The sequence below is a fragment of the Pseudomonas sp. FDAARGOS_380 genome, from assembly GCF_002591235.1.
GTDB classification, from domain to species: domain Bacteria; phylum Pseudomonadota; class Gammaproteobacteria; order Pseudomonadales; family Pseudomonadaceae; genus Aquipseudomonas; species Aquipseudomonas salmasensis.
The window spans coordinates 2,282,762-2,337,807 of sequence record NZ_CP023969.1 but is presented as its reverse complement, the minus strand read 5'-3'; the positions used below and the strand labels follow the sequence as shown (position 1 = coordinate 2,337,807).

Sequence of the window (55,046 nt, the reverse complement as noted above, 5' to 3'; positions counted from 1 at the left end):
TGGCGATGCTCGAGCAGGGCCACGCCGACGGCGCGCTGGATATTTTTCACAGCCAGGAGCGCGACGCCTTGCTGCTCTATCCCAGCGAGCCGTTGTCGGAAGTCGAATTTGTCTTGTTCTATGCCAACGACCGCCCCCACCCCGCCGCCGCCCTCGACGACCTGCGTGGCCTGACGGTTGGCGTTTCCCCCGGCTACCTCTATGGCGACGCGTTCAGTGGGTCCAACACCTTCCAGCGTGAACCTGCGCCCAGCCATGAAGCCAATTTTGGCAAACTCATGCTGGGGCGCGTCGATATGGTGGTGACTGACCGGCGCGTGGGGCACTACGTGATCAAGGCGCTGGGCCTGGAAGGTAAGGTCAGCCAGGCGTCGGTGGTGGTCAGTCGCCAGCAGCAATTTCTTGCGGTACGCCGTGGCGCAGGCATGGACCTGCTGGTGCAACGCTTTGCCGCCGAGCTCAAGCGCTTCAAGCAAGAGCCGGCCTATGCCACCTTGAGTGCTAAATATGGCCGGATGCACGAGCAAACGGCACCCATACCGGCCCCCGAACACGCCGTTGAGCAGCAGGAAAGCAGCGCGCAGTGATTGCTCTGTTATACTGCGGCCTTTCCGCCAGGCTTACGCCCGGCCGCTCGGGTCTTGAAAACGGCACCCAACCCAGCTACTGCGCAGCTTTGCGGCCCGCGCGAGCCGGTGGAGTGCCCGCCAGACGCAGCAGGACCGGACGGGGTTGCGCTCCCCTAAGCGCCATTCACGCCCGGCAAGATTATCCCTTTGGGCCAAGCCCTAACTAAAACAGGATTACTCATGTCCTTTGCTTCCCTCGGTCTCTCCGAGGCTTTAGTCCGCGCCATCGAGGCAGCGGGCTATACCGAGCCTACTCCGGTGCAACAGCGGGCCATTCCCGCCGTGTTGCAAGGTCGCGACCTGATGGTCGCGGCTCAGACAGGTACTGGTAAAACCGGCGGTTTCGCCCTCCCGATCCTGGAGCGGTTGTTTCCCAACGGTCACCCGGACAAATCCCAACGTCACGGCCCGCGTCAACCGCGTGTACTGGTCCTGACCCCAACCCGCGAACTCGCAGCCCAAGTGCACGACAGCTTCAAGCTGTATGCCCGCGACTTGAAGTTCGTCAGCGCCTGCATCTTCGGCGGCGTCGGCATGAACCCACAGGTTCAGGCCATGTCCCGTGGTGTCGACGTGCTGGTAGCCTGCCCGGGTCGCTTGCTCGACCTGTGCGGCCAAGGCAGCGTCGATTTGTCCCACGTGGAAATCCTCGTGCTGGACGAAGCCGACCGCATGCTCGACATGGGCTTTGTCCATGACGTGAAAAAGGTCCTCGCCCGCCTGCCGGCCAAACGTCAGAACCTGCTGTTTTCGGCAACGTTCTCCCAGGACATCACTGCCCTGGCCGGCAAGCTGCTGCACAACCCGGAACGCATCGAAGTCACGCCGCCGAACACCACGGTCGAGCGTATCGAGCAACGCGTGTTCCGCCTGGCCGCCAGCCACAAGCGCTCGCTGCTGGCGCACCTGATCACCCACGGTGCCTGGGAACAGGTGCTGGTGTTCACTCGCACCAAGCACGGCGCCAACCGCCTGGCCGAGTACCTGGACAAGCACGGCCTCACCGCCGTTGCCATCCACGGCAACAAGAGCCAGAACGCACGCACCAAAGCCCTGGCCGACTTCAAGGCCGGGACCGTGCGTATCCTGGTCGCTACCGATATCGCCGCGCGCGGCCTGGATATCGACCAGTTGCCACACGTGGTCAACTTCGAGCTGCCAAACGTCGATGAAGACTATGTGCACCGTATCGGCCGTACGGGCCGTGCCGGTCGTTCGGGCGAGGCCATTTCGTTGGTCGCGCCGGACGAAGAAAAACTGCTGAAAAGCATCGAACGCATGACCAAGCAGAAAATCGCCGACGGCGACCTGATGGGCTTCGATGCCAGCGCCGTGGAGGCCGAGAAGCCAGAAGCGCGCGAACGCCCAGACGTGCGTAACCCACGCAACCCACGCGGCCCCAAAGGCGATGGCCCGAACGGCGGCGGTGGTGGCGGTGGTCGTCGCGACAAAGGCAAGGACAAGGGCAAGGAAAAATCCGCGACCAGCAGCCGTGGCGAACGCCCGGCCCGTGAGCAGAAGCCCCGTGAAGGCACCCCGGCCCGCGAACAGCGCCAGCCGAGCCAGCCACCACGCGCCGCGGCCGACCGTGCCCCGGACGAGTTCCTTGACGACGATATCGATAACTTCGGTAACCGCGTCGACTACGTGCCCCAAGCCAAACCGGCCCAGGGCCGTGGCCGTCGTCCAGGGGCTCCGGCCCAGGGCGCAGGCGCTCCACGTAGCGGCCAGCCACAGGGCGGTCGTCAGAACGCCCCGCGCAACAGCAGCGGCGGCACCACCGGTACCCCGCCTGCCAAGCGCAGCGGCCCGCGTAATGGCGCACCGCGTGACGGCCAGGCCCGTCGCGAAGACTCGCGCAGCAACAACCGCCGCCCAGCCCGTGACGATCAGCCTCGTTCGTCCGAGCCTGCGGTACAAAACCCGCGCGGTGGCCCGGCGCCGAAGATCATCCACAAGGAGTCGAAAGCGGATCGCTTCCCGACACCTGAGCAGTTGGACCAACTGCCAGGCCGTCCTCGTGGTGAGAAACCAGCGCTGCTGACTCGCAACCGCTGATTTTCGAAACGCCATAAAAAATGCCCCGCCTCTTTCGAGGCGGGGCATTTTTTTGGCTTCAACAAAGATCACATGTGGGAGCGGGCTTGCTCGCGAATTCGGCGTGTCAGTCAATGTATCTGGCGACTGACACACCGCCTTCGCGAGCAAGCCCGCTCCCACAAGGGCCCCTATTGCCAGGCAGAAATTACTTCTGCTTCACGCCTTCCAGCGAGATGTCCAAGTCGACAGTCTGCGAAGTCGGGCCTGGGCCTTTCACGCCGAAGTCGTTCAAGTCAATCGTGGTCTTGGCGTTGAAGCCGGCACGTTCGCCGCCCCATGGATCCTTGCCTTCACCGTTGAAGGTGGCCTTGAAGGTCACAGGCTTGGTCACACCGTGGAACGTCAGGTCGCCAGTCACATCAGCTGTCTTTTCGCCAGTGGATTTGACGGCGGTAGACACGAACTTGGCATCGGCAAATTTGGCCACATCGATGAAGTCTTTGCTGGCGATGTGCTTGTCACGTTCTGCGTGGTTGGACCACAGGCTGGCGGTTTTCACGTCGACCGCGATTTTGCTGGCTTCAGGCTTGGCTGCGTCCCAGCTGAAGGTGCCATCCCAGTCCTTGAAGGTACCGTGGATGTAGCTGTAGCCCAGGTGGCTGATTTTCCAATCGATGAAGGCGTGCTGGCCTTCTTTATCGATCTTGTAGTCAGCGGCCATCGCCGAACCTGCGGACAGCAGGGCAGAACCGATTGCCAGCGCAGCGAGTGTTTTTTTCAACATGCTTTCTATTCCTTGTGAGTCGAGGTTGAACATCAGGCTTTGCGTCCCAGCATTCGCGTAAGGGTCGCATCACGATCGATAAAGTGGTGTTTCAGTGCCGCCACGCCGTGCAAGCCGGCGAAGACCACCAACACCCAGGCCAGGTACAGGTGCACCCAACCGGCGGTATCTGCCTGGTCCGGTAGACCGGAAACCACGGCAGGAATTTCAAACAGACCAAACACCGGGATACCGACACCGTCTGCGGTGGAAATCAGGTAACCGGCAATCATCACGGCAAACAGCCCAACATAAAGGAATGCGTGCCCAAATGCGGCACCGATCCGCGTCATGCGGCTATAGCTGGTCAGCGGTGGTGGCGGCGGGCTGACCAGGCGCCAGACGATCCGCACCAGCATGATCGCGAACAGCGTGATGCCAATGCTTTTGTGCAAGTCGGGCGCATCTTTGCGCCAAGCGCTGTAGTAGTCGAGGCCGACCATCCACAAGCCCAAGGCAAACAAACCGAACACCACCAGGGCGACGCCCCAGTGCAGAACCATGCTGACCCAACCATAGCGGGCCGGCGAATTGCGTAGCTGCATGTACTTAATCCCGTAAGAACTGTGCCCAAGACTAGCGCTTTACCTATCGAATTAAAGCGGAAAATTTTGCTTTGAAATATCGAGAAATACGATAAAGAGGCTATGCATAATAAATTAACAAGGGATTAAGACTATTCCCAAGAAACGTGACAGACCGTCCTGCATTTACCGCGAATTTCCCCACAATGGCTTGTGAGCCAAGCCACCATTGCATAGGCTTGCGCGATTGTTTCGCCTGCGCCGGCCGCAGGACCGCTTCGAGGAGATCACCGATGGGCTTGAACAACCAGTGGATGCAACGCGACCTCGCGGTGCTGTGGCATCCCTGCACCCAGATGAAAGACCACCAGCAACTGCCGCTGGTGCCCATCAAACGCGGTGAAGGCGTATGGCTGGAAGACTTCGAAGGCAAGCGCTACCTCGACGCCGTCAGTTCCTGGTGGGTCAACGTATTCGGCCACGCCAACCCGCGTATCAACCAGCGCATCAAGGACCAGGTCGATCAACTGGAGCACGTGATCCTCGCCGGCTTCAGCCATCAGCCGGTGATCGAGCTGTCCGAGCGCCTGGTCGCGATGACGCCCGAAGGGCTGACCCGCTGCTTCTACGCCGACAACGGTTCGTCCTGCATCGAAGTGGCGCTGAAGATGAGCTTTCATTACTGGCTCAACCGCGGCCAGCCGAACAAAAAGCGCTTCGTCACCCTCACCAACAGCTACCACGGCGAAACCATCGCCGCGATGTCGGTGGGCGACGTGCCGCTGTTTACCGAGACCTACAAGGCGCTGCTGCTCGACACGATCAAGGTGCCGAGCCCGGACTGCTACCTGCGCCCCGAAGGCATGAGCTGGGAAGAACATTCGCGCAACATGTTTCTGGCCATGGAACAGACCCTGGCCGAGCACCACGACACCGTCGCTGCCGTGATCGTCGAGCCGCTGATCCAGGGCGCCGGTGGCATGCGCATGTACCACCCGGTGTACCTCAAGCTGCTGCGCGAAGCCTGCGACCGCTATGGCGTGCACTTGATCCACGACGAGATCGCCGTGGGCTTTGGCCGTACCGGCAGCATGTTCGCCTGTGAACAAGCCGGCATCCGCCCGGATTTCCTGTGCCTGTCCAAGGCCCTTACCGGCGGTTACCTGCCGCTGGCCGCCGTGGTCACCACCGAAGAGGTCTACAGCGCCTTCTACGACGACTACCCCACACTGCGTGCCTTCCTGCACTCCCACAGCTACACCGGCAACCCGCTGGCCTGTGCGGCGGCGTTGGCAACGCTGGATATCTTTGAAGAAGACAACGTCATCGAGAACAACAAGGCCCTGGCCCAGCGCATGGCCACCGCCACCGCGCACTTGGTGGATCACCCTCACGTATCCGAAGTGCGCCAGACCGGCATGGTGCTGGCCATCGAGATGGTGCAGGACAAAGCCACCAAGGCCGCCTACCCGTGGCAGGAGCGCCGTGGTTTGAAGGTTTTCGAGCACGCGTTGGAACGTGGTGCATTGTTGCGGCCGCTGGGCAGCGTGGTGTATTTCCTGCCGCCGTATGTGATTACACCCGAACAGATCGACTTTCTGGCCGAGGTGGCCAGCGAAGGCATCGATATCGCCACTAACAGCAAGGTCAGCGTGTCGGTGCCGAAAGATTTTCACCCAGGCTTCCGCGACCCAGGCTGATTGCCCAAATCCTTGTAGGAGCGAGCTTGCTCGCGAAGGCATTCCAGGCGCACCGCTGCGTCGGATGTACATTTTTCGCGAGCAAGAACTAGACGTCCCCCTCGCTCCTACATAAACAACCTCTGCAGAGAACAGACATGAGACTGTCCCGCTTTTTCACCGACACCCCGCTGAGCCTCGGTGATCACGAACTACCCGAAGCCCAGGCGCATTACATCAGCCGTGTGTTGCGCATGACTGAGGGCGATGCCGTGCAATTGTTCGACGGCTCTGGCCAGGAATTTCGTGGCACCTTGCTGGAAGTCGGTAAAAAACGCGTCACCGTGCAACTCACGGAAAGCTTTGCCGGCCAGGCCGAATCTCCCCTGCACATTCACCTCGGCCAGGGCCTGTCCCGGGGCGAGCGTATGGATTGGGCGATCCAGAAGGCCACTGAACTGGGCGTCAACGCGATCACACCGATCTTCAGCGACCGCTGCGAAGTGCGCCTCAAGGATGAACGCGCCGACAAGCGTTTGCTGCACTGGCGCCAGGTAGCAATCAGCGCGTGCGAGCAATGTGGGCGCTCAACGGTGCCGGTGATTCACCCACCGCTCTTGCTGGCAGACTGGCTCAAGCAAACCGAGGCGGACTTGAAGCTGGTGCTGCACCCGGTGGCAGAACCGATGATCAGCCACGCCAAGCCTTCCAGCCTGGCATTCTTGATTGGCCCCGAAGGTGGGCTGACCGACAATGAAGTCGAGACCGCCCAGGGCGCCGGCTACCACGCCGCCCGCCTCGGCCCGCGGGTGTTGCGTACCGAGACAGCGCCTGTAGTCGCGCTGGCAGTCGCCCAGCAACTGTGGGGCGACTTCTAACCTCACCCTGCAAACCCAATCAAATGTGGGAGCTGGCTTGCCTGCGATAGCGGTCTGTCAGTTACAGATTAACTGCCTGAACCACCGCTATCGCAGGCAAGCCAGCTCCCACAGTGTGATCGGGTTATCAACGTTTCACTCCACCGGGTCACTCACCGGCTTGGCGATGATCGCCTTCAACTCGCTGGTCATCGGGAACTCCAGGTTCAAGCCCTTGGGCGGAATCGGCTGCTCGAACCAGCGCTGGTAAATCCCGTTGATCTCTCCCGAGCGGTACAGATCGCCCAGGGTTTCGTTGACCACCGCCAGAAACTGCGAGTCATCCTTGCGCACCATGCAGCTGTAGATTTCCCGTGATTGCTCCTCGCCCACCACCACCCAATGATGCGGGTCCCTGGCCTTGGCGCGCTCGCCGTAGAGCAACGCGTCGTCCATATAGAACGCTACGGCCCGGCCAGTCTCGAGCATCTTGAACGCTTCGCCATGGTCCTTGGCACTGATCACGAACATATTGGCTTTGTGTTCAGCGTTATAACTTTTGAGGAAGCGCTCATTGGTGGTGCCGGCGGTGGTCACCACATTCTTGCCCGCAAGGTCGGCGAAGCCTTTGATCCCGCTGTCCTTGGCCGTCAGCAACTGGCCCTTTACGTAGATAAACCCGTAGGAGAACGCCACCTGTTTCTGCCGTTCAGCCGTCACGCCGGTGGAGCCGCACTCCAAATCCACAGTGCCGTTCTGCACCAGTGGGATGCGGGTTTGGGACGTTACCAGGTTGTACTTCACCTTGAGGTCGCCCACTGCGGTTTTTTGCTGGATGCGTTCGACGATCTTGTTCGCCAGATCCACCGAGTAACCCATCGGTTTGCCACTGCTATCCCCCACGTAGGAAAACGGCACCGACGCATCGCGATAGCCCAGGGTGATGGACTTGGCGCTGGCAATCTTGCTCAAGGTGCCCTCCAGCGGCGCTTCGGTTGCATGCGCCTGTGCGCTCAACAAAAGCCCCAGCGCGCAGCCGGTCAACAGGATTTTTTTCATTGTTATTCTCCGTTGGTCTTTGAGGTTATTTACGTACTGCAATCACGCTGATTTCCACCAGCACATTCGGACGTGCCAGCTCTGCCTGCAGGGTGGTGCGCGTGGGCGCCATGCCTGGCGAGAGCCATGCGGACCAGACTTCATTCATCGGTGCAAAACCGGTACCGATGTCCTTCAGGTAAATCGTCGCGTTGAGTAAATGGTCCTTATCGCTGCCCGCCTCGGCCAGCAGCGTGTCGATCCTGGCCAGCACTTCGCGGGTCTGGGTGGCCACATCCAGGCCGTCGCCGGGGACCTGGCCCGAAAGGAACACCAGGTCCTTGAACGTCACCGCACCGCTGAGTCGTTCGTTGCTATTAATTCGGGTAATGGTCATGGCTGCATCCTCAAGCGGCGCGGGGCGTCAGGCCCTGCATATCAATGGAAGGGGTGCGCTGGTCGATCAACTCGGCCAGCAGTTGGCCGCTACCACAGGCCAAGGTAAAGCCAAGGGCACCGTGCCCCAGGTTCAGCCACAGGTTGCGATAGCGGCTGGCACCAATCAGCGGCACGCCCGTTGGCGTGGCTGGGCGCATGCCAGCCCATTCGACCGCGTGCCGGTAGTCGCCTGCCAGAGGAAATGTCTCTACTGCCTGGCGCTTCATCAATGCCAGACGCGAAGGCTCAAGGCCGGCATCGAATCCCACAATATCCACCATGGCCGCGACCCGCAGTTGCTCACCTAAGCGCGCGTAGACGATCTTGCGGTCGTAGTCGGTGATGCTCACGTTCGGCGCCTGGTGTTGCGGGCCAATCGGCACGCTCAGGCTGTAGCCCTTGAGCGGATATACGGGCAGTGACAGCCCCGGCAGTGCCAACTCAGCGCTGCGATAACCCGCCGCGAGGACCAACTGCTCGACCGGCATTACCTCGTCACCCAGTTCGATGGCCTGTACCGCACCGCCAGCATGGCGCAACCCGGTGACCTTGCGCCCGAGCAAGAACCGGCAACGCCCCGACGCGTCAAGACGGGCCGCCAACTGCCGGCAAAAAGCGTGGCAATCCCCCACCTCCTCATTCGGCGTATAGATGCCGCCGACAAAGCCGCCGTCCGCCAATGCGGGCTCCAAACGAGCGCACTCAACAGACGACAACACCTGTTGCTGCAGGAAATTTGCGACCTTGGCGCGCGCATGTTCAAAGGTGCTGGCGCTGCGAAACATCACCAGCTTGCCATTGCGCCGCCAGTCGAAGCCGCCCAGGCGATCATCCTCGCGCCACTGCTGTAACGTGCTCTGGCTCAGGGTAGCCAGGCGCAGAAGATGGGCACCGTTACGCCGGTTGACCGAACCCCGGCACGCGCCGATAAAGGCCGCCATCCAGCGCCACTGCTGGGGGTCGAGGCGGGGGCGAAGCTTCAAGGGCGAGTCACCGCGCAACAGCCAGCCTATCGCCTGCAACGGCACGCCGGAATCAGCCAGCGGTGCGACATACCGATAGGACAACTGCCCGCCATTGGCGAAGCTGGTCTCGCTGCCCAGACTGTCGCGCGCATCGATTACCGTCACTTCATGGCCGGCTCGTACCAGCGCATAAGCACTCGCCAAGCCGATGACACCGCCGCCAATGATGCAAACCTGCCTGGCCATCCCAGCCCCCAGCTGTTGATTAAGAGGGCTCAGCGTAGGGGCATCAGGCATACAGCCGGAAATGAATAAAGAAAGGCAGCCCATAACCGAAGGTTATAGGCTTAGGTTTGCATATAGATCATGCCACTTTGGGAAGAAACGCCCGCGTATCGATAGACGTTGACTGTGCGTCAATCATTTCGGCCAATACTTGCCCACTGCCACACGCGAGGGTGAACCCCAGGGCACCATGGCCAAGGTTGAGCCAAAGATTGCGATACGCCGTGACGCCAATCAGCGGTAGGCCCGTGGGCGTAGCCGGGCGCATACCCGCCCATTCAACAGCGGCGTCATAGTTCCCAGCCATAGGAAAAGTCTGGCGGGCCAGGCGCTTTATGACCGCCAGCCGCTTGGGCGCCGGAGCACTGTTGAACCCGACGATGTCGACCATTGCCGCGATGCGCAATTGCTCACCGATACGGGCATAGACGGTACGGCGATCATAGTCGGTAACATTGATGTTCAACGCCGTATGCTGCTCTTCGATCGGCACGGTAAGGCTATAGCCTTTGAGCGGATACAACGGCAAATGCAGGGCCGGCAAGCACAGGCTTTGGCTGTTATGTCCGGCGGCCAGTACCAGGTTATCCACCGGCAACACCTCATCCTGCAACTCAAGGGCTACCACCGAACCAAAGGCCTCGTGGATCTTCAATACCTTGCACCCGAGCATGAATCGGCATCGTCCGGAGGCTTGGAGATGATCGGTCAGGCGCTGGCAAAACCCGTGGCAATCAGCCGCTTCTTCGGTAGGGTTGTAAATGCCACCGATGAACGTGCCCGGGCTCAATGAGGGCTCCAACCGTCGACAGTCCTCAGCCGACAATACTTGCTGCTGTAAAGGGGCGCTCAATTTACGGCGGGCCTGGGCAAAACTCTCGGAGGAGCGAAAGGTCAGCAGCTTGCCGTTACGCTGCCAGTTGAACCCTTCGAGCTTATCCTCATGACGCCAGCTTTCCAGCGTCTGCTGACTCAGGGCCGCCAAGCGCAGGAGGTGTTCAGAGTTGGTGTGGTTGACCGAGGAGCGGCAGGCGCCCAGAAAAGACGTCAGCCAGCGCCACTGCAGCGGGTCCATGCGCGGCCTGAGTTTAACCGGCGACTCGCCCCGCAGTAGCCAGCCGAGCGCCTTAAGTGGGATGCCAGCATCCGCCAGTGGCGTGACATACCGATAGGAAAGTTGGCCCCCGTTGGCGAAGCTGGTGGCGCTCCCCAGGGTTTTCTGCCCCTCGATCAGCGTGACGTCCATACCCGCACGCACCAGCGCGTACGCACTCGTCAGGCCAATGACGCCCCCACCGATGATACAAACCTGCTTTGCCAAAGTGTCACCTCACACGTCACGAAACTAAATCGAGACTAAGGGTGAGTGACAACGCTTGCACAATGAATAAAAGTAGGACGTTTATAAACCAAGGTTATGGCTTTATGCGTCTACGTCATATCGAAATCTTCCAGGCGATTCGACAGACCGGCTCCGTCAGCGGCGCCGCGCAATTGCTGCACGTCTCGCAACCAGCAGTGACCAAAGTGCTGCAGCACGCCGAATTGCAACTGGGTTTTCCCTTGTTTTTGCGCGTGCGCGGCAAATTACAACCCACGCCGGAAGCCCTGGCGCTGGAAGGCGAGGTTGAGAAAGTCACCGAGAGTTTGCAAGGCGTAAGGCGCCTAGCCAGAAGCTTGCGCCGCGAACCTGGGCAAAGCATACGCATTGGTGCGATCCCGGCACTGGCACTTTCACTGCTGCCACCGGCGATTCTGGAGTGGACACGCGATTATCCGAACATGGCCTGCGAGCTGTCCAGCGACCACAGCAGCGAACTGATGCAAAAGCTGTTGGTACGCGAAATCGACCTGGCACTGACCCTCAACTTCTCCGGCCATCCAGGGTTGACCTCCCAAGTGCTGGCGAACGGCGCGCTGGTCGCGCTGGCTTCCAAAGGGTTCTGGCCCGAAACCGAGTTGAACCGGCCGTTGCCCTTGGCGGACCTGGCCGATGCGCCGTTGATTGGCCTGTCCAGCGCCGATCCGTTGGCGGCAAAGCTCGCCGGTTACCTGGAGAATGTCGAGCCCGCGCCTCGGGTAACGATCTCGGTACAGACCTACTCCTTGGCCCGCGCCATGGTGGAATCCGGTGCCGGCCTTGCCGTGATCGACCCTTTTACGGCCCTCGGCGCCTCAACGGCCACCACCTGTATCCGCCCGTTCACCCCACCGCTGCCCATCACCCTCTACGCCCTGACCCGCGCCGGTGCGCCACCCCCGCATATGTTCACTCACTTGCTGCAAATATTTGGCAGCCGGGCCCGCGAGTTGCTGGAGCTGCCAGCGCTCAAAGCACGTAATGCATGATCGCCACGAAATGCAGCAGGCTGCCGCCGATTACAAACAGATGCCAGATGCCATGGGAATGGCGCAAGCGATCCTCCAAGGCAAAAAAGATAATGCCTACGGTGTACAGCACCCCACCGGACGCCAACCAGATAAAACCGGCCGTGCCCAGCCCCGCCATCAACGGCTTGACCGCCACCAGGACGATCCAGCCCATTACGGCGTAGATCACGATGGACAGAATCCGCGCCTCCGAGCGCGGCTTGATCTCCTGCAGGATGCCGATCACCGCCAGCCCCCACACAATCCCGAACAGCGTCCAGCCCCACGGCCCGCGCAGGGTCACCAGGCAGAATGGTGTGTAGCTGCCGGCGATCAACAGGTAAATGGAAAAGTGATCGACCTTCTGCATGATCGCTTTTCGCCGGCCCCGTACGCTGTGGTACACCGTTGACGCGCTGTACAGCACCATCAGGGTAAAGCCATAAATCGCCACGCTGACGATCTTCCAGGGGCTGCCGTCCAGGCTCGCCACCACCAACATCCACACGGCGCCAATACAGGCCGCGACTGCACCGAGCAAATGGCTCCAGGCGTTGAATCGTTCCCCGTGGTACATCTGTCACTGACCTCCCGTCACCCTCAAGAACAGGCGGACAAGCGTCCAGCCTTGCGCATCAGAGTGCAAGCGGCGCGTGACGTTCCGGCGACGGCGGCGGCGTTTACGGGCACAATCGAGCGCAATCGAACAAGAGCCCACGGCCATGCTGATCGACGAAGAATTCACCCTCAAGAAACTGGAGATCTTCCTGGCGTTCATGCGCACCGGCAACCTGGCCCGCGCCGCCGCAGAGCTGCAAACCAGCAATGTCAGCGTGCACCGCGCCATTCACTCCCTGGAAAATGCCCTGCGCTGCCCGCTGTTCAAACACGAGGGGCGCAACCTTACCCCGCTGGAAAGCGCCTACGTGCTCGAAGAGCGTGCGCAGAAACTGGTGGCGGATGTGGTCGACAGCGTGCGCCTGACCCGCGAAGCCGCCGGGTTCTCGGCCGAACGCTTCAAGCTCGGCTCGCTGTATTCGCTCACGGTCAAGACCGTGCCGCAATTGATCATGGGCCTGAAAATCCGGCGCAGCGAACTCAATATCGACCTGATCCTGGGCTCCAACTTCGACCTGCTCTACAAGCTCAAGAACATGGAAGTGGACGCGATCCTCATCTCCCTCGACGAACACGCCCACGACCCCGACTGTGAGCAGATCGCGCTGTTCAGCGATGACATCTTCCTCGCCACCCCGGCCGACTCGCCCCTGGACCGCAATCAGGAAATCGACCTGGCCGACGTGCGCGATGCCACCTTCATCACCCTCACCCAGGGCTTCGCCACGCACCAGGACGGCAACCGGGTGTTCCATCAGGCAGGGTTCGAACCGAAGGTGGCGATGCAGGTGAACGATATCTTCACCTTGCTGAGCATGGTCAGTTCAGGGGTGGGTTATGCGCTGCTGCCTGGGCGGATCGCGGCGGTGTATGAGAACCGCGTGAAGCTGATACCGCTGCAGCCCAGGTATCGGTTGCAGCAGCAGATCGGTGTGGTGTTTTTGAAAGCCAAAGAGCGCGATCCGAACTTGCTGGCGTTGTTGGCGGAGTGTCGGATGTATGCCAATCGCCAAAGCTGAGGACGATCGCTCCCACGCTCTGCGTGGGAGCGCAGCTTAGGACGCTCCGCGTCCGCTTTGTTTTGACCGTGACGCAGAGCGTCACAAGAGGCGTTCCCACGCGGAGCGTGGGAACGATCATCCCCCCGTCAGCCCACTAACCCACGCATCAGCAAAAACAGCAACGACGGCCCCAACAAACACCCCAGCGCCGTATAGAACGCCGCGGTCAAACACCCATAAGGCACCAGCTTCGGATCAGTCGCCGCCAGGCCGCCGGCCACGCCGCTGGAGGTGCCCATCAAGCCACCGAAGATCACCGCGCTACGTGGGTTGTTCAGCCCGATCAGCGGCGCCACGAACGGCGTCATCACCATCACCAGAATGGCCTTGATCAACCCTGCGGCAATGGACAGCGCCATCACCTCAGAGCTGGCCCCAATCGCCGCGCCAGTCACCGGGCCGACGATATAGGTCACGGCCCCGGCGCCGATGGTGGTGAGACTCACCGCATCGGTGTACCCGAACGCCATCGCCACCCCTACCCCGGCAACGAACGACGAGCCCACGCCGACAAACAGCGCCAACACACCCACGAAGCCCGCGCGTTTGAGCTCATCGACACTCACGCCAAACGCCGTGGCGACAATCGCAAAGTCCCGCAGCATTGCGCCACCGAGCAGGCCGATGCCCGACAACAGAGGAATGTCCACCACGCCCTTGGAACCACCGGTAAACGCACCGCCCACATACGACAGCGCCAACCCCAGCAGAATGGCAATGGCCGAACCATGCAGGCGGCCCTTGGTGAAGGTGTCGGAGATCCAATAGGACACCCACATGGTCAGGCCGATCACGGCGAAACCACTGATCAAGCCGTAGCCGGTGATCACTTTCATCATCGATTCGTACATGGCGATCACCCGGCTTCTTTGGTGGGAACAGGAGCAACCGGCTCGCGGTTACCGATACGCACCAGCACGGGCACCAGGGCAAAGCCGAGCACCACGGCGAGGGTTCCGGCCAGAATCGCCATCGGCCCACCGCTGATGGCGCCATACACGTTTTGCTGGGCAGCCATCGCCACCACAATCGGGATATATACCGCCGCCCAGAAACTCACGCCTTGCTCTGACTTGCCGGTAAACAGGCCGCGTTTGCTCAGGTAGCTGCCCAGGCCGATCAACAGCAGCATGGCAATACCCACCCCGCCGACGTTGGCCGGGATACCCAGCAGCTTGCCCAGCAGTTCACCTACAAACAGCCCTGCCAACGTGCAGAACGCCAAAAAAGCCACACCGTAGATAATCATGGTTGTTGTCCTCAAAGTGCTCGTTCGAAATTGTTGTTTTTGTGCTTCGAAAGCCTTGGGTACTGCGTTATCGGTGGCGGCGCTCCTCCTCTTGCAGCAAGGCCTGCAAGGTGTCCAGGCGGGCGCCTTCGCAGGCGATCACCGTGCCTTGTTCAAAAACACGGCGTGACAGACCAGTGAGCACCGCGCCCGGAGGCAGTTCGATTTGCAGGCGCACACCGCGCTCGTAGGCGCTTTGCACCGTGCCGCGCCAATCGACAACGCGGCACATATTGAAGGCCAGGTCGTCACGCAGGTGTTCGGGGTTGTGGATAGGCCGTGCGCGGGTGCTGCTCAGGTAAGTGATGCGCGGCGCCTTGAGTGGGACGAAGGCTTGGAACAGAGCCTGGGCGGGTTGCTCCAGCAACGGGCAGTGAGACGGCACGCTGACGGCCAGGCGCTTGGCGACGCCGTTACCTTTGATACGCTCGGCAACCCGTTTCATCGCCTCGTTGCTTCCGGCGATGACGGTCTGGTTGTCGGCATTGATATTGGCCAGGTACACCGGCATTTGTGGGCTGTGGATATCCGCCAGCAAGGCCTCGACGCTGGACAGATCAGGACCGATCAGCGCGGTCATGCCATAGCCCTGTGGATAAGCCTGCTGCATCAATTCGCCACGCAAGCTGACCAGTTTTATCGCATCAGCAAAACCCAGGGAGCCGGCGATCACCGCGGCTGGGTAGGCGCCGATGGACAGGCCCGCCACGTAATCCGGCGTGCACGCCAATTGCCGCGCATGGGCCACGCCGGCGATCAACAGGCACAGTTGCACAGCCCGCGTCGATTCAAGCGCCTGCGCCGAGTCGAGCTGACGAACGTCTTCACCCAGGGCATCACTGGCCTCTTGCACAATGTCGGCGGGCAACGCTTGGAGCATTCCGCTGCGTTGGGCGCCCTGCCCCGGAAACACCAGAAGGCTGCTCATGCCACGGCCTGCCAAGGGTCGAGTACAAGGTGCGCACCGCTGACGGTCTTGAGCAGTACACGGCGTGAGGGGCCGGCCCATTCGCGCAAGGCGACGGCGCCGAAAGGGGTTTGCAGTTGCAGGTCGACGGCGCAGGGCGCGGTGTCCAGGATCGCCAACAACGCTTGCGCCTCGCTACGAGCCAAAGGATTGGGCGTGCACAGAATCAAATCCAGGTCACTGTTGGCATGCAGCGCTTCAATGCCACTGGCCAATTCAAACCCGGCACTGCCGCTGACGCCCCAGTCTTGCTGCGCCAGCACCGGCCGCAGTTGATCGAGGGCCCGCAGTGCCGGTAAATCCCGTGCTGAGAGCACCTCTCGCAAGGCTTGCGGCGCCACCCGCCGTTGCACCGCCGCTACAGGCATCTGGGCGGCAAAACGCTGCTCACGCAAACGCCCACGCACCCCGACCGCCACATGGCCCGGCTCGACGATGGCGCGCCGCACCACTACCGGATGCCCGGCACGGATCGCGTCCCGCACCCAGGCCGGGGCATCGGCAGACAGATGCGCCAGGGTCATGCCCCAGAGCAAGTCGTGGGCGTTCACCATTGCTCCCGCAACAGCTGGCGCACGTGGCTGGAGGCAGCCCGGTTGGTCGCGCCGAGGCGTGAGCTCAAGTCGGTACTGCCGATATCCTTGACCGCCTGCACCAGGCAATCGCGAACCCGTGCCACGTCATCCGCCGTGGGCTGTTCAATCTGGGTGACTGTCAGCGTCTCCCACAGCAAACCCAGGCTGGCATAGCTGTCGATGTCATAGGCCATCGGCGGCACGCTGGCGGCCAGTGCTTCCAATTCTTCGACGCTGCGCAAGGTCACCCGTGCCGCCGAGGCTTTGCCCATGGCATGCACCATCACGCCAGGGTCGCGCAGGGCAATCAGGCGATTGGCCTGGTAACCGTGGGCGAGGAACGCCCCCGACATGGCCTTGCCCACCAGCAGGGCGATCACCGGGTGGCCGGCAAGCCGAGCGCGTGCGTAGCTGTCAGCCGCGGCGGCCAGGGCCTGATGAATGCCAAGGGCCTCTTCGCGACGGCCATAAGCTTGGCTGGGTACGTCGACGATAGCGATGATAGGACGCTTGTCACCCCGGGCGATGGCTTCGTCCACCGCCTTGGCCAAGCCCCAGCCTTCCAGCAGGCCGACCTCGCCATTGCGGGCGCGGGGGAAGCGGTTGTGTGGGTCGGGGACCACGGCGATATAGCGCACCGCCTGTTCACCCAGCACACCGTCCGCCACTTTCAATGAGCCCGGCAAACCCTCAACGGGCGTTGCGTTGGCGGTCAGCGCGTTGAACCACTGCAAGCCTCTCATGAGCGTTCTCCCTGATACAGCGCGCGAACCGCGCCGGGCTCGATCTGCGCCGTGGCGTCCAGTTCGGCCAGGCGCGCCAGGTAGAAATCAGCGCGCCGGCTGCGAGGTTGTGCGGGCACACCTTGCTGCAACAGTGCGCTGACGGTCTGCTGGATCTGCGCCACATCGTCCGCCACATAACGGTCGGCCAAGCCGCTGTTGAAGCGCTGCTCGCCACCGGTAAGGCTCCAGATAAAAGGCCGGTCGCGGGAGTCGTATTCCTCCAGGCCCGCCTCCTGTTCGATCACTTGCGGGCCATTCAAGCCCAGGCGTGCTTCGCGAGTGACCACAAGGTAACTGCACAACCCGGCCGCGATGGACATGCCCCCAAAGCAACCGACACTGCCGGCCACCACGCCGATCACCGGCTGGTACTGGCGCAGGTCAACAATCGCCGCGTGGATATCGGCAATCGCGGCCAAGCCGAGGTTGGCTTCCTGCAAACGTACGCCGCCCGTTTCCAGCAGCAGCACGGCGCAGGTGGGGATGCCGTTGCGGTTGTCTTCGGCGGCCAGTTCCAAGGCGCCCGCGATTTTTGCGCCGCCGACTTCACCCAGGCTGCCGCCCTGGAAATTGCCTTCAATCGCGGCAATCACCACAGGCTTGGCGCCGATGCTGCCCTTGGCGATCACCACACCGTCGTCGGCCTGGGGCACCACGCCTTGGCGGCTGAGCCACGGCGACATGACCCGCTGGAACGGGTCAATCAACTCGCGGAAGGTACCCGCATCCAACAACGCCTTGGCGCGCTGCCGGGCACCGAGCTCCACAAAGCTGTGTTTGGCGAGTAAGTCAGTCATGGCCGATCTCCTCGAAACCTTGCTCCAGCCGCAAGCGCACTACGCCGGGCGTGGCACCGAAGTCGTGGATATCAATGTTCAAAGCCGGTGGGGTCTGCTCCTGGAAGATGCGTTCGAACAGGTGCTGCCAGCGTTGCTGCGCGCCATTGACCGAGGTTTGCACCTGAATGGTCAGGGTGCCGGGCGTGCCCGGCTCCAGCAGCACTTCCAGGTCGCCCGAGCCGACGCAACCCACCAGCGCACGGCCTTTGGGGGGCTGCCCGGCGGGGAATTCAAAGGACAAGGTTTCCATCACAACGCTCCGTCGAGGCGGTCGATAAACAGGCAGGCGGCCAGCAGGTCGGCGGCGCCACCGGGGGAGGCATTCAAGGCCAGCAGTTGCAGGTCCAGCTCATGCAATTGGCGGCGCCCCGCGAGGGTTGCGCTGCCACCGGCGTCGAGCACGGCCTGGGCGCCCTGTTGCATGGCGGCCAAGCCTTGGGTACCGGCGCGGTAGAGCACGCAGGTGTCTGCCAGGTCCGTCATGATCGCCAGCAAGGCATCCAGGCGGGCGTTCTGTTCACCGGCATTTTCGCGGCGGCTTTTGTGCAGCTGCGGCAGGCCGCGTTGAGTCACCGAGGGAAAGCCGAGCTGGGCTTCTTCACGGGCACCGCGTGCGCCGTAGCGCTGGGCGACCTGGACGCCATGGCTCATGGGTTGCGGTGCGTAGCGGTCGTTGAGCAGCGCCAGCTTGGCGGCGGTCAGGGTTATGGCACGGGGTTCCAAGGCCGCCGCAGCGGTGAGCAAACCCAGCGCCCAGATCGCACCGCGATGGGTGTTCACGCCCTGGGTGGTAGCAAGCATGGCTTGCTCGCCTTCACGGCCAATACGCCCGAGCGCTTCGCGCAACGGCAGGCCGACTTCGCCAATATCGAGCGCAGCCTCGGCCATTTCCTTGAACATCGGCCACAGTGACAGCGCCGAAGCGTGCATCAGCCCCAGGTGCAAATCGCTGTGGGCACCATTGCCACGCCGGTCCACCAACGCAGGCTTGGGCGACAGGTCGGCTTCATCGATCAGCGCATCGACGGCCATATCCGCGAGGCGATCGGCGAGGCTGAGTTCATGCAGTTTGAGCGCGCGCATTTACCAACTCCTGAACTTGGCGGGCGGGTTGTACAGGCCACCGGACCACTCCACCAGGTCGGCCACGCTCTTGGCGGCCAACAACTCGCGGGTGGCGTCGGTGCGGCGAATACCCAAATCTTCGGGCAAGGCAATCAAGCCTTCGCGACGCATGCGCGCGGTGTCCTTGGGGTTGTGGCGCATGCCGATGGCGGTCACCCCGGCGACGGCGGCGATCATCGCCTGGCGTTCTTCCAGGGAGCGCGCCTTGTACAGGTAGGCGATGCCTTCTTCGGTGAGCAAATGGGTGACGTCGTCGCCGTAGATCATGATCGGCGCCAGGGGCATGCCGCTTTTGCGCGCCACTTCCACCGCGTCCAGGGTGTCGACGAAGGTGGGTTTGCCGCCTTCCTGGAAGGTTTCGACCATCTGCACCACCAGTTTTTTGCCGCGTTCAAGCAGGGCTTCTGGCGCATCGTCGTGGCGCATATCCAACCAGGCCGGCGTGCCATGGCGGCGGCCGCGTGGGTCGTGGCCCATGTTCGGCGCACCACCAAAACCGGCGAGGCGGCCACGGGTCACGGTGCTGGAATGCCCGTCGCCATCCACTTGCAGGGTGGCGCCGATAAACAGGTCCACGGCGTATTGGCCGGCGAGTTGGCAGAACATGCGGTTGGAGCGCATCGAGCCATCGCGGCCGGTGAAGAACACATCCGGGCGTGCGGCGATGTAGTTTTCCATGCCCAGTTCGGTGCCGAAGCAATGCACACTCTCCACCCAACCGCTTTCAATCGCCGGGATCAATGTGGGGTGCGGGTTGAGGGTCCAGTTGCGGCAGATCTTGCCTTTCAGACCCAAGGATTCGCCGTAGGTGGGCAGGATCAATTCGATGGCAGCGGTGTTGAAGCCGATGCCATGGTTGAGCGACTGCACATTGTGCTTTTCGTAGATGCCTCGGATCGCCATCATCGCCATCAGCACATGCACCGGCTTGATATGGCGTGGGTCGCGGGTGAACAGCGGTTCGATATAGAACGGCTTGTCGGCCACCACCACGAAATCCACCCAGCTTGCGGGGATGTCGACGCGGGGCAAGTCGGTGACGTCATCCACCAACTGGTTGACCTGCACGATGACGATGCCATCGCTGAAGGCGGCGGGCTCGATCAACGCCGGGCTGTCTTCGGTGCTGGCGCCGGTGTAGATGTTGCCGGCGCGGTCGGCCATGAAACCGGCGGAGAGCACCACGTTGGGGATCAGGTCCACCACCAGCCGTGCGTAGAGTTCGATGTAGGTGTGGATCGCGCCGATTTCCAGCAGGCCGTCTTCCAGCAACTGGCTGATGCGCAGGGACTGGGTGCCGGCGAAAGAGAAATCCAGCTTGCGGGCGATGCCCTTTTCAAACAGGTCCAGGTGCTCGGCTCGGCCCACGCTGGGCATGATCATGTGCAAATCGTGGAGCTTGGCCGGGTCGGCCTTGGCCAGGGAACGCGAGAGAAAGTCGGCCTGCTTCTGGTTGTTGCCCTCCAGCACCACGCGGTCGCCGGGGAGGATCAAGGCTTCAAGGGCCTCGACGATCTTGTCACTGGGCAACACCGCCCCGTCTGCGTATTTTTTGACCAGCCCGAGCCGCCGCTGCTTCTCGTCGCGCCGCCGCGTCCAGCGCGAGTCGGGGGTGATGGTTGTTGTCATGGTCGCTCCACGGGGTTTGCTGTCGTGGGCTGTACCTTAGGAGCGAATGTGGAGAGGCATCAATCAAGCTGGGTGCTGGATCGTTACGGCTGGAGTAACGGTGCAGCGCCACGCCTGCGGTAATACAGCGATGTGCTCACTATCGAGCAAGCCACCAGACTATTTAACGTCAGTATCCAACCCGGTGCCTTGGACCATACAGAGGCGAGCGTCCCTACATAGAGCACCAAGAGCACAACAAGTATGAGAAACAGACCCAGTCCGACCGACTCTCCCCATTTAGGGAATTTGTTACGGCACTCAAGCAGCACAATGCTCAAAAAGGTGAACAAGAAGGTAATAAGCATGATTCCAAGCGCATGATCAGTTGCCACTATGCGGCCAGAGAGCTTCGAAATAAGGAAAAGAAAAATCATGGACAGAGAGGACAGCCATAACCAAACAAAGGCGTAATCAAGAATGTTGAACAACGCCCGTTTGAACTTCAACGCCTCGACCGCGTTCGGCTTTGTCCCGAGTGCAACAGCCAGCAGACCAGACCCCAGCCCTCCAAGGGTCATGATGATGAAGTTGTTTAAAACGTTAATCGTGTCTTCGGGAACACCGATCAACTGGATAAGCAGTAGGATAATCACTGCACCTACAATGGAAATCATGGCCCCCCATAGCGCACCACGCCCCTCAGCCAATGACCTGACTGCGGACGCTGTTGCGGTCACTGTCAGGACCCATAAGATCAAAGCGCCGGTAACCATGTTGTAGAGAAATGAAAAACTGTTGCCTACTGCGCCAAGAAGTTCCATCACGCCCACATCACTCCATCCCTAAAACTGAATCCTCCTTATCGGCCGTAGCACATAAAGCTTGATGTGGGGCTGGCTTGCCTGCGATGGCCATAGGTATCTACACAATTTCGTTACGACGCTGAACCTGTGGTGAGGGAGCTTGCTCCCGTGACGACCGCATAGCCGATGCTTATCTACCTGACGCCCCGCGATCAAACTGTGGGAGCGGGCTTGCTCGCGAAAGCGGCCTGACAGCCGACCGGGATGTGGGATTAGATTGAGTACATATCCGTTATTTAGGTAACGGCTACTTAGGGTTCCGCCCTGACGGCGGGTCACTTTGGAAAAGCCCCAAAGTAACCAAAGGGCTCTTGCCCCACCACTCGGCACCTCGCCTAGGCTCGGTGTGCCCGTAATCCGCCAGTGATTTGGGGGGCCGCCCAAATCCCTGTCGAATTCCGGCCAGCGTGGTTTAACGGGGCGCCTAAGATCAAAAGCAGAGCAAGATCAAGAGCGACTCGCTTCGCATCGTGGTTACCGTCTGCTGTTACAACCCACAAAGTTGTGTAGATACCTATGGCCGCAGGCAAGCCAGCTCCCACATGGTCGGTGGTGTTGGTTAGATAGCGGTCCCAAAGAGGGAATGATCAGTCCCTTTTTGGGACCGTTTCAAGTTGCTGGCGATGGGCTGATTTGCTCCAGCGCTCTATCGACCAACAACTGACCCAGCTCGGCCATTTGCTGAATTCCCAGCATGATGGCGCGCTGGGAAGTGTCCAAGTCGAAGGTCAGGTTGCAGGTGAGCGCATTGAGCGAGGACAGGGTTTCGCTGGCATTGACCAGCAGGGTTTCGGTGTCTTGGTGGGGGTTTACGGTGAAGAGCGGTGGATTGGGCGTAGGTTTGACCATGATTTACAGCTCCGATATGTGATGGAGGCTGCCCTCTCTCCGCTTGCACGCGAATGAAGGTGGCAGCTGTACGCAGGTGTGCAAGACCGGGCATATCGGACCCCGGCAGACTCCGAAGAATCTCCCACGCACAGCCGCCATAACGAGTACAGCAGGCATAAAAAACGCCCGTCGAATGGCTATGGGCGTTGGTGCGCCGACATGTAACCGGACTTGCACGTCCGTGTCACCGTTTTTTGCGATGACGGAGCGAAGACTAGGCGCGATGATCAATCACAACAAGTTCATGCACAGCCCGACATCTTGCAGGAAAAATCTGAGCGCTAGCTCCTCACAACACCATCATCACCCTGACCTTCCCCAGGCCCTCCAGCGCATAACTGTGGTACTCATACACTTCTCCCTGAATAACCAGATGCAGGGTGCCGCCCTCATTATTGACTTGAACATCGGGCTCTTTTGTTTTGAGAAAAGGAGGTGCAGACGCTAATACGCTGAGTATTTCCTGATCACTTCCCAAATCCTTATGCACGTAGTACCTGTAGGAAAACCCCACCGTCGCGCCACCTTGGCCATCTCGCGCACCATAGATCGACATACCGTTGCCCAGGGAATGCTTCAACACCACTTCATCCAGGTCCGGTGTTCCGGGCGACAGGACCCAACTGCCGCCGATATAGAGCAGGCAAATCACAAGCAGGCAATTACGCAGAACAGGTATGAGGCGCTTAGTGGCCTTGCGAAATGGCATATTCGATACCTCTTCTTATCCAATATTGATCCCGTGGGTCGTCACCAAAAGGCTCACCGCCCCACCATGATCCAAAATCCGGACGAGTCGTTCTGGCGATGGTTTGAGCCACACCGGCGGCTCGCAGCAACACATTTTCGGGAATGCCCAGCACCGTGCCTGTGGCACCGTAATTGAAGTTACCAAAAGCTTCGTACTGACGCCCCTGCTTCTTGTAATTCCAAGGGCCGGCCGCACGGACCTGAGAGTAGAACCAGGAATAGGCGAATGCCGAGCCGGGCTTGAGATGAATGCGCTTGCAGTTGGATATCGCCATGTTTCAAGAATTGAAACGCCGGGCGGCATTAACGGTACGGCCATTTGCGAGTCCTTGCTGGCAGTGAGGAGTGCAGAAACTAGCCACTCCACTGCGGCCTGAAAACCCACCTATTCCAAATTCAGAACTCGCCTACAGCAACTCCATCCTATTCCGACATATCACCGATTATTTGCAAGCTCTGCGTGGGAGCTGGCTTGCCTGCGATAGCGGTAGGTCAGCTACTGAGATGTTGACTGACAGGCCGCTATCGCAGGCAAGCCAGCTCCCACAGTAGATCTTCATAGGGCTCAGGATCAGGCCAGGCCGGACTCTACCAGCAGCGCTTCAAGGCCCATCAAGTCCGGCACCTTCGCCACCTGCTCGCCCACTTGCACCGCTGCCAGTTCCAGTGGGCACAGGGGCACGTCCACGTAGCTCAATTCGCTATCGAGCTTGTACGAACGCGGAATGCCCTGGATCACCAGCGCAATGAATTTCAACGTCGGTCGCCCGCCCAGTGCATTCAACACCACGATACGTGAGCGTTCGCCCGTCATGCTGGCTTCGCCGCAGGCCGCTTCAAAGCTGATCAGTGGAATCTGCCGATCGCGCCACGTAACCTGCCGCAGGTACCACGGCGGTGCATCGCTGGCCGGTTCGCCGCGCTGGAAGTCGATCAGCTCGGCCACGGCAACGTTGGGCAGCACCAGGTGGCGGTCGGCCAGGGGCAGCAGCAGTCCGGTGAGTTGGCTGGTGCGGTGCTCAAGCATGGGACTTGCTCCAGTAGGCGATGCTTTCCAGCAGTACCGACTCTTGGTATGGCTTGCCGAGGTAGTCGTTGACGCCAATGGCCATGGCGCGGTCGCGGTGTTTCTGGCCGGTGCGTGAGGTGATCATGATGATCGGCAAGCGCATCAGGCGTGGGTCGTTGCGTATCTGAATGGCTACTTCGAAGCCGTCCATACGCGGCATTTCGATGTCGAGCAGCATCAGGTCCGGGGTGTGTTCTTCCAGGATGGCGAGGGCGTCGATGCCGTCCTTGGCGGTGAGCACGTTCATGCCGTTGCGCTCCAGCAGGCGGCTGGTGACTTTGCGTACGGTGACCGAGTCGTCCACCACTAGTACCAGCAGCGGGCGTTTTTTCAGCGGATCGTTGAGGATCAGCGGCGCATCCACCGCCTGGGCCGGCAACGCCGGTTGCCGAGCGCGGATGTGCGCCAGCAGGTCGATGATCAGCACCACATGGCCGTCGCCCAGGATGGTCGCGCCGGTCACGCCCTGCACCCCGGAGAACTGCGGCCCCAAGCCTTTGACCACAATCTCGCGGGTACCGGCCATGGCATCCACGTGCACCGCCACGCGGCGTTCATTGCAGTGCACCAGTAGCACCGGCACGGGCTGGTACTGGCCCAGCAGTTTCGGGCGGCTGGCGGTGTGCAGCAGGTCGCCTAAGTAGAACAACTCGTAGCGCTGGTCGGCGTATTCATAGTGCGGCGGGTCTTGCTGGTAGTGCCCGGCCAATTCATGGGGCAGCACGCGCACCAGGCCTTCGATGGTGTTGAGGGGGATCGCGTATTGGTCGTCCGCGCAGTGCACCATCAGCGCACGATTGACCGACACGGTAAACGGCAGGCGAATGCGAAAATGCACGCCCATGCCCGGCGTCGAGTCGATCACCATGGAGCCGCCGAGCTGGCGCACTTCTTCATGCACCACGTCCATGCCCACGCCGCGCCCGGAAATCTGGGTGATTTTTTCGGCGGTGGAAAAGCCCGGTTGCAGGATGAACTGCAACACGTCACGGTCGCTCATCTCTTGATGGGGCGCGAGCAGGCCGCGCTTGATCGCCTTGCGCCGCACCGCTTCAAGGGGCACACCCGCGCCGTCGTCACGCATGTCGAAGACGATGTCGCCGCCTTCGTGGGTCAGGTCCAGGGTGATGCGGCCCTTCTCCGGTTTGCCCGCCGCCAGCCGCACTTCGCGCGACTCCAGGCCGTGGTCGACGGCGTTGCGCAGCATATGCTCCAAGGGTGCCGCCATGCGCTCCAGCACGTTGCGGTCCATCTCGCCTTCGGCATTGCCGACGATGAACTCCACGTCCTTGCCCAACTCGCCCGCCACTTGCCGCACGATGCGCTTGAGGCGTGGCAACATGCGCTCGAAAGGCACCATGCGCGTGCGCATCAGGCCTTCCTGCAATTCGGTGTTGATGCGTGCCTGTTGCTGCAGCAGGTTGTGGGCATCCTGGTTGCGGCGCTCAAGGGTGTCCTTGAGGTCGAGCAGGTCGGAGGCAGATTCGGACAGCGCACGGGCCAGCTGTTGCAGCTGCGAATGGCGGTCCATTTCCAGCGGGTCGAACTCTTCGTAGCCCAGGCGTTCGGCCTCGGCTTGCTGGCGACTCAAGAGGCGGCCCTGGGTTTCGCTGTCGAGCCGGCGCAGTTGGTCGCGCATGCGCTCGATGGTGGTTTCCATCTCACTCAAGGCAATGCGTGCATCCTTGACTTGCTGCTCGATACGGCCACGGAAGATCGAGGTTTCGCCGGCCAGATTGACCAGGTCATCGAGCAAGTCAGCAGAGATTTTCACCATGTCGGCAGCCGGATCGGCGACCGCTTCGGCCTTGCCCGCCGGCAGTGCCACGGGCGCAACCGGCTCATCACTGGGGTGCACCAGGCTCTTGATGCGCTCGATGAGTTTATCCACCGAACCCACCGGCAACCCCTCGGCCACGGCGTCGATCATCTGCGCCAGGCGATCATGGCAACCTTGCAGCAGTGCGAACAACTCAGGGGTCGGCGCGAGCAAACCGGCGGAAAGCCCTTCGTAGAGAAATTCCAGCTCATGGGCCAGATCGCCGATCGGCCCGATCTCGACCATGCGTGCGCCACCCTTGAGGGTGTGCAGGTCACGCAGCAGGGTTTCCACTTCCTGGCGATTGCCCGGCTCGGCCTGCCAGCGCACTAACGCGCTGCCTGAGCTGTCGAGGATATCGGCGGCTTCTTCGAGGAAGATATCCAGCAATTCCGGGTCGGCACCCGAGGCGGGCGCCACCGCAGTCGGCGCTGCCGGGCTGCTGGCCTGGCGCAATTCGCGCAGCCTTTCGACCAGCTCGGCGCCGTCACTCAAGGGTTGCTGCCGTTGCAGTTCGTCCAACTGTTGGGCCAGGCGTTCGTGACTGGCCATCAGTGCCTGGGACAGCTCGACGGAATAACTATAGCGGCGGTCCACCAGCCCCTCATAAACGCATTCGAGCTCGTAGGCCAAGTCGCCCACCGGGTCGATTTCGGCCATGCGCGCACCGCCCTTGAGGGTGTGCAGGTCCCGCTGCAACGAGGATAAGGGCGCGGCGTTTTCGGGTTCCAATAACCAGCGCTTGAGCGACTGGCCGGCGCTGTCGAGGATGTCTACGGCCTCTTCAAGGAAGATCTCGACAATCTCGTCGTCCATCGCCGTTGCGTGATCCAACTGCGCAGTGGCCACGCCCAATTCGGAAATACTCAAGGCGCGGCTGCCGTCGCTTTTGATCAGGCCAGTGGCGGACGGGTCCAATGCTTCATCGAGCAACTCGCGCAACGCTTGCAGCCGTGCGGGCGCGGGACTGATTTCCTGGCCGGCGGCCAATTGGTCGAGCATGTTGATCAGCGCGTCGTGGGCCTGTTCGGCCTCATGGAAGAAGCGTGCGCTGACCGCCAGGCTGCTTTCCTCTACCGCGCCATACAGGTCGAGCAAGGCTTCGCACAACGCGTCGATAGGGTGCAGGTCGGCAAGGTGCGCGCCCTCGCCCAGGGTGGTCAGCTCGTCCAGCAACGCCGTGAGTTCCTGACGGTCGCCGGGGTGTTGCTGCCAGCGGCGCAGCAGGCTTTCGGCGTCGAGCAGGATGTCCATGCCCTGGGCCAGGAAGTTGGTGATCAAATGCGGGTCACGCTTGACGCGCAGGCCGGCCGTGGGCGCGTCGAGCAAGGCGGCGAGTTGATGCTCCAGCAGGCGCTGGGTGCGGCTGATCAGGTCAGCCGCGCCGTTGATTGGCGCCAGGGGGTTGTGGTCCAGGCCACCCAGCCCGCGCTGGAACAGCTGTTGTGCTTCAAGTAGCAACGCCACTTCGTCCGTGTCCAGTGGCAAGCGGTGGGCCTTGTATTCACGGGTGAGGTGATCCAGCGGGCGCGCCAGTTCGGCGATGGGCAACACACCGGCCATGTAGGCGCTGCCCTTGAGGGTGTGCAAGGCGCGTTGCAGTTCATCGCTGACCTGCAGCGGCACCTGCTCGGCGGCCTGTTGCAGGAAGTACTCGAGGCTGTCCAGATGGCCTTGGGCTTCGTTGCGGAAGATCTCCAGCAGCATCGGGTCATGGGGCTCGGTGGCCGACGTGACGGCGCCACTGGCCAGGGCATGGGCTCGGGCGGCCAAGGCATCGACCTCATCGCGCTGGCGTTGGTCGTCGGTGGCAAAATCGGCGATCAGCTCCGGCAGCAGGGCCACGGCCTCATCCAATACCTGCTGCACCTCAGGTCCGAGGACTACGCTGCGTTCCAGCACGCGATTAAGCAGGTTCTCCACGGCCCAGGCCAGCTCGGCCAGCACCAGGGCGCGCACCATGCGGCCGCTGCCCTTGAGCGTATGGAAGGCGCGGCGCATTTCGCCCTGGGCGGTTTTGTCCGCGCTGTCGGGCAGGTAGCGATGCAGCACGTCGAGGACTTCATCGGTTTCTTCAAGGAAGACTTCGCGCAGCTCATCGTCAATCGGTTCTTCATCGGCCGGCGGCGGCAACAGGCTGCCGGGACGCTGCAAGGCCGGAGGGTTGAGACGTGAGGTTGGGCTCGCCAGCGCATCGAATTGGGACTGGCTGGGTGCGGCCTCGGACAGTGCCCCCTCGGGCGCGGCCAGGGCCTGGCGCCAGGGTTTTTCCGCCGGCAGGTAGCCCAATGCATTCAAGCCCTGGGTGGCCAGTTCCAGCACTTTTTCGCCCGCCGCGTCAGGGTCTTGAAGCATGCGTTCGAGGTAGTACTCCAGGCTGCTGACCACCTCGGCGAAATGCCCCAGTTGCGCCGCCGAAGGCGCGGCGTCATTGACCATCAACTGCTCATCGACGTAGTCGGTGCAACCGCGCATCAAACTTGCGGCGCGTGGCAAAGGAATCATCGCCAGGGCACCGCGTACCTGGCTCAACAGCTCGGGCAAGGATTCCAGGCGCTGACGGTCCCAGTCGGCCTCGATGCAGTCGATCACCAGCTCCTTGGCTTGGCGCAGGCACTGGCACGACTCGCGAATCACCAGCTGGTGAATCTGGGTCAGGTCGGTGGTGGGCAAACGGCTGTCTTCACGGCTTTGCGGTTCGACGGTGCCGATCATCCCGGCCAGCGTCGCTTCGACATAGAGCAGCGCACCGGCCACATCCATCAACACCGCGTCATTGGGTTCGCGCTGCCCCTGGACCAGGCTCAACACCACCGCGAGTTGGTCGATGATCACTTTGCGTGGCTGGCCGAAACCCAGCACCGCGAGGGTATCGGCGATCTGGCGCAATGGCGCCAGCAACGGGTCGAGGTCCTGGGTGTGCTGGCGATCACTGCGCACGAACAGATCCAGGCGTTCCTTGACCCGCACCAGCTCCTCACACAACGCCCCGAGCACCGAGCCCATGGCATTGCGATCCGGCCCAGCCAGCCGCGCACGTTCAGCATCGACCACGGCGCTGTCGGGCAAGGCTTCGTCCAAGCCGTAGCGTTCCTTCAGGCTTTGCATACGCGGCGTCGGCCGGGTCACTTTGGCGACGTAGAACAACAGGCTCTTGAGCAACTCGTCCGGCGCCGGCTGGTTGATGCCATTGACGCCTTGAACCAGCAAGCGCTTGAGTTGTTTATCGCTGGCCTTGAGCAGGCTGCGCAGCGCCGGGCTGTTGGCGACCACGCCGGTGAGCATGCCTTCGACCAGCGCCGAGGTGACCTGCCACAACGGCAGCAGCGGCGCACCCTGGCACAGCGCTTCGAGGCGTGCGAACACCCGCGCCATGTCTTCCAGGTTGCTGGGGCCGTGGTCTTCACGCAGCAACCCGGCAAGGGCTTGTTGCAGCAGGTGGCGCCATTGGCGCAACTGTTCATGCAGATCCGGCGTTGCCCGTTGGGCCAGGGCTTGCTCTGGCAACGGCTCGATCGATAGCAGTTGCGGGCTGAACAGGCTGGTTTCCGATAGCAGGCTTTCACCACGGGCGCTGCGCAGGTCGTTGAGCAGCGGCAGCACCACCAGCGGCAAGTCGCGGCGGGCACTGTGCACGCGGTCGAGGTACAGCGGCAGTTGGCCGAGGGCTTGTTGCAGCAGGCGGATACTTTCATCGCGCTGGCCGACGTGCCCGGCCTGGAGCGCAAGGGCCAGTTCTTCGATCTCTTCGGCCAGCAGCGCCGCGCCGTAGAACTCGACCATTTGCAGCGCGCCATGCACCTGGTGGATACCGGCCAGGCATTCGTTGAGGGCGTCGTCGTCATGGGTTTCAACGTACGCGCCCAGGGCCGACCGGGCCTGCTTCAGGGTTTCGGCAATATCGCCCTTGACCCATTCGAGGGCCACGTAGTCGTGCCGATCAACCATAACTGCTCCGCTTAGAATTCATGAGTTGCGTGTGTTACTCAGATCTCAAATCAAGAGGAGATCCAATGTGGGAGCGGGCTTGCTCGCGAAAGCGGTGGGTCAGTTTATAGATCAGGTGACTGATATACCGCATTCGCGAGCAAGCCCGCTCCCACATTTTGATTGCATTTCAATCGTCCACCTGCTTGGGCGGCGGCAAGGTGAAACCTGACACCGACCTGCGCAACTGGCTGGCCATCTTCGCCAGGTTACCAATGCTTTCGGCGGTGGCGGTGGAACCCGACGAAGTCTGCGTGGTGATCTGCTGGATCACGTTCATGGTCAGGGAAATCTGCCCCGCCGATGAGGTCTGTTGCTGCGCCGCGTTGTAAATACTCTGGATCAGCGCCGCCAGGGTTTTGGACACACCTTCGATCTCTTCCAGTGCCACCCCGGCGTCCTGGGCCAGGCGCGCGCCGCGCACCACTTCGGTGGTGGTCTGTTCCATGGAGATCACCGCTTCGTTGGTGTCGGCCTGGATGGTGCGTACCAGGGTTTCGATCTGCCGGGTGGCCGCCGAGGAGCGTTCGGCCAGCCGTTGCACTTCATCGGCCACCACCGCAAAGCCGCGCCCGGCGTCACCGGCCATGCTGGCCTGGATCGCGGCGTTGAGGGCGAGGATGTTGGTCTGGTCGGCGATGTCGTCGATCAGGCTGATGATGTCGCCAATTTCCTGGGACGACTCGCCCAGGCGCTTGATGCGCTTGGCGGTGTCCTGGATCTGTTCGCGAATGTTGTCCATGCCGTGGATGGTGTTGTGCACCACCTCGTTGCCTTTGTTGGCGATCTCTACCGAACGTTCAGCCACCGCCGAGGATTCGGCCGCGTTGGCCGATACCTGGTCGATGGACTGCGCCATCTGGTTGATCGCCGTGGACGCTTCGGCAATCTGCTGGGCCTGGTGCTCCGACGCCTGGGCCAGGTGCATCGCGGTAGCCTGGGTGTCCTGCACCGCGCCCGCGACCTGCCCAGCGGTGAGGTTGATGGTGGCGACCAGGTCGCGCAGTTGGTCCACGGAATAGTTGATGGAGTCTGCGATGGTGCCGGTAAAGTCTTCGGTGACCGAGGCGGTGACGGTAAGGTCGCCGTCGGCCAGGTCTTCGATTTCATCCAGCAGGCGCATGATCGCGTTCTGGTTGCGCTCGTTCTTCTGCGCGGTTTCATGCAGTTGGCGGTTGGTCTCGCGCACCATGACCAGGCCGATCAGGATGATCGAGGCCAACGCCAGCAAGCCCAGCACGTAACCGCCGATGGTGTCCAAACTGCGCCCGCTGGCAAGGTTTTCAAAACCGGTGGCCAGGTGCGAGGCTTCATCGAGCAGGGTTTGCGACAGGTTGAAAATATTGCTCGCCGAGGCGCGCACCTGGAACAACTGCGGCGAGGTCTCGAGAATTTCATCCACGGAGCCGGAGACAAATTCGAACAGCTCGGCAATGTCCGCCAGCCGCGCCCGGGCGTCCGGGTCTTCGACCTGGGTGATACGCAGCCCAGGGTTGCCGTTGAGCATACCATTGAGCACCACGCCAAAACGGTTGGCATCGCGGCCGAAAGCATCGGCGGCCTGCACCGCGGTTTCATCCCCCGCCAGCACGGTGTTGACCGCCCCCAGGATACGTTCGGCGAGCAGCGATTGGCGTTGGGCCAAGGCCACCTGGCTGGCCGGGGCGCCGCGTTGCAGCAGGCTATCCACGACCTTTTCCGACTCGATCTGCAGTTGCGGCACGGTTTCGGCCAGAGTCGCCGCCACTTGGTGCAACGACAACACGGTCTGCTCGCTGGCCAGGATCGCGTCGGTGTTTTTCAGCAGCGCCTCCCAGCCGGTCTGCACCGCCCGCATTTCAGCGCGCACCGCACTGGGCGCCGCCGGCAAACCGGTTTGCGGGTCACCTTTTTTCAGGTAGCCCCAGCGTTGGGCAAAATCATTGCGCGCATCGCCCAGCAGCTTGAACGCCGCCGCTTTCCCCGCGGCAGCTTCGGTGGCGTTCTTGGCAATGCGCTGGGACAGCACGCGCAGCTCACCGGCGTGGCCGATGTACTGTTTGTCGTAGGTGGACTGGGTGTTGAGGTACGCGAAGTTGGCGAACAGCAACATGATGAACACGATCAAGGCAATAAACAGCACGATGATCTGCGAACGGCTGCGCGAAGCGGCCTGGGGTTTGGGCGTAGTAGCGGTGCTCATGCGGCAACATCCATGAAGCCAGGGGCCTGGGCCAGGGCGAAGGGGCTGAAGACCTGCCACTGCGGGTCGCCGTCGAACTGGCCCTGAATAAACGGCGCGCTCGAGGCGGTGCTGGCCACCCAGGCGTCCAATGGGAAATGCTGCATGCCTACCACCTCGTCTACCAGCAGCCCGACAAACAGGTCGTTGAACTCCACCACCAGCACCCGCCGTTGCTTGCGCGCCTTGGATAACTCAAGGCCCAGGAAACCGCCCAGGTCCATCACCGGCAGCAAGCGCCCGCGCAGGTTGGCCACGCCTTTGACCCAGGGCTTGACCCCCGGCATCAAGGTGCAGCGCGGCTCATGCAACACCTCGGCGACTTCGCCCATGGGCGCCACGTAGGCGTTTGACCCTACACGGAAAGCGATGCCGCTCCAGCGTTGCAGGCGCGTTTCCTGGGACGGCAGGTCCGCGGCCAGCAAGCGGCAGCGGCGGTCGATGTCCAGCAGCAGCTCGAAGGCGGTTTGCGACTCGGTCATGATCGCAAGCCTTAGCCGGCCAGCACCTTGTTCAGGGTGGCAATCAGGGTTTCTTCATCCACCGGCTTGGTCAGGTAGTCTTTGGCGCCCTGGCGCGCGCCCCAGATCTTGTCGGTTTCCTGGTCTTTGGTGGTAATGATGATGATCGGGATACCGTTGGTTTCCGGCTCCTTGGACAACTGGCGCGTGGCCTGGAAGCCATTGAGGCCAGGCATCACGATATCCATCAGCACGGCGTCGGGTTTTTCCTGGCGGGCCAGGGCCACGCCATCCGCGCCGTTTTCGGCTTTGAGCACCTGGTGGCCATGCTTTTCCAGCATGCCGGTGAGTTTGTACATTTCGGTCGGCGAATCGTCGACGATCAGAACACGTGCCATGGTTTTCCCCGCTACATTGGTCGGCGCCGGCCCTCGTGAGGCGGCGTCAGTGTGCTTGTTCTACTGCGGCGAACCCAGGCACATAGGCCTTGATCGCCCCCAGCAGTTCTTCCTTGCTGAAAGGCTTGGTCAAAAACTGATCGACACCCACGATGCGCCCCTTGGCCTTGTCGAACAGGCCGTCCTTGGAGGACAGCATGATCACCGGGATCGATTTGAACGCCGGGTTGTTCTTCACCAGGGCGCAGGTCTGGTAGCCATCCAGGCGCGGCATCATGATGTCGACAAAGATAATGTGCGGGTGATGATCGACAATACGGGCCAGGGCGTCGAAACCGTCGATCGCCGTGATGACCTCGCACCCCATGTTCTTCAACAGCGTCTCGGCGGTGCGGCGGATCGTCTTCGAATCGTCGATCACCATCACCTTCAAGGCGTTGGAATGCTGTTCCATATCTGCTCTACCATCGCCACAGCGAATCGGTTTTCGGTGTGTACTGCCTGATGTTGCACAGGATGAACGCCGCAAGCCTTGGAATACAAGGGCTGCTGCGCCGTGCCAGCCTTTTTAGCACAGTCTCCTGGCGCAATCTATCGAGGCACCCGCCCAGTGGTTTTTCCTTGACCCACAACAGCCGCAGCGCCACTCTGACGCCACTTTTATGCGCCCTAATTTGCTAGAGGAAATCCCCATGAGCGTTCGCGTCGGCATTGTCATGGACCCTATCGCCAGCATTTCCTATAAAAAGGACAGTTCGCTGGCCATGCTCCTGGCCGCCCAGGCCCGCGGCTGGACCTTGTTCTATATGGAGCAGCGCGATCTTTACCAGGGTGACGGCGAGGCCCGCGCACGCATGCGCCCGCTGCAGGTGTTCGCCAACCCTGAGAAGTGGTTCGAGCTTTCGGACGAAATCGACAGCCCCCTGAGCGACCTCGACGTGATCCTGATGCGCAAGGACCCGCCGTTCGACATGGAGTTTGTGTACTCCACCTACCTGCTGGAGCAGGCCGAACGGGCTGGCGTGTTGATCGTCAACAAGCCGCAAAGCCTGCGCGATTGCAATGAAAAGCTGTTCGCCACCCTGTTCCCGCAGTGCACGCCACCGACCGTGGTCAGCCGCCGCGCCGACGTACTGCGTGAATTCGCCGCCAAGCATGGCGATGTGATCCTCAAGCCGCTGGACGGCATGGGCGGCACCTCGATCTTCCGTCACCGCGCAGGCGACCCGAACCTGTCGGTGATCCTCGAAACCCTGACCGCCCTGGGCACCCAGCAGATCATGGGGCAGGCCTACCTGCCGGCGATCAAGGACGGTGACAAGCGCATCCTGATGATCGACGGCGAGCCGGTGGATTATTGCCTGGCGCGTATCCCGGCAGCCGGCGAGACCCGTGGCAACCTGGCCGCCGGTGGTCGCGGTGAAGCGCGGCCGTTGTCGGACAAGGACCGCTGGATCGCCGCTCAAGTCGGCCCGACCCTGCGGGAAAAAGGCCTGCTGTTTGTCGGACTCGACGTAATTGGTGAGAACCTCACTGAAATCAACGTCACCAGCCCGACCTGTATTCGCGAGATCGACAATGCATTTGGCACGAACATCGGCGAAATGCTGATGGCCGCCATTGAGCGCAAGCTAAAAGCCAAGTGACATAGAACAGCCGGACACACACCAACATTGCGTTATCATGCGCCACCTGTGAAACGCGCGATGTTGGTTTTCTTGTCATGACACTCCCGTCCGATCTGCCCCCCGAATTCACCCATAACGGCGTGCGCCCGGCTGATCGTCTCGGTTTTACCCTGTTCCTCGCTGCGCTGATTCACCTCGCCCTGCTCCTGGGCGTGGGGTTCACCCTGGTCGAACCCAAGCAGATTACCAAGACCCTGGAAATCACCCTTGCCACGTTCAAGAGCGAAAAGAAGCCCGAAAAGGCTGACTTTCTCGCCCAAGACAACCAGCAGGGCAGCGGCACCCTCGACAAGAAAGCCGTGCCCAAGACCACCGAAGTGGCGCCCTTCCACGACAACCAGGTCAAGAAGGTCACCCCGCCGCCGGCGTCCAAGCCCGAGGTCAAGCAGGCCGCGCCCAAGGCTGCGGTAGCCACCGTCGCGCCCAAGCCGCAAAAAGCCCCGACCCAGCGCGAAAAGGCCAAGACCGAACCCAAGCCCGAACCGGTGAAACCTGCGCCGACGTTCGACAGCTCGACGTTGTCCGACGAAATTTCCAGCCTGGAAGCCGAACTGGCCCACGAGCAACAGCTGTATGCCAAGCGCCCGCGCATCTACCGCCTGAACGCCGCCTCAACCATGCGCGACAAAGGCGCCTGGTATAAAGACGAGTGGCGCAAGAAGGTCGAACGCATTGGCAACCTCAACTACCCGGACGAGGCGCGGCGCCAGCAGATTTATGGCAATTTGCGCTTACTGGTGTCGATCAACCGTGACGGCTCGCTGTATGAAGTGCAGGTGCTGGAGTCCTCCGGCCAGCCGCTGCTGGACCAGGCCGCGCAACGCATCGTACGGCTGGCCGCGCCCTTTGCGCCGTTCAGCGGCGACTTGAACGACGTGGACCGCCTGGAAATCATCCGCACCTGGCGGTTCGCCAAGGGCGATCGGTTGTCCAGTAACTGATCGCACAGATCGTTCCCACGCTCCGCGTGGGAATGCCGCCATGGAAGCTCTGCGTCTGCTCTTGGAGCGCGGAGCGCCCCGGGATGCATTTCCACGCGGAGCGTGGGAACGATCAGCGATCAGGCTCGCGCCCGCACTTGTCAGTTCGCCCCTCCAACGCCACACTAGCGGACATGAAAAACGTCAGCCCGACTTACCTCAAGCACCAATTCCTGATCGCCATGCCCCATATGGCCGACCCGAACTTTGCGCAGACCTTGACCTACATCGTCGAGCACACGGCCAATGGTGCCATGGGGTTGGTGGTCAACCGCCCGCAGGAGCTGAACCTGGCCGATATCCTTGAGCAACTGCGCCCGGAAATCGACCCGCCGGCAAGCTGCCAGCATGTGCCGATCTACATCGGCGGGCCGGTGCAGACCGATCGCGGTTTTGTCTTGCACCCCACCGGGCCGAAGTATCAGGCCACGGTAGACCTTGAAGGCGTGTCACTGTCCACGTCCCAGGACGTGCTGTTCGCCATCGCCGACGGCGTCGGCCCTGAGCAAAGTGTGATCACCCTGGGCTACGCCGGTTGGGAAGCCGGGCAGCTGGAGGCCGAACTGGCCAGCAATGCCTGGCTGACCTGCCCCTTCGACGCTGACATCCTGTTCAACACCGCCAGCGAACTGCGCCTGGAAGCGGCCGCGGCCAAGCTGCGGGTCAACCTCAGCCTGCTGACCAGCCAGGCGGGGCACGCCTGATGGCTTTGCGTCTGATCCTCGGTTTTGACTACGGCACCAAGCAGATCGGCGTAGCAGTTGGCCAGGTCATCACCGGCCAGGCCCGCGAGCTGTGCACCCTCAAGGCCCAGAACGGCGTGCCGGACTGGAACCAGGTCGAAGCCCTCATCAAAGAGTGGAAGCCTGACGCGGTGGTGGTCGGCCTGCCCCTGAACATGGATGGCACCCCCAGTGACATGTGCCTGCGCGCCGAGAAGTTCGCACGCCGCCTCAATGGCCGCTACAACCTGCCCTTCTATACCCACGACGAACGCCTCACCACCTTTGAAGCCAAGGGTGAGCGCCGTGACCGTGGCGGGCAAAAGGGCAGTTATCGCGACAACCCGGTGGACGCCATCGCCGCCGCCTTGCTGTTGCAGGGCTGGCTGGATGAAAACACCGCTTTATTTGAATCCTGACTGACGCGGCTTGCTGCTATGCCGTTTTTGTAGGAGCGAGCTTGCTCGCGAAGAACTCACAGGCACCGCGCACTTCCAGGTTTTCACGCGTTATCGTTGACGTTTTTCGCGAGCAAGCTCGCTCCTACACACTTAACAAGGAGCCACCATGAGCTTGCCGAACCCTGCCGAACTGATCAGCCAGATGGCGATACGCCTCAAGGCGCACCTGGAACACCGTGCCATCAGCGAACCGCGTTTTATCGGCATACGCACCGGTGGCGTGTGGGTGGCCCAGGCGCTGCTCAAAGAACTGGGCAGTGATTCGCCCCTGGGCACCCTGGACGTGTCCTTCTACCGCGACGATTTCAGCCAGAACGGCCTGCACCCACAAGTGCGCCCTTCGGCCCTGCCCTTCGAGATCGAAGGCCAGCACTTGGTACTGATCGACGACGTGCTGATGAGCGGCCGCACCATCCGCGCCGCCATGAACGAGCTGTTCGACTATGGCCGCCCGGCCAGCGTGACCCTGGTGTGCCTGCTGGACCTGGACGCTGGCGAGCTGCCGATCAGCCCGGACGTCGTAGGCGCCACCCTGTCGCTTGCACCCCAGCAGCGGGTAAAATTGTCCGGTCCCACGCCGCTCGAACTCGAACTGCAAGACCTTGCCCTTTAAACCGCCTTGTACAGAGTCCCCGCGATGACGCCTCTAGATGCCAAGCGCCCGCTGCAGCTCAATGCTCAGGGCCAGTTGCAACACTTCTTGTCCCTCGACGGTTTGCCCCGCGAACTGCTCACCGAAATCCTCGATACCGCCGACTCATTCCTGGAAGTCGGTGGCCGGGCGGTGAAGAAAGTCCCGCTGTTGCGCGGTAAAACCATCTGCAACGTGTTCTTCGAGAACTCCACCCGCACCCGCACCACCTTTGAACTGGCGGCCCAGCGGCTGTCGGCCGATGTGATCACGCTGAACGTGTCCACCTCGTCGGCGAGCAAAGGCGAAACCCTGCTCGACACCCTGCGCAACTTGGAAGCCATGGCGGCCGACATGTTCGTGGTACGCCACGGCGACTCCGGCGCTGCGCACTTCATTGCTGAGCATGTGTGCCCGAACGTGGCGATCATCAATGGCGGCGACGGCCGTCACGCGCACCCGACCCAGGGCATGCTCGACATGCTCACCATTCGTCGGCACAAAGGCAGCTTTGAAAACCTCTCGGTGGCCATCGTCGGCGACATCCTGCATTCGCGGGTAGCACGTTCGAACATGCTGGCCCTCAAGGCCCTGGGTTGCCCGGATATCCGCGTGATCGCGCCCAAAACCTTGTTGCCCATCGGTATCGAACAGTATGGCGTGAAGGTCTACACCGACATGGCCGAGGGCCTCAAGGATGTGGACGTGGTGATCATGCTGCGCCTGCAACGCGAGCGCATGGCCGGGGGCTTGTTGCCCAGCGAAGGTGAGTTCTACCGCCTGTTCGGCCTGACCACCGCGCGCCTGGCCAAGGCCAAGCCGGATGCCATCGTGATGCACCCGGGGCCGATCAACCGTGGCGTGGAAATTGAGTCGGCGGTGGCCGACGGCCCGCAATCGGTGATTCTCAACCAAGTGACCTACGGCATCGCCGTGCGCATGGCCGTGCTGTCCATGGCCATGAGCGGGCAAACCGCGCAACGTCAATTCGAGCAGGAGCAGGCCCAGTGAAGCTCAGCATTCTCGGCGCCCGAGTCATCGACCCGGCCAGTGGCCTGGACCAAGTTACCGATATTCACCTGGACGCCGGCAAGATCGTCGCCATCGGCGCCGCCCCCGCAGGCTTCAACGCCGGCCAAAGCATCGATGCCAAGGGCCTGGTGGCCGCGCCTGGGCTGGTGGACCTGAATGTCGCCCTGCGCGAGCCGGGCTACAGCCGCAAAGGCAGCATCGCCAGCGAAACCCAGGCCGCCGCCGCCGGTGGCGTGACCAGCCTGTGCTGCCCACCCAATACCAAGCCGGTGCTGGACACGTCGGCTGTGACCGAGCTGATCCTGGACCGCGCCCGCGAAGCCGGCAATTGCAAAGTGTTTCCCATTGGCGCCTTGAGCAAGGGCCTGGATGGCGAACAACTTGCCGAACTGATCGCCCTGCGTGACGCCGGTTGCGTGGCCTTCGGCAATGGCCTGGAAAGCTTTCGCAGCACACGCACCTTGTGCCGCGCCCTGGAATACGCGGCCACCTTCGACTTGACGGTGATCTTCCACTCCCAGGACCACGACCTGGCCGAAGGCGGCCTAGCCCATGAAGGCGCAGTGGCCAGCTTCCTCGGCCTGCCGGGCATTCCGGAAACCGCAGAAACCGTGGCTCTCGCCCGCGACCTGTTGCTGGTGGAACAAAGCGGCGTGCGTGCGCATTTCAGCCAGTTGACCAGCGCCCGGGGCGTGGCCCTGATCGCCCAGGCCCAGGCCCGTGGCTTGCGGGTAACGGCCGATGTCGCCCTGTACCAACTGATCCTGACGGATGAGGCGCTGATCGACTTCTCTAGCCTGTACCACGTACAGCCCCCGCTGCGCACCAAGGCAGACCGTGACGGTTTGCGTGCGGCGGTGAAGTCGGGTGTGGTGTCGGCGATTTCCAGCCATCACCAACCTCACGAGCGAGACGCCAAGCTGGCACCGTTTGGCGCGACCGAGCCGGGCATCAGCAGTGTGGAGTTGTTGCTGCCATTGGCGATGACGCTGGTCGAAGACGGCTTGCTGGACCTGCCGACACTGCTGGCACGCCTGAGCACCGGCCCGGCCGAAGCCCTGCGCTTGCCGGCGGGCCAGTTGGCGGTGGGCTCACCGGCGGACCTGGTGCTGTTCGACCTGGCAAGCTCGACGGTGGCCGGGGAGCGTTGGTTGTCCAAGGGCGAAAACTGCCCGTTCATCGGCCACAGCCTGCCGGCGACGGTGCGGTATACCTTGATGGATGGGCGGATCAGCTACCAGGCTTGATGCGGGCACGCTAAAAACTGTGGGAGCGGGCTTGCTCGCGAATGCGGAGTGTCAGTCGACATTTATTTGACTGATCTACTGCATTCGCGAGCAAGCCCGCTCCCACACTTGCTTATGTGTATGCCTAGGAATTCAGCGGCCGCTGTTGCGCTCGGCATTGCGGATCGAGATCTGCGTGTTCAACGTCCAGAAGTCATACAGCACCCCGACCAGGAACAAACCGCCGGTCAGCAGGTAGATCAGGCCGGTGATCCATTTGCCCTGATACATGCGGTGCACACCAAACACCCCCAGGAACGCCAACAGAATCCAGGCCACGTTGTATTCAATCGGCCCAGCGGTAAACCGCAGGTCGGCTTCACGGTCCATGGCCGGGATCAGGAACAAGTCGATCAGCCAGCCAATGCCGAACAAGCCGAAAGTGAAAAACCAGATTGTACCGGTCACGGGCTTGCCGTAATAAAAGCGATGAGCCCCGGTAAAACCGAAAATCCACAGCAGGTAACCAATCGCCTTACTGTGGGTATCGTGCTGCTGACCAACCTGTTGATAGGTGTTCATGAAGGACCTCTTTTGCTTCGATAGATAAATTTTTTCATTTTCTTTGTGACTTTTTTACGGGCGCCCGACGTACGGTAAATGGTATCTTCCTGCCCTCAAAGCCTTGTGCCACCTGCCTTGTGTAGGACAATTGCGGCGAATCGTCGCGTTTTTCCTGAGTTTGACCCCAAGGTTCAGTCGACAAACGGCCTGAGAACAGCACAAAAAGCTGTTATAAAGTTGCGCGCAAACCCATAAGAGCCACGCCTAATGCGACCATTTTTCAAGACATGGCTAACCATTTGCCTATTAATGCCACTGGCCGCCCACGCCACCAATCGTGAGCAACGACTTCCGAACGTTAACGGTTTCACCCCTAAAGTCCATAGCACGCCCAGCACTGCCAAATCGGCAAAGCCAACCGTCAGCCGCCCGACTCAACTGAGCAAGGTCAACGGCAAAGCGCTTTCCACCCAACTGGCCGTGAACACCAAGCAAAGCAGCAACGTCTTGAGCCGTGCCGTCAACGTGCTCGGTACACCTTATCGTTGGGGCGGCAGCAGCCCAAGTAAAGGGTTCGACTGCAGCGGGCTGGTGAAATATGCATTTAACGATGTAAAAGCAGTGGACCTGCCCCGTACCTCCAACGCCATGGCGGCCGGCCATGGGTTGAAGGTTGACCGCAAGGACCTCAAACCGGGCGACCTGTTGTTCTTCAAGCTCAAGAGCCGCCAGGTCAACCACGTTGCCATCTACCTGGGCAACGACCGCTTTATCCACGCACCGCGCCGTGGCAAGTCGGTGAGCATCGACACGCTGAAAAAGCCGTTCTGGAACAAGAACTACGTGATTGCCAAGCGGGTACTGCCTAAAGAGCAGAACAGCAACCTGCGGATCGTGCAGCGCTGAGTTAACACTGCAATGCAGTAGAAAATGTGGGAGCGGGCTTGCTCGCGAATGCGGTAGATCAGTCAGCCTATTCGTTGCCTGACACACCGTATTCGCGAGCAAGCCCGCTCCCACATTTGTTTCCGGGCCTGCCTGCCGATCTAGATGTCCCCAGGCACCCTCGCCTTCTCCCGCGCCTCTTCCCGGCTAATCACTCCCGCGCCGACCAACGCCTTCAAACTCATATCCAGAGTCTTCATCCCCAACGCCCCACCGGTCTGAATCGCCGAAACCATCTGCGCCACCTTGTCTTCGCGAATCAAGTTACGAATCGCCGGGGTGCCCAGCATGATTTCATGGGCGGCCACGCGCCCGCCGCCCACCTTCTTCACCAGCACCTGAGACACCACCGCCTGCAGCGACTCCGACAGCATCGAGCGGACCATCGCCTTCTCCCCGGCCGGGAAGACGTCCACCAGCCTGTCTACCGTCTTTGCCGCCGACGAGGTGTGCAAGGTGCCAAACACCAGGTGCCCGGTCTCTGCCGCCGTCAGCGCCAGGCGGATGGTTTCCAGGTCACGCAGTTCACCCACCAGGATCACGTCCGGGTCTTCGCGCAGGGCTGAACGCAGGGCCACCGAGAAACTGTGGGTGTCGCGATGCACCTGGCGCTGGTTGACCAGGGCCATTTTCGGCCTGTGGATAAACTCGATGGGGTCTTCCAGCGTGAGGATATGCTGGCGTCGATGCCGGTTGAGGTCGTCGATCATCGCCGCCAGGGTCGTGGATTTGCCGGAGCCGGTGGGCCCGGTCACCAGCACCAGGCCGCGAGGAAGGCGGGCGATTCGCTGGAACACCTCGCCCAATCCCAACGCTTCCAGGCTCTGGACCTCAGTCGCAATAGCCCGGAACACCGCACCCACGCCGCGATCCTGGCGAAATACGTTCGCCCGGAAGCGGGCCACACCCGGCAACTCGAAGGCAAAATCCGTTTCAAGAGATGTTTCGAAATCCTTTTGTTGATGTTTATTCAGCAAAGGGCTCAATAAGTCGACCACCTGGGTAGCGTTCAGCGCCGGCCCATCCAGGGGCCAAACCTCGCCATCAATGCGCAGCATCGGTGCCAGGCCGGCTGACAGATGCAGGTCTGAGGCGCCTCGGCTTACGCTGGCCGTCAGCAATTGCGTGATATCCATAGGGCTTTCCATTTCCAGTAGAATGCCGCGGACTCCATATCCACGGGCGCATCTTGAATGTCGACGATAGCAGACAACATCGGCCTGGTTAGCCAGCGCATCCGCGCCGCAGCCGACGCCGTGCAACGTGACGCAAGCAGCATCCACCTGCTGGCCGTGAGCAAGACCAAACCCGCGCAGGCGGTGCGTGAAGCCTACGCTGCCGGGCTGCGCGACTTTGGTGAAAACTACCTGCAGGAAGCCCTGGGCAAACAGGCGGAATTAACCGACCTGCCCTTGAGTTGGCACTTCATCGGCCCCATTCAATCGAACAAGACTCGCGCCATCGCCGAGCACTTCGCTTGGGTGCATTCCGTGGACCGCCTGAAAATCGCACAACGCCTGTCCGAACAACGCCCGGCCGACCTGCCGCCGCTCAATATCTGCATCCAGGTCAATGTCAGTGGCGAAGCCAGCAAGTCCGGCTGCACACCCGCCGACCTGCCGGCCCTGGCCACTGCGATCAGCGCCCTGCCGCGCTTGAAGCTGCGGGGCTTGATGGCGATTCCCGAGCCGACTGAAGATCGGGCCGAACAGGATGCGGCGTTCGCCACGGTGCGCGACTTGCAAGCCAGCTTGAACCTGGCGCTGGACACACTTTCCATGGGCATGAGCCACGACCTTGAGTCGGCCATTGCCCAAGGCGCCACCTGGGTGCGGATCGGTACCGCCCTGTTTGGCGCCCGCGACTACGGCCAGCCGTGAAATGGCTGACATCCCTCGAAATAAGGACCTGTCATGAGCAACACGCGTATTGCCTTTATCGGCGCCGGTAACATGGCGGCCAGCCTGATCGGTGGCCTGCGGGCCAAGGGCCTGGACGCCGAGCAGATCCGCGCCAGCGACCCGGGCGCCGAGACCCGCGAGCGCGTCAGCGCCGAACACGGCATAAAAACCTTCGCCGATAACGCCGAGGCCATCCACGGCGTCGATGTAATCGTGCTGGCGGTCAAGCCCCAGGCCATGAAGGCCGTGTGCGAGAGCCTGCGCCCGAGCCTGCAACCCCATCAACTGGTGGTGTCGATTGCCGCTGGCATCACCTGCGCCAGCATGACCAACTGGCTCGGCGCCCAGCCCATTGTGCGCTGCATGCCCAACACCCCGGCGCTGCTGCGCCAGGGCGTCAGCGGTTTGTATGCCACTGGCGAAGTGACCGCACAGCAACGTGACCAGGCCCAGGAACTGCTGTCTGCGGTGGGCATCGCCGTGTGGCTGGAGCAGGAACAGCAACTGGATGCGGTCACCGCCGTCTCCGGCAGCGGCCCGGCCTACTTCTTCCTGTTGATCGAGGCCATGACGGCCGCCGGCGTCAAGCTGGGCCTGCCCCACGACGTGGCCGAGCAACTGGCCGAACAAACCGCCCTGGGCGCCGCGAAAATGGCGGTCGGCAGCGAGGTGGATGCCGCCGAACTGCGCCGTCGCGTCACCTCGCCGGGCGGTACCACACAAGCGGCTATCGAGTCGTTCCAGGCCGGGGGCTTTGAAGCCCTGGTGGAAACAGCACTGGGTGCCGCCGCACATCGTTCAGCCGAGATGGCTGAGCAACTGGGCAAATAGTCGTCCCTTACCAAGGTAATCAAACATGCTCGGAATCAATGACGCTGCCATTTTCATCATCCAGACCCTGGGCAGCCTGTACCTGCTGATCGTGCTGATGCGCTTTATCCTGCAACTGGTGCGTGCAAACTTCTACAACCCGCTGTGCCAGTTCGTGGTGAAGGCCACCCAACCGCTGCTCAAGCCGCTGCGCCGGGTGATCCCGAGCCTGTTCGGCCTGGACATGTCGTCGCTGGTGCTGGCGCTGTTGCTGCAGATTTTGCTGTTCGTGGTGATCCTGATGCTCAATGGCTACCAGGCCTTCACCGTGCTGCTGTTGCCATGGGGCCTGATCGGGATTTTCTCGCTGTTCCTGAAGATCATTTTCTGGTCGATGATCATCAGCGTGATTCTCTCCTGGGTCGCACCCGGCAGCCGTAGCCCGGGTGCCGAGTTGGTGGCTCAAATCACCGAACCCGTGCTGGCACCCTTCCGTCGCCTGATCCCGAACCTGGGTGGCCTGGATATCTCGCCGATCTTCGCGTTTATCGTGATTCAGCTGCTGCAAAGCTGGGTGATTCCACGCCTGGCCTACTTTGCCTACATGCCAAAAGAGTTGTTTGGCCTGATCTGACCGCCATACCCTTATGGCGGGCTGGCTTGTGCTGATCGTTCCCACGCTCTGCGTGGGAATGCAGCCCGTGACGCTCCGCGTCACCAGGGCAGGACGCAGAGCGTCCCAAGAGGCATTCCCACGCGGAGCGTGGGAACGATCACGCTTACCCCCGACCTTTGCTTGCCGCTAGGGTCCCCGCTCTTTAGACTTACGCCTCATTTAAACGAGAGCAGGGTCGATGCCAGCTGCCTTCCCCCCCGATTCTGTTGGACTGGTCGTGCCACAAGTGGCGCATTTCAGCGAACCCCTGGCCCTGGCCTGCGGCCGTTCGTTGCCAGCCTACGACCTGATCTACGAAACCTATGGCCAACTGAACGCCACGGCGAGCAACGCCGTGCTGATCTGCCATGCCTTGTCCGGCCATCATCACGCCGCCGGTTTCCATAGCGTTGACGACCGCAAGCCCGGCTGGTGGGACAGTTGCATCGGCCCCGGCAAGCCCATCGACACCAACAAGTTCTTTGTGGTCAGCCTGAACAACCTCGGCGGCTGCAACGGCTCCACCGGCCCCAGCAGCCTCAACCCGGAAACCGGCAAACCATTCGGCGCCGACTTCCCGGTGCTGACGGTAGAGGACTGGGTGCACAGCCAGGCACGCCTGGCCGACCTACTGGGCATCAGCCAGTGGGCCGCCGTGATTGGCGGCAGCCTGGGCGGCATGCAGGCCCTGCAATGGACCATCACTTACCCGGACCGCGTGCGTCATTGCCTGGCTATCGCCTCGGCGCCCAAGTTGTCGGCGCAGAACATCGCCTTCAACGAAGTGGCGCGCCAGGCGATCCTCACCGACCCCGAGTTCCACGGCGGTTCGTTCCAGGAAGCGGGCGTGATCCCCAAGCGTGGCTTGATGCTGGCGCGGATGGTCGGCCACATTACCTACCTGTCCGACGATTCCATGGGTGAGAAATTCGGCCGTGGCCTCAAGAGCGAGAAGCTCAACTACGACTTCCACAGCGTCGAGTTCCAGGTGGAAAGCTACCTGCGTTATCAGGGCGAGGAATTCTCGGGGCGCTTTGACGCCAACACCTACCTGCTGATGACCAAGGCCCTGGACTACTTCGACCCGGCCGCCAACCACGATGACGACCTGGCAAAAACCTTCGAGCACGCCACGGCCAAGTTCTGCGTGATGTCGTTCACCACCGACTGGCGCTTTTCGCCGGCACGCTCCCGTGAGCTGGTGGATGCCCTGATGGCCGCCAAGAAAGACGTCTGCTACCTGGAGATCGATGCACCGCAAGGCCACGACGCCTTCCTGATTCCGATCCCACGCTACCTGCAGGCGTTCAGTAACTACATGAACCGCATTACTTTGTGAGAACGCCATGAGAGCCGACCTGGAAATCATCCAAGACTGGATCCCCGCCGGCAGCCGCGTGCTCGACCTGGGCTGCGGCGACGGCGAACTGCTGAGCTGGCTGCGCGATCACAAGCAAGTCACCGGCTACGGCCTGGAAAACGACCCGGACAACATCGCCCAGTGCGTGGCCAAGGGCATCAACGTGATCGAGCAGGACCTGGACAAGGGCCTGGGCAACTTTGCCAGCAACAGCTTCGATATCGTGGTGATGACCCAAGCCCTGCAAGCGGTGCACTACCCGGACCGCATTCTCGACGAAATGCTGCGCGTGGGCCGCCAATGCATCATCACCTTCCCCAACTTTGGCCACTGGCGCTGCCGCTGGTACCTGGCCACCAAGGGGCGCATGCCGGTCTCCGACTTCCTGCCGTACACCTGGTACAACACGCCGAACATCCACTTTTGCACCTTCGAAGACTTCGAAGCCCTGTGTGGCGAGCGTGAAGCCAAGGTGATCAACCGCCTTGCCGTCGATCAACAGCACCGCCACGGCTGGGCGAGTAAGCTATGGCCCAACCTGTTGGGCGAAATTGGTATTTACCGGGTCAGCAGTCCTGGCCTGACCGACCACAAAGTTGCCGTCTAATCATCTTCAAGAGGGACGTTCATGAGTCGTTTGGCTATTTTTCTATTGACCGCATGCCTGGGCGCCAGCGCCATGGCCGCCGACACTATCGACGCTAATCGCAAAAAAGACTTTGGCGATATCACCGTTCATTACAACACCTTCACCTCAAGCTTCCTGCCACCCGAGACCGCCCAGAAAGTCGGCGTGGTGCGCAGCAAGGAGAAGGGGTTGATCAACGTGACCGTGATCAAGGGCGTAAGCCCAGTGGCCGCGCAAGTCACCGGTACCATCAAGGACCTGGGTGGCAAGAGCGAGATCCTGACGTTCAAGCAGATCGAAGAGAAAGGCGGCATCAGCTACCTCGCGCCTTACACCGTGACGCAACGGGAATACAAGACCTTCACCATCAATGTTGAAACCGGCGGCAAGGCCCACGGCTTCCAATTCAACCAAGAACTGTTCCCGGCCCAATGATGAACCTTACCCAACTCGTACTCGCCAGCCACAACGCCGGCAAACTCAAAGAACTGCAGGCCATGCTCGGTGAGTCAGTGCAACTGCGTTCGATCGGTGAGTTCAGCCAGGTCGAACCGGAAGAGACCGGCCTGTCGTTCGTCGAGAATGCCATCCTCAAGGCCCGCAATGCCGCACGTATCTCTGGCCTGCCAGCCCTGGCGGATGATTCGGGCCTGGCCGTGGACTTTCTCGGCGGCGCCCCTGGCATCTACTCGGCCCGTTACGCCGACGGCAAGGGCGACGCAGCCAACAACGCCAAGCTGCTCGACGCGCTCAAGGACGTACCGGAGGCTGAGCGTGGTGCGCAGTTCGTCTGCGTGCTGGCCCTGGTGCGACATGCCGATGACCCGTTGCCGATCCTGTGCGAAGGCTTGTGGCACGGGCGCATTCTGCAGGCCGCCAGCGGTGAGCATGGGTTTGGCTATGACCCGCTGTTCTGGGTGCCGGAGCGCAATGTCTCCAGCGCCGAACTGAGCCCGGCCGACAAGAACCAAATCAGCCACCGCGCCCGCGCCATGGCATTACTGCGCCAGCGCCTGGGTTTGAAATGACCCAGAACACCTCTGCGCAGCCGCTGATTCACGGTGGCGCGCAAACACCCCGGGCGGCCCTGCCCCATCTGCCGCCCCTGGCGCTGTACATCCACATTCCGTGGTGCGTGCGCAAATGCCCGTATTGCGACTTCAACTCCCACACCGCCAGTAAAGTGCTGCCGGAACAAGAGTATGTGGACGCCTTGCTGGCCGACCTCGACCAAGACCTGCACGCCGTGTATGGCAGGGAGCTGAGCTCGATCTTCTTTGGCGGCGGCACGCCCAGCCTGTTCAGCGCTGCTGCACTGGGCCGCCTGCTCAAGGGCGTTGAAGCGCGTATCCCGTTTGCCGACGATATCGAGATCACCCTGGAAGCCAACCCAGGGACGTTCGAACAAGAAAAGTTCGTGGCGTACCGCAAGCTGGGGATCAATCGCCTGTCCATCGGCATCCAGAGCTTCCAGCAAGAGAAGCTTGAAGCCCTGGGCCGCATCCACAATGGCGATGAAGCCGTGCGCGCCGCCGGCATGGCGCGCGAGGCCGGGTTCGACAACTTCAACCTGGACTTGATGCACGGCTTGCCCAACCAGTCCCTGGACGACGCCCTAGGTGACCTGCGCCAGGCCATTGCACTCAAGCCCACGCACCTGTCCTGGTACCAACTGACCCTGGAACCCAACACCGTGTTCTGGAACCAGCCACCCGCGCTGCCGGAAGACGACACGCTGTGGGATATCCAGGAAGCCGGCCAGGCACTGCTCGCCGAACACGGTTACGCACAATATGAAGTCTCGGCCTACGCCCAACCGGGGCGGCCGGCGCGGCATAACCTCAATTACTGGAGCTTTGGCGACTTTATCGGCATCGGCGCCGGCGCCCACGGCAAGCTCAGCCACCCGGACGGGCGCATCATCCGCACCTGGAAAACCCGTGCACCGAAGGACTACCTCAACCCGGCCAAAAGCTTCCAGGCCGGCGCGAAAGAACTGACCAACGATGAACTGCCGTTCGAGTTCCTGATGAACGCGCTGCGCCTCACCGAAGGGGTTGATGCCAAGCTCTACGCCGAGCGCACCGGCCTTGATCTGGCCAGCCTCGACGAAGGCCGCCGCGAGGCAGAACAAAGTGGATTAATGCAGGTCGAACCGTCACGCCTGGCGGCCACCGACCGTGGGCAACTCTTTCTCAATGACCTGTTGCAGAAGTTTTTGAGCTGATAGCTCTTAAGGAAATCGAATGGATCTGGTACTCGACCTGCTCGCCACCGTATCCCGCTGGAGCCGTAGCAACCTGTCGGAAATCTCGTTGGCCCTTGTGGGCTGTTTGCTGGTGCTGTTTGGCGCCGACATCAAGGGCTGGGTCGAAGCGCGCCTGGGCAGCATCGCCGGCGCCTTGCGCGTGCCCTTGATGGCCCTGCTGTGCCTGATCGGCAGCGGCGCGGCGTTGATCTATGCCACGCCGTGGATTGTGCGGGGGTTGAGCCAGTTCAATAACTACAGCCTGGCGCCGGTGTTGATCGTGGTGCTGGTGTTGATTGGGGTAGTGGCAGACCGCCGCTGACCCCAACCCCATCCCCTGTAGGAGCGAGCTTGCTCGCGAAGAACCCATAGGCGACGCAGGCTATCTGATAGCGCTGCGTTATCGTTGACGTTTTTCGCGAGCAAGCTCGCTCCTACAGTTTATTGCTTCTCAAACTTCAAATCCCACACCCCATGCCCCAATCGCTCGCCACGGCGTTCGAACTTGGTGATCGGCCGCTCGGCCGGGCGTGGTACGCATTTGCCGTCTTCGGCCAGGTTGCGGTAGCCAGGGGCAACGTTCATCACTTCCAGCATGTATTCCGCATACGGTTCCCAGTCGGTGGCCATGTGCAGGATGCCGCCCACTTTCAGCTTGCTGCGCACCAGCTCCGCGAAGGAGGCCTGGACGATGCGGCGCTTGTGGTGACGGGCCTTGTGCCATGGGTCGGGGAAGAACAGCATCAGGCGGTCGAGGCTGTTGTCAGCGATGCAGCGGTTGAGCACTTCAATCGCGTCGCAGTCGTAGACCCGCAGGTTTTTCAGGCCCTGGGTCAGTACGCCGTTGAGCAGTGCGCCGACGCCTGGGCGGTGGACTTCCACACCGATGAAATCCTGCTCCGGGGCGGCCGCAGCCATTTCCAGCAGGGAATGGCCCATGCCGAAACCGATTTCCAGGGAGCGCGGGGCCGAACGGCCAAACACTTGGTCGTAATCCACCGGCGCATCGGCCAGGGGCAACACGAACAGCGGCGTGCCCTGCTCCAGGCCCTTTTGCTGGCCTTCGGTCATGCGACCGGCGCGCATCACAAAACTCTTGATGCGGCGGTGCTTGGACTCGTCGCCCTCTTCCACGGTGTTCGGCGTTTCGTTTGATTCAGTCATCAATAGCTCTTACTTGATCAGACCATCCAGCGGCGAAGAGGCGCTGGCATAGAGTTTTTTCGGCATGCGCCCGGCGAGGTAGGCCAGGCGGCCCGCGACGATGGCGTGGTTCATGGCTTGGGCCATCATGATTGGTTGCTGGGCATGGGCAATGGCCGAGTTCATCAGTACGGCGTCGCAGCCCAGTTCCATGGCGATGGTCGCGTCGGAGGCTGTGCCCACGCCCGCATCCACCAGTACCGGAATCTTGGCTTCTTCGAGGATGATCTGCAGGTTGTACGGATTGCAGATCCCCAGGCCGGAACCGATCAGACCGGCCAACGGCATCACCGCAATGCAGCCGATTTCTGCCAGTTGGCGCGCGATGATCGGGTCATCACTGGTGTAGACCATCACATCGAAGCCTTCCTTGACCAGGGTCTCGGCGGCCTTGAGGGTTTCGATCACGTTGGGGAACAGGGTTTTCTGGTCGGCCAGCACTTCCAGCTTCACCAGGTTGTGGCCGTCGAGCAGCTCACGGGCCAGGCGGCAGGTGCGCACGGCTTCGATGGCGTCGTAGCAGCCAGCGGTGTTGGGCAGGAAGGTGTAGCGCTGCGGCGACAGCACTTCGAGCAGGTTCGGCTCGCCCTCGATCTGGCCGAGGTTGGTGCGGCGCACGGCGAAGGTGACGATCTCGGCACCCGAGGCTTCGATGGCCAGGCGGGTTTCTTCCATGTCGCGGTACTTGCCGGTGCCGACCAGCAGACGGGACTGGTAGGTACGACCGGCCAGGACGAAAGGCTTGTCGCTACGAACGATGCTCATGGGAAATCCTCTGGTTGGATGAGGTTCTGCAGAATGCGTTGCGGCCGTGGCGGGCTAGCCGCCGCCGATGGCGTGGACCACTTCGACCTGGTCGTTTTCTTTCAGCGAGGTCTCGGCGTGCTGGCTACGCGGGACGATATCCAAGTTGAGCTCCACTGCGACGCGACGCCCGGTCAGGTCCAGACGGGTCAGCAGGGCCGCAACGGTTTCACCGTCGGGCAGTTCATAGGGTTCGCCGTTCAACTGAATGCGCATGCCACGGGCCGCCATCGTTTTTAGGGGCCCGCATTCTAGCGCGATTGGAACCTGAAGGTCAGCTCCAAGCGTCAAGCGGTCAAAGCTGCAAGCGCCACGCCGCCAGGCCCAGAAAGAACCAGCCGAGCAGGAACGCCAGCCCGCCAAACGGCGTGATGATCCCCAGTTTACTGATGCCGGTCATCGTCAGCACATACAGGCTGCCCGAGAACAGCAGGATGCCGACGGTGAACGAAACACCCGCCCAGGTCACCAGCCGGCCCGGAATATGCGCCGCCAGCAAGGCCACGCCGAACAGTGCCAGGGCATGCACCAACTGGTAGGTCACGCCGGTATGGAAGATCGCCAGGTAGTCGGCGCTCAGGCGGTTTTTCAGGCCGTGGGCGGCGAAAGCGCCCAGCGCAACGCCGGTAAAGCCGAAAAAGGCAGCCAGCATCAGAAAGCTACGCAGCATGGGGAACTCCAGTCAGACTCATCGGGCAGGGTCTGTATAATGGCCCGCTCAACGGGTTCGGCCAAGCCATCTCTATGCTGCGTGTCCTCTTCAAACGCTTTCTCAACGTCGTGAAATGGTTTGCCATCGGCAGTGTGTTGCTGGTGCTGCTGTTTCGTGTGGTGCCGCCGCCGTTCACTGCGCTGATGGTAGAGCGCAAGGTCGAGTCCTGGGTCGACGGCGAACCCATTGACCTGCAACGCAGCTGGGTGCCGTGGGATGAAGTCTCCGACGACCTCAAAGTGGCGGTGATGGCCGGGGAAGACCAGCGCTTCCCGCAACATTGGGGTTTTGATTTCGGCGCGATCCAGGCGGCGATTCTGCACAACGAGCGTGGCGGCTCGATTCGCGGTGCCAGCACCTTGAGCCAGCAGGTGTCGAAAAACCTGTTTCTGTGGGCCGGACGCAGCTATTTGCGTAAAGGCCTGGAGGCTTGGTTTACCGGCTTGATTGAGGTGTTGTGGCCCAAGCAGCGGATTCTTGAGGTGTACCTCAACAGCGTGGAATGGGATGAAGGTGTGTTTGGCGCAGAAGCGGCGGCGCGGCACCATTTTGGCGTGAGTGCCAAAGGGCTTTCGCGGCAGCAGGCCAGTTACCTGGCGGCGGTGTTGCCTAATCCACGGGTGTGGAGTGCCAGCCATCCGACGGCCTATGTGGCACGTAGAGCGGCATGGATTCGTCAGCAGATGAGCCAGTTGGGTGGGGATGGTTATCTGGTTGAGCTGAACAACTCTCGAAAGGCCCCCTGGTCCGACTGACACAATACGGGACCTGTGGCGAGGGAGCTTGCTCCCGTGACGGCCCCGGCGGCCAGCGCATATCTACCTGACGCCCGGCGATCCAAATGTGGGAGCGGGCTTGCTCGCGAAGGCGGCCTCACGGTCAACGCAGCTGGATTGTGTACATATCCATTGCTGCGGTAACGGCCACTTAGGGTTCCGCCCTGACGGCGGCTCACTTTTGAACAGCGCAAAAGTAAGCAAAACGCTCTTGCCCCACCACTCGGCACCTCGCTTAGGCTCGGTGTGCCCGTAATCCGCCAGTGATTTGGGGGGCCGCCGCCACGCGCCATCCATGGCGCGGGGCGGCTAAACCGGCATCCCTGCCGGTTTACCCCCCAAATCCCTGTCGAATTCCGGCCAGCGTGGTTTGACGGGGCGCTTAAGATCAAGATCAAAAGCAGATCAAGAGCGGCTCGCTTCGCATCGTGGTTACCGTCGGCTGCTACAGGCTACAAAGTTGTGTAGATACCTATGCTGCGATGAGGGCAGGTCAGCCAACTTATCTGCAAACTGACACACCGCTATCGCAGGCAAGCCAGCTCCCACAGTGGACTGTGGTGGATTTGAAATTTACGAACACATACAAAAATGCCCCGATCTTTCGATCGGGGCATTTTTTGTTCGCTGCGTTTTAGGCGGCGATCGACAACTTCAGCTTGTTCATCGCGCTTTTCTCAAGCTGACGAATCCGCTCGGCCGACACGTTGTACTTCTGCGCCAGGTCGTGCAGCGTGGCTTTTTCTTCTGCCAGCCAGCGCTGGTAGAGGATGTCACGGCTGCGGTCGTCCAGCACTTCCAGCGCTTCGTGCAGGTTGTGGTTGGAGTTGTCGCTCCAGTCGGCGTCTTCCAGTTGACGCGCCGGGTCGTACCGGTGGTCTTCCAGGTAGTTGGCCGGCGATTGGAAGGCGCTGTCGTCATCCGCTTCGGCGGCTGGGTCGAAGGCCATGTCATGGCCGGTCAGGCGGCTTTCCATCTCGCGCACTTCACGCGGCTCCACGCCGAGGCTTTCGGCCACGCGGTGGACTTCTTCGTTGTTCAGCCACGCCAGGCGTTTTTTCTGGCTGCGCAGGTTGAAGAACAGCTTGCGCTGGGCCTTGGTGGTGGCCACTTTCACGATGCGCCAGTTGCGCAGGATGAACTCGTGGATTTCCGCCTTGATCCAGTGCACGGCAAACGACACCAGGCGCACGCCCATTTCAGGGTTGAAACGCTTCACAGCCTTCATCAGGCCTACGTTGCCTTCCTGAATCAGGTCGGCCTGGGCCAAACCGTAGCCGCTATAGCTACGGGCGATATGTACGACAAAACGCAAGTGGGCGAGCACCATCTGCCGAGCCGCCCCCAAATCCTGCTCATAGTAGAGACTCTCGGCCAGTTCACGCTCCTGCTCGGGCGTCAGCAATGGAATGCTGTTGACCGTGTGCACATAGGCTTCCAGGTTCGCACCCGGGACCAAGGCATAAGCAGGTTGCAAAGAAGTGGTCATACGAAAAAACCTCCGACTCACATAACTCGTGCAGTTCAGCACTGCGAAAATTGACCTGGGAACCGTAGGACAAGTTCCCTAAACCGCTGATACGGTCAATACAAACGAAACCAGATTAATCTGACATTAACTACTTCGGCGCCAGCTCACGTAAATGCCGTGCCACCGCAATCCACGCACCGATATACCCCAACAACACCGCGCCAAGCAAGAGACTCAGACCATCGGCTACCGGCACACCGGCCAGCGCGAAATCACTGCCGTAAAGCCCGGCCAAGCCGACCACCGCGTCGTTCAACCAATCCAGGCCAAACGCCAGTACGCCCCAGGACAAGATCCCCGCACCCAGGCCATACAGCGCGCCCATGTACAGGAAAGGCCGACGCACATAGCTGTCTGTGCCGCCCACCAGTTTAATCACTTCTATCTCGGTGCGACGGTTTTCAATATGAAGACGAATGGTATTACCTATCACCAAAAGTAATGCAGACACTAATAACACCGTCAGGCCGAACACAAAGCGGTCACCCAGCTTGAGGATTGCGGCCAGGCGCTCCACCCAGACTAGATCAAGTTGCGCCTGTTGCACCTTCGGCATCTCTGCGAGTTTTTGTCGCAGGGCTTCCAGCGCCGGCTTGTCGACCTCGTTCGGCGTTACCAGCACCACGCCCGGCAGCGGGTTCTGCGGCAGCTCCTTGAGCGCCTCGCCCAGGCCCGATTGCTGCTGGAACTCCTCAAGGGCCTGGTCGCGGCTGATGTACTCGGCCTCGGCCACCCCCGGGATGTTCTTGATGTCATCGCGCAGCGCTTCGCCTTCCTTGCTGCTGGTGTCCAGGTTCAGGTACAGCGAAATCTGCGCCGCCCGCTGCCAGGAACCGCCCAGGCGCTCCACATTGTTAAGCAACAGCGACAAGCCCATCGGCAGGCTCAAGGCCACCGCCATGACCAGGCAGGTGAAAAAGCTGCCGATCGGTTGCTTGCCCAGGCGACGCAGGCTGTCCAGAAGGCTGGCGCGGTGGCTTTCGATCCAGGCGTGCACCAGGGTGCCGAAGTCCGGGCCGTCGTCTTCGTCGTGTTTTTTCTTTTTCGGTTGCGGGTCGGCCGGCTTCGGAGCCACCCGTTCGGATACTTTAGGGCTTCGTGTAGCACTCATACGCCAGCCTCCCCATCGCCGATCAGGCGACCGCGTTGCAGGGTCAGCATGCGATGGCGCATACGGGCAATCAGGGCCAGGT

59 protein-coding genes (2 of these 59 running past the window's edge) are annotated in these 55,046 nt (G+C 61.5%); 24 read left to right on the top strand and 35 right to left on the bottom strand.

Annotation, left to right across the window (positions count from 1 at the left end):
• Positions 1-587, top strand: partial view of an ABC transporter substrate-binding protein gene (locus CRN80_RS11010; RefSeq protein WP_098950143.1) — the 3' portion only. It extends 217 nt beyond the left edge of the window; only the last 587 of its 804 coding nucleotides appear in the window; its start codon lies off the left edge, out of view; the stop codon is at positions 585-587.
• A gap of 222 nt (positions 588-809) precedes the next feature.
• Complete coding sequence (locus tag CRN80_RS11005; RefSeq protein ID WP_044271888.1) at positions 810-2,687, top strand: DEAD/DEAH box helicase; 1,878 nt, start codon at positions 810-812, stop codon at positions 2,685-2,687.
• 187 nt (positions 2,688-2,874) lie between these two features.
• Here CRN80_RS11005 and CRN80_RS11000 read toward each other — a convergent pair whose 3' ends face one another.
• Positions 2,875-3,453, bottom strand: a complete 579-nt coding sequence (locus CRN80_RS11000; RefSeq protein ID WP_032894782.1) for a YceI family protein — start codon at positions 3,451-3,453, stop codon at positions 2,875-2,877.
• 32 nt (positions 3,454-3,485) lie between these two features.
• Positions 3,486-4,037, bottom strand: a complete 552-nt coding sequence (locus CRN80_RS10995) for a cytochrome b (protein ID WP_032894779.1) — start codon at positions 4,035-4,037, stop codon at positions 3,486-3,488.
• A 272-nt stretch (positions 4,038-4,309) separates the two neighbouring features.
• On the opposite strand from CRN80_RS10995, the gene CRN80_RS10990 reads away from it, so the two are divergent.
• Both CRN80_RS10990 and CRN80_RS10985 read left to right on the top strand, forming a co-directional pair.
• Entirely contained in the window at positions 4,310-5,716 is a 1,407-nt protein-coding gene (locus tag CRN80_RS10990; RefSeq protein WP_032894777.1) for an adenosylmethionine--8-amino-7-oxononanoate transaminase, read from the top strand.
• 137 nt (positions 5,717-5,853) lie between these two features.
• Positions 5,854-6,573: a 16S rRNA (uracil(1498)-N(3))-methyltransferase gene (locus tag CRN80_RS10985; protein WP_032894775.1), complete on the top strand. Its 720-nt coding sequence runs from the start codon at positions 5,854-5,856 to the stop codon at positions 6,571-6,573.
• A 135-nt stretch (positions 6,574-6,708) separates the two neighbouring features.
• Here CRN80_RS10985 and CRN80_RS10980 read toward each other — a convergent pair whose 3' ends face one another.
• The 4 genes from CRN80_RS10980 to CRN80_RS10965 form a co-directional block, all read right to left on the bottom strand.
• The gene (locus CRN80_RS10980; protein WP_098950142.1) at positions 6,709-7,611 is read right to left on the bottom strand and encodes a transporter substrate-binding domain-containing protein; all 903 of its coding nucleotides are present in this window, start codon (positions 7,609-7,611) and stop codon (positions 6,709-6,711) included.
• Between the two features lie 25 nt (positions 7,612-7,636).
• Positions 7,637-7,987, bottom strand: a complete 351-nt coding sequence (locus tag CRN80_RS10975) for a RidA family protein (RefSeq protein ID WP_044271895.1) — start codon at positions 7,985-7,987, stop codon at positions 7,637-7,639.
• A 10-nt stretch (positions 7,988-7,997) separates the two neighbouring features.
• Positions 7,998-9,239: a D-amino acid dehydrogenase gene (locus tag CRN80_RS10970; protein ID WP_098950141.1), complete on the bottom strand. Its 1,242-nt coding sequence runs from the start codon at positions 9,237-9,239 to the stop codon at positions 7,998-8,000.
• A 118-nt stretch (positions 9,240-9,357) separates the two neighbouring features.
• On the bottom strand, positions 9,358-10,599 hold the full coding sequence (locus CRN80_RS10965; protein WP_098950140.1) for a D-amino acid dehydrogenase: 1,242 nt from the start codon (positions 10,597-10,599) through the stop codon (positions 9,358-9,360).
• Between the two features lie 104 nt (positions 10,600-10,703).
• Between CRN80_RS10965 and CRN80_RS10960 the strand changes: the two genes are divergently transcribed.
• Positions 10,704-11,627: a LysR family transcriptional regulator gene (locus CRN80_RS10960; RefSeq protein WP_098950139.1), complete on the top strand. Its 924-nt coding sequence runs from the start codon at positions 10,704-10,706 to the stop codon at positions 11,625-11,627.
• Here CRN80_RS10960 and CRN80_RS10955 read toward each other — a convergent pair.
• Positions 11,608-12,225 (bottom strand): hemolysin III family protein, encoded by a 618-nt coding sequence (locus CRN80_RS10955; protein ID WP_098950138.1) that lies wholly within the window; start codon positions 12,223-12,225, stop codon positions 11,608-11,610. The genes CRN80_RS10960 and CRN80_RS10955 overlap by 20 nt on opposite strands.
• Before the next feature lie 145 nt (positions 12,226-12,370).
• On the opposite strand from CRN80_RS10955, the gene CRN80_RS10950 reads away from it, so the two are divergent.
• Positions 12,371-13,285 (top strand): LysR substrate-binding domain-containing protein, encoded by a 915-nt coding sequence (locus CRN80_RS10950; RefSeq protein ID WP_098950137.1) that lies wholly within the window; start codon positions 12,371-12,373, stop codon positions 13,283-13,285.
• A 128-nt stretch (positions 13,286-13,413) separates the two neighbouring features.
• Here the strand turns inward: CRN80_RS10950 and madM are convergent, their stop codons facing one another.
• The 19 genes from madM to pilG form a co-directional block, all read right to left on the bottom strand.
• Complete coding sequence (gene madM, locus CRN80_RS10945) at positions 13,414-14,178, bottom strand: malonate transporter subunit MadM (RefSeq protein ID WP_032897715.1); 765 nt, start codon at positions 14,176-14,178, stop codon at positions 13,414-13,416.
• A gap of 5 nt (positions 14,179-14,183) precedes the next feature.
• Entirely contained in the window at positions 14,184-14,576 is a 393-nt protein-coding gene (madL, locus tag CRN80_RS10940; RefSeq protein ID WP_032894763.1) for a malonate transporter subunit MadL, read from the bottom strand.
• A gap of 67 nt (positions 14,577-14,643) precedes the next feature.
• Positions 14,644-15,543 (bottom strand): malonate decarboxylase subunit epsilon, encoded by a 900-nt coding sequence (mdcH, locus tag CRN80_RS10935; protein ID WP_032894762.1) that lies wholly within the window; start codon positions 15,541-15,543, stop codon positions 14,644-14,646.
• On the bottom strand, positions 15,540-16,136 hold the full coding sequence (locus CRN80_RS10930) for a malonate decarboxylase holo-ACP synthase (protein WP_098950136.1): 597 nt from the start codon (positions 16,134-16,136) through the stop codon (positions 15,540-15,542). Before CRN80_RS10930 ends, mdcH begins: the two co-directional genes overlap by 4 nt.
• Positions 16,130-16,900 carry a biotin-independent malonate decarboxylase subunit gamma gene (gene mdcE, locus CRN80_RS10925; protein WP_098950135.1) on the bottom strand — a complete coding sequence of 257 codons (771 nt, stop codon included), beginning with the start codon at positions 16,898-16,900 and terminating at the stop codon, positions 16,130-16,132. The genes CRN80_RS10930 and mdcE overlap by 7 nt, the downstream gene beginning before the upstream one ends.
• The gene (locus tag CRN80_RS10920) at positions 16,897-17,739 is read right to left on the bottom strand and encodes a biotin-independent malonate decarboxylase subunit beta (protein WP_044271907.1); all 843 of its coding nucleotides are present in this window, start codon (positions 17,737-17,739) and stop codon (positions 16,897-16,899) included. Before CRN80_RS10920 ends, mdcE begins: the two co-directional genes overlap by 4 nt.
• Positions 17,732-18,031 (bottom strand): malonate decarboxylase subunit delta, encoded by a 300-nt coding sequence (locus CRN80_RS10915; RefSeq protein ID WP_014720312.1) that lies wholly within the window; start codon positions 18,029-18,031, stop codon positions 17,732-17,734. Before CRN80_RS10915 ends, CRN80_RS10920 begins: the two co-directional genes overlap by 8 nt.
• A complete protein-coding gene (locus CRN80_RS10910) occupies positions 18,031-18,864 on the bottom strand; it encodes a triphosphoribosyl-dephospho-CoA synthase (RefSeq protein WP_098950134.1) in 834 nt (277 codons plus the stop codon). Before CRN80_RS10910 ends, CRN80_RS10915 begins: the two co-directional genes overlap by 1 nt.
• Entirely contained in the window at positions 18,865-20,535 is a 1,671-nt protein-coding gene (mdcA, locus tag CRN80_RS10905; RefSeq protein ID WP_098950133.1) for a malonate decarboxylase subunit alpha, read from the bottom strand.
• A gap of 83 nt (positions 20,536-20,618) precedes the next feature.
• Positions 20,619-21,347, bottom strand: a complete 729-nt coding sequence (locus CRN80_RS10900; RefSeq protein WP_138183511.1) for a hypothetical protein — start codon at positions 21,345-21,347, stop codon at positions 20,619-20,621.
• 642 nt (positions 21,348-21,989) lie between these two features.
• Positions 21,990-22,229 (bottom strand): DUF6124 family protein, encoded by a 240-nt coding sequence (locus CRN80_RS10890; protein ID WP_098950131.1) that lies wholly within the window; start codon positions 22,227-22,229, stop codon positions 21,990-21,992.
• Between the two features lie 331 nt (positions 22,230-22,560).
• Entirely contained in the window at positions 22,561-22,980 is a 420-nt protein-coding gene (locus CRN80_RS10885; protein ID WP_098950130.1) for a hypothetical protein, read from the bottom strand.
• Positions 22,958-23,296, bottom strand: a complete 339-nt coding sequence (locus CRN80_RS10880) for a polymorphic toxin type 44 domain-containing protein (RefSeq protein WP_169918559.1) — start codon at positions 23,294-23,296, stop codon at positions 22,958-22,960. Before CRN80_RS10880 ends, CRN80_RS10885 begins: the two co-directional genes overlap by 23 nt.
• A 296-nt stretch (positions 23,297-23,592) precedes the next feature.
• Positions 23,593-24,048, bottom strand: coding sequence for a chemotaxis protein CheW (locus CRN80_RS10875; protein WP_003195048.1), 456 nt, complete (start codon positions 24,046-24,048; stop codon positions 23,593-23,595).
• Positions 24,041-29,857, bottom strand: a complete 5,817-nt coding sequence (locus CRN80_RS10870) for an Hpt domain-containing protein (RefSeq protein WP_098950129.1) — start codon at positions 29,855-29,857, stop codon at positions 24,041-24,043. The genes CRN80_RS10875 and CRN80_RS10870 overlap by 8 nt, the downstream gene beginning before the upstream one ends.
• Before the next feature lie 169 nt (positions 29,858-30,026).
• Positions 30,027-32,078, bottom strand: a complete 2,052-nt coding sequence (locus tag CRN80_RS10865) for a methyl-accepting chemotaxis protein (protein ID WP_098950128.1) — start codon at positions 32,076-32,078, stop codon at positions 30,027-30,029.
• Positions 32,075-32,599 carry a chemotaxis protein CheW gene (locus tag CRN80_RS10860; protein ID WP_098950127.1) on the bottom strand — a complete coding sequence of 175 codons (525 nt, stop codon included), beginning with the start codon at positions 32,597-32,599 and terminating at the stop codon, positions 32,075-32,077. The genes CRN80_RS10865 and CRN80_RS10860 overlap by 4 nt, the downstream gene beginning before the upstream one ends.
• Before the next feature lie 11 nt (positions 32,600-32,610).
• Entirely contained in the window at positions 32,611-32,976 is a 366-nt protein-coding gene (pilH, locus tag CRN80_RS10855) for a twitching motility response regulator PilH (protein ID WP_014720320.1), read from the bottom strand.
• Positions 32,977-33,022: 46 nt separating this feature from the next.
• On the bottom strand, positions 33,023-33,430 hold the full coding sequence (pilG, locus tag CRN80_RS10850; RefSeq protein ID WP_014720321.1) for a twitching motility response regulator PilG: 408 nt from the start codon (positions 33,428-33,430) through the stop codon (positions 33,023-33,025).
• A gap of 238 nt (positions 33,431-33,668) precedes the next feature.
• Here pilG and gshB point away from each other — a divergent pair, with 238 nt between their 5' ends.
• The 7 genes from gshB (at position 33,669) to CRN80_RS10815 (ending at position 39,737) form a co-directional block, all read left to right on the top strand.
• On the top strand, positions 33,669-34,622 hold the full coding sequence (gene gshB, locus CRN80_RS10845) for a glutathione synthase (protein WP_003195061.1): 954 nt from the start codon (positions 33,669-33,671) through the stop codon (positions 34,620-34,622).
• Positions 34,623-34,699: 77 nt separating this feature from the next.
• Positions 34,700-35,605 carry an energy transducer TonB gene (locus CRN80_RS10840; protein WP_098950126.1) on the top strand — a complete coding sequence of 302 codons (906 nt, stop codon included), beginning with the start codon at positions 34,700-34,702 and terminating at the stop codon, positions 35,603-35,605.
• A gap of 173 nt (positions 35,606-35,778) precedes the next feature.
• Entirely contained in the window at positions 35,779-36,348 is a 570-nt protein-coding gene (locus tag CRN80_RS10835) for a YqgE/AlgH family protein (protein WP_032894725.1), read from the top strand.
• Entirely contained in the window at positions 36,348-36,785 is a 438-nt protein-coding gene (ruvX, locus tag CRN80_RS10830) for a Holliday junction resolvase RuvX (protein WP_003195067.1), read from the top strand. The genes CRN80_RS10835 and ruvX overlap by 1 nt, the downstream gene beginning before the upstream one ends.
• 148 nt (positions 36,786-36,933) lie before the next feature.
• Positions 36,934-37,440 carry a bifunctional pyr operon transcriptional regulator/uracil phosphoribosyltransferase PyrR gene (pyrR, locus tag CRN80_RS10825; RefSeq protein WP_056783033.1) on the top strand — a complete coding sequence of 169 codons (507 nt, stop codon included), beginning with the start codon at positions 36,934-36,936 and terminating at the stop codon, positions 37,438-37,440.
• A 24-nt stretch (positions 37,441-37,464) separates the two neighbouring features.
• Positions 37,465-38,469, top strand: coding sequence for an aspartate carbamoyltransferase catalytic subunit (locus CRN80_RS10820; protein ID WP_014720325.1), 1,005 nt, complete (start codon positions 37,465-37,467; stop codon positions 38,467-38,469).
• Entirely contained in the window at positions 38,466-39,737 is a 1,272-nt protein-coding gene (locus CRN80_RS10815) for a dihydroorotase (protein ID WP_098950125.1), read from the top strand. Before CRN80_RS10820 ends, CRN80_RS10815 begins: the two co-directional genes overlap by 4 nt.
• A 132-nt stretch (positions 39,738-39,869) precedes the next feature.
• Here the strand turns inward: CRN80_RS10815 and CRN80_RS10810 are convergent, their stop codons facing one another.
• The gene (locus CRN80_RS10810; protein ID WP_032894720.1) at positions 39,870-40,298 is read right to left on the bottom strand and encodes a TM2 domain-containing protein; all 429 of its coding nucleotides are present in this window, start codon (positions 40,296-40,298) and stop codon (positions 39,870-39,872) included.
• 249 nt (positions 40,299-40,547) lie between these two features.
• Between CRN80_RS10810 and CRN80_RS10805 the strand changes: the two genes are divergently transcribed.
• On the top strand, positions 40,548-41,186 hold the full coding sequence (locus tag CRN80_RS10805; RefSeq protein ID WP_056783034.1) for a C40 family peptidase: 639 nt from the start codon (positions 40,548-40,550) through the stop codon (positions 41,184-41,186).
• A gap of 140 nt (positions 41,187-41,326) precedes the next feature.
• On the opposite strand, the gene CRN80_RS10800 is transcribed toward CRN80_RS10805, so the two are convergent.
• Positions 41,327-42,361, bottom strand: coding sequence for a type IV pilus twitching motility protein PilT (locus tag CRN80_RS10800; RefSeq protein WP_098950124.1), 1,035 nt, complete (start codon positions 42,359-42,361; stop codon positions 41,327-41,329).
• Between the two features lie 57 nt (positions 42,362-42,418).
• Between CRN80_RS10800 and CRN80_RS10795 the strand changes: the two genes are divergently transcribed.
• The 9 genes from CRN80_RS10795 to CRN80_RS10755 all read left to right on the top strand — a co-directional run bounded on the left by CRN80_RS10795 (position 42,419) and on the right by CRN80_RS10755 (position 49,149).
• Positions 42,419-43,105, top strand: coding sequence for a YggS family pyridoxal phosphate-dependent enzyme (locus CRN80_RS10795; RefSeq protein WP_032894716.1), 687 nt, complete (start codon positions 42,419-42,421; stop codon positions 43,103-43,105).
• Between the two features lie 33 nt (positions 43,106-43,138).
• A complete protein-coding gene (gene proC, locus CRN80_RS10790) occupies positions 43,139-43,957 on the top strand; it encodes a pyrroline-5-carboxylate reductase (protein WP_056783041.1) in 819 nt (272 codons plus the stop codon).
• Between the two features lie 25 nt (positions 43,958-43,982).
• Positions 43,983-44,570, top strand: a complete 588-nt coding sequence (locus CRN80_RS10785; RefSeq protein WP_003195087.1) for a YggT family protein — start codon at positions 43,983-43,985, stop codon at positions 44,568-44,570.
• Positions 44,571-44,790: 220 nt separating this feature from the next.
• Positions 44,791-45,930, top strand: coding sequence for a homoserine O-acetyltransferase (locus CRN80_RS10780; RefSeq protein ID WP_032894712.1), 1,140 nt, complete (start codon positions 44,791-44,793; stop codon positions 45,928-45,930).
• Between the two features lie 7 nt (positions 45,931-45,937).
• Complete coding sequence (gene metW, locus CRN80_RS10775; protein ID WP_003195091.1) at positions 45,938-46,558, top strand: methionine biosynthesis protein MetW; 621 nt, start codon at positions 45,938-45,940, stop codon at positions 46,556-46,558.
• Between the two features lie 21 nt (positions 46,559-46,579).
• On the top strand, positions 46,580-47,014 hold the full coding sequence (locus CRN80_RS10770) for a DUF4426 domain-containing protein (RefSeq protein ID WP_032894709.1): 435 nt from the start codon (positions 46,580-46,582) through the stop codon (positions 47,012-47,014).
• Positions 47,011-47,607, top strand: a complete 597-nt coding sequence (rdgB, locus tag CRN80_RS10765; RefSeq protein WP_032894708.1) for an RdgB/HAM1 family non-canonical purine NTP pyrophosphatase — start codon at positions 47,011-47,013, stop codon at positions 47,605-47,607. Before CRN80_RS10770 ends, rdgB begins: the two co-directional genes overlap by 4 nt.
• Positions 47,604-48,806, top strand: coding sequence for a radical SAM family heme chaperone HemW (gene hemW, locus CRN80_RS10760; RefSeq protein WP_098950123.1), 1,203 nt, complete (start codon positions 47,604-47,606; stop codon positions 48,804-48,806). Before rdgB ends, hemW begins: the two co-directional genes overlap by 4 nt.
• 19 nt (positions 48,807-48,825) lie before the next feature.
• Positions 48,826-49,149 (top strand): DUF3392 domain-containing protein, encoded by a 324-nt coding sequence (locus CRN80_RS10755; protein ID WP_003195099.1) that lies wholly within the window; start codon positions 48,826-48,828, stop codon positions 49,147-49,149.
• Positions 49,150-49,268: 119 nt separating this feature from the next.
• Here CRN80_RS10755 and trmB read toward each other — a convergent pair whose 3' ends face one another.
• From trmB to CRN80_RS10735, 4 genes are all read right to left on the bottom strand, one after another.
• Positions 49,269-49,991, bottom strand: coding sequence for a tRNA (guanosine(46)-N7)-methyltransferase TrmB (trmB, locus tag CRN80_RS10750; protein WP_032894706.1), 723 nt, complete (start codon positions 49,989-49,991; stop codon positions 49,269-49,271).
• 9 nt (positions 49,992-50,000) lie between these two features.
• Positions 50,001-50,795, bottom strand: a complete 795-nt coding sequence (locus tag CRN80_RS10745; protein ID WP_003195103.1) for a thiazole synthase — start codon at positions 50,793-50,795, stop codon at positions 50,001-50,003.
• Positions 50,796-50,849: 54 nt separating this feature from the next.
• On the bottom strand, positions 50,850-51,050 hold the full coding sequence (thiS, locus tag CRN80_RS10740) for a sulfur carrier protein ThiS (RefSeq protein ID WP_032894705.1): 201 nt from the start codon (positions 51,048-51,050) through the stop codon (positions 50,850-50,852).
• A 79-nt stretch (positions 51,051-51,129) separates the two neighbouring features.
• Positions 51,130-51,504: a DUF423 domain-containing protein gene (locus tag CRN80_RS10735; RefSeq protein WP_032894704.1), complete on the bottom strand. Its 375-nt coding sequence runs from the start codon at positions 51,502-51,504 to the stop codon at positions 51,130-51,132.
• 74 nt (positions 51,505-51,578) lie between these two features.
• On the opposite strand from CRN80_RS10735, the gene mtgA reads away from it, so the two are divergent.
• Positions 51,579-52,301: a monofunctional biosynthetic peptidoglycan transglycosylase gene (gene mtgA / locus CRN80_RS10730; protein WP_098950122.1), complete on the top strand. Its 723-nt coding sequence runs from the start codon at positions 51,579-51,581 to the stop codon at positions 52,299-52,301.
• A 655-nt stretch (positions 52,302-52,956) separates the two neighbouring features.
• Here mtgA and rpoH read toward each other — a convergent pair.
• The 3 genes from rpoH to ftsE form a co-directional block, all read right to left on the bottom strand.
• Positions 52,957-53,811: an RNA polymerase sigma factor RpoH gene (gene rpoH, locus CRN80_RS10715; RefSeq protein WP_003176698.1), complete on the bottom strand. Its 855-nt coding sequence runs from the start codon at positions 53,809-53,811 to the stop codon at positions 52,957-52,959.
• Between the two features lie 130 nt (positions 53,812-53,941).
• A complete protein-coding gene (ftsX, locus tag CRN80_RS10710; protein WP_003195111.1) occupies positions 53,942-54,964 on the bottom strand; it encodes a permease-like cell division protein FtsX in 1,023 nt (340 codons plus the stop codon).
• Positions 54,961-55,046, bottom strand: the final stretch of a protein-coding gene (gene ftsE, locus CRN80_RS10705) for a cell division ATP-binding protein FtsE (protein WP_003195112.1). The gene runs 586 nt beyond the window's last position; the window shows 86 of its 672 coding nt (coding positions 587-672); the start codon falls outside the window, past its right edge — the gene reads right to left on this strand; its stop codon occupies positions 54,961-54,963. The genes ftsX and ftsE overlap by 4 nt, the downstream gene beginning before the upstream one ends.

Coding starts and splice junctions, on each gene's coding strand:
- CRN80_RS11005 (WP_044271888.1), top strand. CDS start 810: ATGTCCTTTGCTTCCCTCGGTCTCTCCGAGGCTTTAGTCCGCGCCATC.
- CRN80_RS11000 (WP_032894782.1), bottom strand. CDS start 3,453: ATGTTGAAAAAAACACTCGCTGCGCTGGCAATCGGTTCTGCCCTGCTG.
- CRN80_RS10995 (WP_032894779.1), bottom strand. CDS start 4,037: ATGCAGCTACGCAATTCGCCGGCCCGCTATGGTTGGGTCAGCATGGTT.
- CRN80_RS10990 (WP_032894777.1), top strand. CDS start 4,310: ATGGGCTTGAACAACCAGTGGATGCAACGCGACCTCGCGGTGCTGTGG.
- CRN80_RS10985 (WP_032894775.1), top strand. CDS start 5,854: ATGAGACTGTCCCGCTTTTTCACCGACACCCCGCTGAGCCTCGGTGAT.
- CRN80_RS10980 (WP_098950142.1), bottom strand. CDS start 7,611: ATGAAAAAAATCCTGTTGACCGGCTGCGCGCTGGGGCTTTTGTTGAGC.
- CRN80_RS10975 (WP_044271895.1), bottom strand. CDS start 7,987: ATGACCATTACCCGAATTAATAGCAACGAACGACTCAGCGGTGCGGTG.
- CRN80_RS10970 (WP_098950141.1), bottom strand. CDS start 9,239: ATGGCCAGGCAGGTTTGCATCATTGGCGGCGGTGTCATCGGCTTGGCG.
- CRN80_RS10960 (WP_098950139.1), top strand. CDS start 10,704: ATGCGTCTACGTCATATCGAAATCTTCCAGGCGATTCGACAGACCGGC.
- CRN80_RS10955 (WP_098950138.1), bottom strand. CDS start 12,225: ATGTACCACGGGGAACGATTCAACGCCTGGAGCCATTTGCTCGGTGCA.
- CRN80_RS10950 (WP_098950137.1), top strand. CDS start 12,371: ATGCTGATCGACGAAGAATTCACCCTCAAGAAACTGGAGATCTTCCTG.
- madM (WP_032897715.1), bottom strand. CDS start 14,178: ATGTACGAATCGATGATGAAAGTGATCACCGGCTACGGCTTGATCAGT.
- madL (WP_032894763.1), bottom strand. CDS start 14,576: ATGATTATCTACGGTGTGGCTTTTTTGGCGTTCTGCACGTTGGCAGGG.
- mdcH (WP_032894762.1), bottom strand. CDS start 15,543: ATGAGCAGCCTTCTGGTGTTTCCGGGGCAGGGCGCCCAACGCAGCGGA.
- CRN80_RS10930 (WP_098950136.1), bottom strand. CDS start 16,136: ATGGTGAACGCCCACGACTTGCTCTGGGGCATGACCCTGGCGCATCTG.
- mdcE (WP_098950135.1), bottom strand. CDS start 16,900: ATGAGAGGCTTGCAGTGGTTCAACGCGCTGACCGCCAACGCAACGCCC.
- CRN80_RS10920 (WP_044271907.1), bottom strand. CDS start 17,739: ATGACTGACTTACTCGCCAAACACAGCTTTGTGGAGCTCGGTGCCCGG.
- CRN80_RS10915 (WP_014720312.1), bottom strand. CDS start 18,031: ATGGAAACCTTGTCCTTTGAATTCCCCGCCGGGCAGCCCCCCAAAGGC.
- CRN80_RS10910 (WP_098950134.1), bottom strand. CDS start 18,864: ATGCGCGCGCTCAAACTGCATGAACTCAGCCTCGCCGATCGCCTCGCG.
- mdcA (WP_098950133.1), bottom strand. CDS start 20,535: ATGACAACAACCATCACCCCCGACTCGCGCTGGACGCGGCGGCGCGAC.
- CRN80_RS10890 (WP_098950131.1), bottom strand. CDS start 22,229: ATGGTCAAACCTACGCCCAATCCACCGCTCTTCACCGTAAACCCCCAC.
- CRN80_RS10885 (WP_098950130.1), bottom strand. CDS start 22,980: ATGCCATTTCGCAAGGCCACTAAGCGCCTCATACCTGTTCTGCGTAAT.
- CRN80_RS10880 (WP_169918559.1), bottom strand. CDS start 23,296: ATGGCGATATCCAACTGCAAGCGCATTCATCTCAAGCCCGGCTCGGCA.
- CRN80_RS10875 (WP_003195048.1), bottom strand. CDS start 24,048: ATGCTTGAGCACCGCACCAGCCAACTCACCGGACTGCTGCTGCCCCTG.
- CRN80_RS10870 (WP_098950129.1), bottom strand. CDS start 29,857: ATGGTTGATCGGCACGACTACGTGGCCCTCGAATGGGTCAAGGGCGAT.
- CRN80_RS10865 (WP_098950128.1), bottom strand. CDS start 32,078: ATGAGCACCGCTACTACGCCCAAACCCCAGGCCGCTTCGCGCAGCCGT.
- CRN80_RS10860 (WP_098950127.1), bottom strand. CDS start 32,599: ATGACCGAGTCGCAAACCGCCTTCGAGCTGCTGCTGGACATCGACCGC.
- pilH (WP_014720320.1), bottom strand. CDS start 32,976: ATGGCACGTGTTCTGATCGTCGACGATTCGCCGACCGAAATGTACAAA.
- pilG (WP_014720321.1), bottom strand. CDS start 33,430: ATGGAACAGCATTCCAACGCCTTGAAGGTGATGGTGATCGACGATTCG.
- gshB (WP_003195061.1), top strand. CDS start 33,669: ATGAGCGTTCGCGTCGGCATTGTCATGGACCCTATCGCCAGCATTTCC.
- CRN80_RS10840 (WP_098950126.1), top strand. CDS start 34,700: ATGACACTCCCGTCCGATCTGCCCCCCGAATTCACCCATAACGGCGTG.
- CRN80_RS10835 (WP_032894725.1), top strand. CDS start 35,779: ATGAAAAACGTCAGCCCGACTTACCTCAAGCACCAATTCCTGATCGCC.
- ruvX (WP_003195067.1), top strand. CDS start 36,348: ATGGCTTTGCGTCTGATCCTCGGTTTTGACTACGGCACCAAGCAGATC.
- pyrR (WP_056783033.1), top strand. CDS start 36,934: ATGAGCTTGCCGAACCCTGCCGAACTGATCAGCCAGATGGCGATACGC.
- CRN80_RS10820 (WP_014720325.1), top strand. CDS start 37,465: ATGACGCCTCTAGATGCCAAGCGCCCGCTGCAGCTCAATGCTCAGGGC.
- CRN80_RS10810 (WP_032894720.1), bottom strand. CDS start 40,298: ATGAACACCTATCAACAGGTTGGTCAGCAGCACGATACCCACAGTAAG.
- CRN80_RS10805 (WP_056783034.1), top strand. CDS start 40,548: ATGCGACCATTTTTCAAGACATGGCTAACCATTTGCCTATTAATGCCA.
- CRN80_RS10800 (WP_098950124.1), bottom strand. CDS start 42,361: ATGGATATCACGCAATTGCTGACGGCCAGCGTAAGCCGAGGCGCCTCA.
- CRN80_RS10795 (WP_032894716.1), top strand. CDS start 42,419: ATGTCGACGATAGCAGACAACATCGGCCTGGTTAGCCAGCGCATCCGC.
- proC (WP_056783041.1), top strand. CDS start 43,139: ATGAGCAACACGCGTATTGCCTTTATCGGCGCCGGTAACATGGCGGCC.
- CRN80_RS10785 (WP_003195087.1), top strand. CDS start 43,983: ATGCTCGGAATCAATGACGCTGCCATTTTCATCATCCAGACCCTGGGC.
- CRN80_RS10780 (WP_032894712.1), top strand. CDS start 44,791: ATGCCAGCTGCCTTCCCCCCCGATTCTGTTGGACTGGTCGTGCCACAA.
- metW (WP_003195091.1), top strand. CDS start 45,938: ATGAGAGCCGACCTGGAAATCATCCAAGACTGGATCCCCGCCGGCAGC.
- CRN80_RS10770 (WP_032894709.1), top strand. CDS start 46,580: ATGAGTCGTTTGGCTATTTTTCTATTGACCGCATGCCTGGGCGCCAGC.
- rdgB (WP_032894708.1), top strand. CDS start 47,011: ATGATGAACCTTACCCAACTCGTACTCGCCAGCCACAACGCCGGCAAA.
- hemW (WP_098950123.1), top strand. CDS start 47,604: ATGACCCAGAACACCTCTGCGCAGCCGCTGATTCACGGTGGCGCGCAA.
- CRN80_RS10755 (WP_003195099.1), top strand. CDS start 48,826: ATGGATCTGGTACTCGACCTGCTCGCCACCGTATCCCGCTGGAGCCGT.
- trmB (WP_032894706.1), bottom strand. CDS start 49,991: ATGACTGAATCAAACGAAACGCCGAACACCGTGGAAGAGGGCGACGAG.
- CRN80_RS10745 (WP_003195103.1), bottom strand. CDS start 50,795: ATGAGCATCGTTCGTAGCGACAAGCCTTTCGTCCTGGCCGGTCGTACC.
- thiS (WP_032894705.1), bottom strand. CDS start 51,050: ATGCGCATTCAGTTGAACGGCGAACCCTATGAACTGCCCGACGGTGAA.
- CRN80_RS10735 (WP_032894704.1), bottom strand. CDS start 51,504: ATGCTGCGTAGCTTTCTGATGCTGGCTGCCTTTTTCGGCTTTACCGGC.
- mtgA (WP_098950122.1), top strand. CDS start 51,579: ATGCTGCGTGTCCTCTTCAAACGCTTTCTCAACGTCGTGAAATGGTTT.
- rpoH (WP_003176698.1), bottom strand. CDS start 53,811: ATGACCACTTCTTTGCAACCTGCTTATGCCTTGGTCCCGGGTGCGAAC.
- ftsX (WP_003195111.1), bottom strand. CDS start 54,964: ATGAGTGCTACACGAAGCCCTAAAGTATCCGAACGGGTGGCTCCGAAG.